Here is a 57,671-nt window from a genome sequence, read left to right on the forward strand (position 1 = left end):
GCTGCTGCTTCCGGCGAGCGGTAGCCGCAGCCTTCGGGACCACGCCCTGGCTGGTCTTGATTTCATGTGCGGACGGCCTTCCTTCGCGTGGGTGGCGACCTCATGAGCAAGGTCTGTAGGCAGTGCCGCTGGCCTCTTAGCTGTCGTTCACGTTCGGATCAGCAGGATGCAGAATGCGGCGACATCATCGAGCGCAGGGCGGGCCAGCCCACCTTCCGATCGAATTGCTTGAGCGGGCTCGAGTGAAGGAACTGGTTGTGCGGAATCGGACTCTGCTGGGGCGAGCGTCTCCGGGGTAGATTTCTTTCGCATTTGAATAGGTCGAACCGGCAATCCAGCCGGTATCGCAGGAGGGCCGACACCGAAGCAATCGAACGCAAGTTCGCGGGTCATCGGGTCCATGTCGGCCCTGGCGAGCACGAAGTCGATTCCGCTCACTCCGACCAGACGGAGGGCGACTAATTTCCCGACCAAAACCATCCTGTTATTCACCCAGAGCTCTCGATCGGTCTCCATCAGGAGGTGATCGCCTGGAGCGACCCGCTCGCCCTCGGCCCGTACGACGGGGTCGCTCGGCTGCAAGGCGAGAAGGTAACGAGACTCGGCACGGTAGAAGGTTGCGACCGGCAGGCGAGCCCCTGTGAGCAGGGACTGATGCCGCAGAGGGTGGCCGGGAAGGATGCTGGCGGCCACGGGGACCATCCAATCCCCCCCCAAGACCTCCGGCGACACAGCCGCGGCCGTCCCTCCAATGCCCCGGAGCACAAAGTCGGCATTGACCTTGGTGTCGGCGGCGACGAGTTCGAGGAGGCGACGGCCGGGGGGCTTGTCGCCCCGGACTACCTGAGAGATTGCCGACTGCGTCACGCCCACGTCCTCCGCCATCCTTCGCTGATTACCGCCCCAGACGTCGTGGAGTGCGAGCGAAACTCGCCCGACCGGCGTCTTGGGGTCCAGAGAAATGTAGGAGGTTTTACGTGGCATGGGAGTACCAAGAGGGGTATTGGTTGTTTTGCGGAGTTGGAAAAGTTATTATCTGATTGTCGAAGTAGATTACTGGTGGAATGCTGATAAGGCAAGCAAGTTCTTGATCTTGGTGGAGGCTTGCGACATGGAGCACATCCTCGAGTCCCGACCCATCCCCGACCCCCGAACGGACGCAATCTGCCAGCGGGAGGTCGCGGCCCTGTTCGGGGTGTCGGAGCGTACCGCGTCCTTGCAGGCCAGGGCGGGCCGGCTGCGAAGCTATGAGAATGGCATCCCCAACTGCGGCCGCCGCAAGTACTCACGACTCCTGGTCGAGCTGGAGCTCGAAGGCCGGTGGAATCGGGCAGTTCAGGTCCAGCGCGAATGCCTCGCGCGAGGCGGCGAATGAACGCCGGGCGGGACCCACTCGCCAGCACCGCTCCGCTACGGGGGAGCAAGGAGAACGTCGAAGCATGCGTGGGATCATCCGCCTCAGCCCCCGGGCCTATCACTCCAGCTTGGGACATCCAGTCGGCGTCCCTTTGCTCGACGAGTTGGCGACGCTTACAAAAGGCGTGTGAGTGGGAACGCCGCGTCGCCGCCCGGGCCGAGTCGGGAGGCCACGGGCGCTTTTCCGGCCTGCCGTTCATGCCCGTCGGTGCGAGCAGCTCATTCGCGGCGGCCCATTGCCGACCCGCCCAACGTCGACGGGCGAGCGTTTACCGGGCGGCCCCTCGCCGCGAGCTGCTCGACCAGCTGGCCGCCGTCCGCGTCTCGGCTCCCCTCGAACGCTGGACGACGGTTTTGCCCCAGGCGTTCGAGGGGTCGGGGTGGCCGCCCAGCTCACCGCCGTGATGCCCTCATCCCAAATGGCTCAGTAGGCCCCAGTCGATCGAACAGCACGCAGGCCGAGCACGTCCGTCCATGAATCCGCTGTCACCCGGTGCCCCATGCTCCACAAGGACAACACCCAAGACATCGCCGCCCGGCTCGACCGCATCGAGGTTCAACTCGTCGAGATGCGCAACCTCCTTGTGAGCCAGAGGACGCTCAAGGACTATTACTCGACCGCCGAGGTTGCTGTGGAGCTCGGCAAGGCCGAATTCACGGTACGCGAGTGGTGTCGCCATGGCCGCGTCCGGGCCGACAAGAGGCACTGCGGTCGCGGCACGTCCAAGGAATGGATGATCAATCACGACGAGTTGACCCGCATCCGCAACGAAGGCCTGCTGCCACTACGGACCAGTTAGCCGAGCAGTCGGCCGATGGCACTCGCGCGGTCCTTGGGGAACAGGTGCTGGTAGCGAACCCTGATCTCGGTGCTGTGCCCCATGAAGGCGTCGATCACCCGCTGATCGACCCCTTCGCTCGCCAGCAGCGACGCGAACGTATGTCGGAAGACGTGGAAGCCCCTCAGGACCTTCTCCCAACGGCTCCCTTTCAAGGCTCGCTCGAAGTAATCGTCCGCGAGCGAGACCGTGAGCGGCCTGCCGTCGGGCAGGCATAACGCCGATGCGCCGCCGGGGTGGCTGGCGAACCAGGTACTCATCACGCCGGAAAGCAACGAATTGACCTCAACATAGCGTCGCGTGAACGTCCGCGACTTGTCCTGCTTCTTCTGGCGAATCGCGACCACGCCGGCGTCGAGGTCCCAGTCCTCACGCTGCGAACGCACGATCTCCGAGCGTCTCGCCCCTGTGCAGGCGGCGACGCAGAACATCGGATGGACGAAATCGTGGGCGGCGTGGTCGCCGACGTAGCCCAAAACCTCGCGGACTTCCTCTCTCGTCAGGTAGAGTCCTTCCCAGTAGCGCCTCGCGTCCTGCTCAGCCACCCGGCCGCCGGCGATGATGGCCTCGATCTGGTCGCGGGTGCGGAAGGGTTCCTTCTCGATGCCCTTGGGGAATTCGACATCCCCGAGGGCGAAGGGGGGCGGACCGGGGAGGTGCCCGTGCTTTTGCCCCCAGGCCCAGATGATCCTCAGCGTCTTCAACTCCTTCTTAGCGGTCGCGCCATCTACCGGGCGGCCGCGGAAGAGATCCTTGCGTCGGGTCGCGACGTAGCGATTCGCGGCGGCGAGGTCCACGGCAGTGACGGGGCCCCCTCCGCCCAGGTGCCGCTTGAGGTGGACGACGTGGATGTCCTCGGTGTAGCGGGTTGAGGCGGCCTTGTTCTCGGCGGCGACCCCGGCCTGGTAGAGGTCGAAGAGTCGCCCGAGGGTGAGAGGTGCCGCGACGGGCTGGGGCTTGGCTGCCACCTTCCCGCCGGACAGGAGGAAGGCCCCGACCTCGGCATCCGGCGGCACGGTGCACCGACCGAGCGCGATGTCCCGCAGGGTCTCCTCGACCCGCCCGCAGAGGGTCATGGCGGCCCGGTCGTCCTTGAGGAGGAGGGCACGCTTGTAGGGCTTGCCGGCATGCCGGAAGCGGATGTGATAGCGTCCGCTCTTGGGATCGAAGTCATAGGATGCCACGGCGTCCGACTCCTCGGGGGTGGGTCGCCGGATTCTACGGAACCTCCCGGTCTCGGGCAATGCGTCATGACACAATTCTGACACATCGTCGCCCGCCCAAGCCCAATCTAAGGGCGATGTGCGAAAGGGGCCGAAGCTCGAGAAAACGCCGGAATCGTGGGGAATCACACGCAATATCAACGCTATTTCAAGTCATGTCCTACGCACGACCTCCAGACTGGGGGTCTAGAGGTCGTGGGTTCAAATCCCGCCGCCCCGACTAGGACGTGTTGAAATTGAAGCGGGCCGCCTGGCAACAGGCGGCCCGCTTTGCGTTGCTCTCAGAGCGAATGTCGGTTGTGATCTCTGAATTGAAACCCTCGAAACTTGCTGCATTCCTGATGGATTGAAGACTGATTCGTCGACGCTTATGGAAATCGTCCGATCTTGGCGGTTCGTGGCCTGCGTCTGGGAACTCGAGATGTCGGAATTCATGCTCGTCCCCAGGGATGACGGATAGGGAGTCGGTCTTGTCGGCGTCGCTCGCGCCGCTCTCGGGCTTCCACGCGTCCAGTTCGGTCACGGATCGCTTGCCTCCGCGAGCAAGCGGGTGGGGAGACCCACGGCGACACTCCTCGGCAGAAGGTTGCTCTGGTCGTCCATGCAACGTGCCTCTCCCCGATCGGGATGGCCAAGACTGGACAGGTGTTTGGTATGACGTTTGCGAATTCGCTTGAAGCTCGACCGGGCTTCTCGAGAATTCATCCCTAAAATACGAGGATTGGCGAATGGCCGAGCCAGCAGACGACGCTCGCACCCCCGCGCGTTTCGGCGACGTGGAGGTGGCCATGGGAGCAGGCGGCGAGACTCATCAGGTGGCCGGAACGGGAAGGCCTGGGCTGACCACGCAGCAGGGCATCCCCGTCGCAGACGACCAGAACTCACTCAAGGTCGGAGCACACGGCCCGACGCTCTTGGAGGATTTCCACCTCCGCGAAAAGCTCTTCCACTTCGATCATGAGCGCATCCCCGAGCGGGTCGTTCACGCACGAGGCTTCGGGGCCCACGGCTATTTCGAGAACTACGGGTCGCTCGCCGACGTCACCAGGGCCGACCTCTTCCAGCGCGCCGGGGAGAAGGTCCCCCTGTTCGTCCGCTTCTCGACCGTCGGCGGCAACAAAGGGTCGGCCGACCTGGCCCGTGATGTCCGCGGATTCGCGGTGAAGTTTTATACCAAGCAAGGGAACTGGGATCTCGTCGGCAACAACATCCCCGTTTTCTTCATCCAGGACGCGATCAAGTTTCCCGACTTCGTCCATGCCGCCAAGGAAGAGCCGGACCGAGGGTTCCCGCAGGCGCAGACGGCGCACGACAACTTCTGGGATTTCATCTCGCTCTCACCCGAGAGCATGCACATGGTCATGTGGATCATGTCCGACCGAACCATCCCACGTTCGTTCCGGTTCATGGAGGGCTTCGGCGTCCACACCTTCCGGCTGGTCAACGCCGAGGGGAAGTCGACCTTCGTCAAGTTCCACTGGAAGCCGAAGCAGGGCCTGCAATCGGTCGTCTGGAACGAGGCGGTCAAGATCAATGGGGCCGACCCCGACTTCCACAGGCGTGATCTGTGGGACGCGATCGGGGCCGGAGATTTCCCGGAATGGGAACTGGGCCTCCAACTCTTCGACGAAGCATTCGCCGAGAAGTTCGAGTTCGACGTCCTCGACGCCACCAAGCTGATCCCCGAGGAGCTGGTTCCGATCCGCCCCGTCGGCCGGATGGTCCTCGACCGCCGCGTCGACAACTTCTTCGCCGAGACCGAGCAGGTCGCGTTCTGCACGCAGAATGTCGTGCCCGGGATCGACTTCAGTGACGATCCACTGCTTCAGGGGCGGAACTTCTCCTACCTGGACACCCAGCTCAAGCGGCTCGGCGGCCCGAACTTCACCCACATCCCGATCAACGCCCCGAAATGCCCGTTCGCCCACTTCCAGCAAGACGGCCACATGGCCATGCACAATCCCAAGGGCAGGGTGAACTACGAACCCAACTCCTGGGGCGATGCGGGCGGACCGCGTGAGACGCCGGCCACCGGCTATCAGAGCTATCCGGCTCAGGTAGAAGGACCCAAGGTGAGGGCTCGCTCGGAGACGTTCGCCGACCATTACAGCCAAGCGAGGCAGTTCTATATCAGCCAGACCGGGCTCGAGCAGAAGCACATCGCCAACGCCCTGACGTTCGAGCTGAGCAAGGTGGAGACCCCGGCGATCCGCTCGCGGATGGTCTCGCACCTGCTGAATATCGACGCCGGCCTCGCCGATGCGGTGGCCAAGGGGCTCCGGCTGAAGGACATCCCTGCGGCGGCCACGGCCGCGCGGCCGACTCGTCAGGACCTGAAGCCCTCTCCGGCCCTGAGCATCATCAAGAACGGCCCCAAGAGCTTCGCCGGGCGCAAGGTCGCGGCCCTCGTCACCGACGGGGTCGACGCCGGCGTCCTGGCTGCCCTTGGCAAGGCGCTGAAGGCCGAAGGGGCGGTGCTCAAGCTGGTCGCTCCCGAAGTCGGCGGCGTGAAGGATTCGGCCGGCGCCTGGCACGACGCCGATGAGAAGCTCGAAGGGGGCCCGTCGGTGCTCTTCGACGCCGTGGCGATCCTCCCTTCCAAGGAGGGTGCGACGCTGCTGACCACGCTGCCCGCCGCCCGCGACTTCGTCGCCGACGCCGCGGCGCACCGGAAGTTCATCGCCTACGCCGCCGCCGCTTCTCCGCTCCTGGAGAAGGCGGGCGTCGCTCTCGACGAGGGATTCGTCCCCCTCAACGCCCCGGGTGACTGCGAAGCCTTCATCGCCGCCTGCCGCAAGATCCGCTTCTGGGACCGAGCCGGCGCAGAGCGATAAGCCGTCTGATCAGGGCTGGGGGCCAGCGTGCGCGGGCCCCCAGCCTCATCACCATCTCATCGTCCCGCGAGTCGCTGCCGTGCCGCCCACGGCCCATTTCGAAGGACCCAGGACCATGTCCCTTAACCGTCGATCGATCCTCTCCGCCATCGGCGTCGCGATCCCGATCGGCCTGGGCGCACGCGTCAGTTCCGCCGCGAGCGCGGTAGGCCCAGCCCCAGCGCTCCGGTTCAGGCCGTTCGAGGAGGCCTTGTCCGGAGCGGTCGCGGACCCCGGCCGGACTACCTCGATTGATCTGGAGGGTCTGACGTATCCCTGCCTCAGGGTCGAGGTCGGATTCTCCGAGCAGATTCAGTCCGGCATCCAGGGATGCCACAATGACCGACCATTCGCCGGCTTCCCCGCGGGCCACCTCAGGATTGTCAGAACGGGATCGGAGCCAGGGCCTGTCCGGAACGGGGTTCGGCTCTACGTCTCCACGGTCGACATCGCCCTAACTGGCGGCCTGACCCCTGGCGACGCGAGCCGCCCGCTCGATTTCGCCTCCCTGCCCCCCGCGCCGACCTTCTCATGAGATGGCTCGACTGCCCGGTCGTCAGTCGTCCGTTCGCGGCTTCATCGACGCGATTGGGAAGAAGGCGGTTCACCGCGGCTGCCGCTTTGCACGACTTCAGCCGTGGAGGATCAACGCCCGGGTCGGTTCGGGATCACCTCTTCCGTGGAAACAGCGAAACGCATCGGCGGGGCGAAGGCGCTGTCGAACTCGCGGCACAAGAAGAATGGGTCTCCCGCAGCCGCCGGCTTCGGCTCAACGGTCCGAGGACGGCCCCAGGATCAGGCCGTCGCGCATCCGGACCTCGCGGTCGGCGGAGCCGGCGACCTCGGCGGCGTGGGTGACCAAAATCAAGGAGAGGCCTCGGGACTGCCTGAGTTGGCTTAGGAGGGCGAGGACTTCGGCCTGGTTCTGGCTGTCGAGGTTGCCGGTCGGCTCGTCGGCCAGGATCAAGGGCGGCTCGTTGGCCAGGGCCCTCGCGATGGCGACGCGCTGACGTTCGCCCACCGAGAGGCGGCCCGGGCGATGGTCTTTGCGGTGAGACATCCCGACCTCGTCGAGCAGGCGGGCGGCCCGCTCGGGTCGCTCGGCGCGGGGCCAGGGGGCCTCGAACATCGGGATCTGGACGTTCTCGAGGGCGGTCAGGGTCGGGATCAGGTGGAACGACTGGAAGATGAAGCCGATCTGCAGGGCCCGGAACTTGTCCAGGTCCATCGACGAGAGCGGAGTTCCCCGGAACGAGACCTCGCCACGGTCGGGCCGGTCGAGGCCCCCGAGGATGTGCAGGAGCGTGCTCTTGCCGCAGCCGCTGGGGCCCGTGATGGCCACGAACTCGCCCTCAGCGACCTCCAGGTCGACACCGCGCAGGGCGTGGACTTCGCCGTCGGGGTAGGTCTTCTCCAGGCCGATGGCCCGCAGCAGGGGGGGCGGCCGGTCGGGCTCACTCATAACGAAGGGCCTCCGTGGGCTCGAGCCTGGCGGCGCGGAGGGCGGGATAGAGCCCTCCCACGAGGCTGAGGGCCAGGCCGAGGGCCAGGCCCATGAGCAGGGAGGTTGCGTCCAGGTTCGGGTCGATGAAGCTCCGCGCCGTCGGCGCCAGCAGGATCAGGCGGACGCCGACCAGGGCCAGCAGCACGCCGACGATCGAACCCATGAGGCCCAGGGCCAGGGATTCGCCCAGGATCAACCGGAGAACTCGACGGCGGGTCCAGCCGATGGCACGCAGGACGCCGATCTCGCCGGTCCGCTCGTAGACGGCCGCGACCATCGTGTTGAGGATGCCGATCGAGCCGACGACCAGGGCGATGAGCGAGGTGGACCAGGCCATCGCGCGGGCCAGGCGAATTTGCAGGTCGCGCTCGACGAAGTCGCGGGCCGGGACCGCCGCGACACCAGGTACGGCCGCCTCGATCTCGTGGCCAAGCGCGGTGATCGCGGCCGAATTCTCGGGCGCGGCCGTCGCCAGCAGGAACGCGGTCACCTGCCCCTGCCGGCCCATCATCCTCTGGAGCGTGGGCAGGGGGATGATCAGGCCGCCATTCTCGAAGAGGCTGGGGCTCTCGAAGGTGCCGATCACGAGGAAGGGCTCGCCGGCCACGTCGAGCATGTCGCCGGGCTTCTTGTCCAGGTTCCGTGCCAGGACGCGGCCGAGCATCGCCGAGCGGTCGTCGCCGGGTTGCAGGACTCGGCCCTCCACGACGCGGATCCCTTCCATCATCAGGCTGTCGCGTTCCCATCCGTTGATCAGGACGCTGACGAGGTTCTTGTCCTCGAAGGCCACCGTGTCGACCAGCGAGCGGCCCACACGCCTGACGCCGGGGAACCTGGCCAGGCGATCGCCGAGCTGTTGTTCAAGGGTGCTGGAGAGCTGGTTGCTGATCCCCCCGCGCACCACCACGAGGTCGATCCCCTTGGATGAGTAGAGCGAGAGGAACGACCGTTCGAAGCCGGCCGCGATGCCCATGAGGGCGACCACGGCGGCGATGCCGATGGCCAGGCCGACGACCGTCAGCAGCGACCGGGTCGGCCGGTTCAGGAGGTTCTTGAGGATCAGGGTCGAGAACCGCATGAAGGATGTCCGCCGGACGAGGGAAGGGGCTTCGTGTCGGAGCCGGCCGACTAGCCGGGGGCCTGGCCGACGAGGACGTAGCCGACCTCGCGCCAGATCAGCTCGTAGCGCGACCCGGGCAGGACGCGTTCGCCGATGGCGGCGATGTCCATGTCCCGATAGCGCTCGACCATGTCGGTGAAGGCGTCGCCCAGCTTCAGGCCCTTGGAGATGATCCAGCGGTCGACCCCCGGAAGGCCGATCTTGCGGAAGAGCATGCGGTCGGTGAGGTTGGGGACCTCGTCGGCCACCACGATCGTGCCGCCCGGCTTCACCACGCGGGCCATCTCGCGCAGCGACTTCTCGGGGTCGTTGAAGTAGTTGAATCCGCCGATGCTGAGGGCGCAGTCGAAGGTCCGGTCGTTGAAGGGGAGGTCCTCGGCCTCGCCCATCACCAGCTTCAGGTCGCGCGTGCCTCGGCGACGCTTGCAGTTGTCGAGCTGATACTGGGAAATGTCGATGCCCGCGATGCTCCAGCTGGGCGGGAGCCAGTCGAGGTAGACGCCGTCGCCGATGGCCACGTCCAGGAGCCTCAGGTTCTCGCCCTTGGGCAGGTGGCGGAGGATCTTGTCGCGGGACCTGCGCTCGCCGCCGTTCATCACGAACGTGGCCCACTCCCAGAAGCGGAACTTGGGCCAGAGCGGGCCGTCGTAGAAGTCTCGGGCCACCTGGTTGTTGGCCGAGGTCTCTGCCCTGGCCACCAGCACTCCGTCGACGATCGGGTAGGCCCGGCCGCAGGAGGGGCATGCCAGCGCGTCGGCGTTGGCGTCGGCGATGAGCCCGCCGCCGCAGTCCAGGCAGCGCCAGAGGCTGGGGTCGGCCGCCCAGAGGTCGGCGGTCTTGACGCTCGGGGTCGGGGTCATGCTTGGCTCCAGGCGGGGTCCGGGTCGACGAGCAGGTATCCCAGGCCGATCCAGATCGACTGGCGGCGGGCACTCGGGGACATCCGGGACAGGATCAAGGATGGGTCGAGCTGCGTGGCGTGGACCATCTCGACGAAGTCGGCGGGCAAACCGACCAGGCGCATCCACCAGGCGTCGTATGCAGGATACCCCACCAGATGTCCCAGGCCGAACCGCTTCAGGTCGGGCCGCTCGTCGGCCACGACCACGACACCGCCAGGGCGGGTGACCCGACGCATCTCGCCGAGGGCCGCCTCGGGGTCAGCGAAGTAGTTGAACCCGCCGACGGTGTAGCAGGCGTCGAAGGTGGCGTCGGGGAACGGGAGGGCCTCGGCCTCGGCGTGGGCGAGCCGGCCGGACATGACGGGGAACCGGGCGATGCAGGCCTCGAGCTGGGTCCGGGCGATGTCCACACCGTAGGCCAGCCAGTCGGACGGCAGCAGGTCGAGGTTCTCGCCGTCGCCGATGCCGACTTCCAGAACCCTGGCGTCGGGCCGGTTGCCCAGGTGTCCCAAGATCTGGCGACGGGCCCGCACCCTTCCCCCGACCAGGGTGAGGAACCGCCGTTCCCAGGGGCGGAACTTTGCCCAGGCGGGGCCGTCATAGAAGGCCGCCGCCACGGCGTTGCGGCCCAGCAGCGGTCGACAGGCCGCGAGGATGCCCGAGCTAGCCGGGTGCGGCCGGCCGCAGCGAGGGCAGTCGGCCGCGCCGGCCAGGGGCTCGGCGCAGTCGAGGCAGCTCGCCAGGTCGGCGATGGTGGGCGGGCTCTGGACGGCTGGGTTCATGGCGATCGGCGGGTCCTCGACTCGGGTTCGTTTCGTCTTCCCGGGTTCGTTTCGTCTTCCCGGGTTCGTTTCGTTTTCAGAACTCGGAGGTCAGGGCGCGGGGCCCGGCCCGGTCCATCATCCAGTCGAACACGCGGTCGGGCAGGTGCCTCAGCAAGACCATCCCCAGCGCGGTGCTCAGCGGGAAGACGTGGTTCCTGGGCCTCCGCTCGACGGCCCTGGCGATCTGGCGGGCGGCCTGCTCGGGCTCCATCATGGGCGGTTGCTTCAGGAACGGGGTGGTCTCGGTCATCGCGGTGCGGACGAAGCCGGGGCAGACCGTCGTGATCGTCACGCCCCTGAGCTTCAACGCCGGCCTCAACGCTTCCAGATAGGTGGATACGGCCGCCTTGGACGCGGAGTAGGAGGCCATCCAGGGGAGCCCTCGGTAGCCCGCGACGCTGGAGATGCCGACGAGGTGGCCGCTGTTGCGGGCGACCATGCCCGGCAGCGCCGCGGCGATCGTGTTGGCCATGCCCAGGAAGTTGACCTCGATCATCGCCCGCAGGCCGTCCAGCTCCAGGTCGGGCAGCCGCGTCAGGTCGCCCACGCCGGCGCAGGCGACGACCACGCCGATCGGGCCGACCTCGGCCTCGACCTTCGCCACCACGTCGCGCATCGCGGCCGGGTCGGTCACGTCGGAGGTGTAAGTCCGGGAGCCTGGAACCAGCTCGGCAAGGGTGGCCAGGCCTTCGGCATTCCGGTCGACGAGGCCCAGGCGATAGCCCTTCTCGGCCAGCGCCAGGGCGGTGGCCCGGCCGATCCCGCGGGCGGCGCCGGTCAGCAGGACGACGGGCTTGTCCTTCATCGGGCGACCTCGGCCGGGGTGTTCAGGGAGTTCAGGAACGCGAGAACCGGGGCGACGAACGCCTCGGGATTCTCCTCGGGAGCCCGGTGCTGGGCCCCCTTGACGATGGCCGACTGGCAGTTGGGCAGCGTGGAGGACAGGTATTCGGCCGTGCTCAAAAACGGCGAGGTCTCGCCGTAGATCGCCAGGACCGGGACGGCCAGCGCCGCGATCCGCTCGGCCGTCAGCCCTGCGTCCACCTTCGAGTCATCGCCGCAGGTGGTCTTGCCCAGCCTCAGCAGCCGGTTGAGGCCGGGCAGGCCGACGGCCCGGCGCAGCTTCAAGAGCCCCTCGGGGTCGAGGTGCACCACCTGGTCGAAGAACTTGCCCAGGTCGTACCAGTACTCGCCCGAGAGCATGACGCCGGCGTCCTCGGCTTCCTGGCGGAAGTTCTGCCAGTGGCCCCACCGGCTCAGGTCTTCCAGGTGGCGCAAGGCCGGGAAGTAGGGGTCGGACAGGACGAGGGCCTCGACCCGCCCGGGGGCCTCGGCCGCGACGTGCGCGGCGATGACGGCGCCGAAGCTGTGGCCGACGATCCGGGCCTTGGAAATTTCCAGGGCGTCCATCAGGGCCAGGGTATCGGCGGCGTGATCGGCCGACGTGTAGCCGGTCGGCGGGGCCTCGGTGTAGCCGTGGCCGCGGATGTCGAAGGCGGTGACTTTGTGAGTGGCCGAGAGCGCCTGCATCAGGCCCGAGAGCATCCAGATGGACAGGTCGCCCGTGACGCCGTGGATCAGGAGCGCATCGGGGCCCTGGCCCTGCTGCTGGACGTGGAATTTCAGGCCCTGGATGGCGTGCATCGGCATCGCGGTCGACCGGGGTTGGCCCCCGCTCCACTTCAGTTCAAGGGGCGTACTTGGGGTTGGTTGGCGACCAGGAAGTCCACCAGCTCGCCGATCGTCAGGTCGCGGTCGTCCCTCCGGCCCAGCTCGGCCATCAGGTCGCCGTAGGGAAGGCTCGCGCCATAGTGGGACTGGAGTTGCTCGCCCAGGACGACGGCGTCGATCGAGGCGAGGCCCAGGTCGGCGAAGAACCGGGTCTCCTCGCCCAGCCGGCCGACGCCCCCCAGGCCCATCCCCTGGCCCAGGATGACCTCGAGTTCGTCCAGGATCTCGGCCCTTGATCGGGTGATCGTCATCTCGACAGGCTCCTCTCGCCCAGGGTCCAGGCCCACGCATAATCGCCGCGTCGCGACGTTGAGATGCGTATCGTGCCAGGCCCGATATCGCCGCCCTCCTCCGCATGCAGCATGACCCAGAGATCATCGGCGTCCTGGCCCGGTTCCACGACCTCGGCCGTCCTGGGTCCGTTCACCATCCCCAGGCCCGAGGCCTTGGCGGCGGCCTCCTTGGCACACCAGAACCGGGCAATCCACTCGTCACGCGAGCCGCCGGCCGCCGCCCGATCGAGCAGCGATCGTTCGCTCGCCGTGAACGCGATCTCCTCGAATCCGGCGGTCCGCGCGACGATCGGCTCGACGTCGATGCCGGGCCTGTCGCCCGGCCCGACCGAGGCAATCGCGACGGCCACCCCCTCGGCGTGGGCGATCGAGACGGCCGGCAGGTCGTCGCGACCGGGGTGCAGCAGCGAGCGGAGGACGGGCTTGCCTCGGAGGTCGGCCTTGATTTCGAGGTCGGCGGGGAAGGTCGGGCCCTCGCCTCGTTCGAGCTCGAGTCGGCGTGCGGCGTCCTTCGCGGCGATCCTGCCCCAGAGCCGCAAGGTACGCCTCGGGTCGGGCCCCCTGGCGATCTCGGGCCGCTCGGCCGTTGAGAGCTGGGTCTGCTCCAGCACGTCGCGCCAGACCGGCCGGCCCATGTCTGCGGGCGGCTGGAGCCAGACGGCGCGGGCCCGTGCCGGGGCGACGCCGATCCCGAGTTCCTCGCCGAGCAGCTCGACGTCGGGGCGGCGGAAGACGTCGCGGTAGCGGGCCGGCCAGTGGAACCGCCAGTCGTCCCACCCCTGGATGCGCATCCAGATCGTGCCGTCGGGCCTGACGATCTCGGCATCCGCGCCGACTCGGTGATGCTCAAGGTCGCAGACCCTGATCCGGCAGTCGACCTCCGTGCCGTCGGCAGGCGCGGCGCCGAAGAGGGTCAGCTCGCCCATCCTCAGCGGGAAGACGACGTCTCCCGAATCGAGCCGGTCCAGGCCCCAGCAGCCGAGCAGGTGGGTGAAGTTGTCCAGGATGATCGGGTCGGTGTGCAGACCCCCGGCGTCGTCGGCATCGCGGAGCAGGGGGCCGCGAGGCAGGATGCGCAATGACCCTTCGATCCCTTCGGCCGACGTGTCGCCGACCCGGGTCACCGCCTGGAGCGCCGGGCCGTGGAACAGCCATTGCTCGCCGTAGAGTCGGTCGGCATCGAACGTCGACGGCCGGGTCTCGGTCAACGCGAATGGCCCAGCCTGAGGGGACTCGGCACGCCATGAGGCGAAGGCGGCAACCCCCTCGACGACCGGCGTCTCGCGGTCGCGCATGGCATTCGCCGGCCCTCGATTGTAGATCGCCACGCGAACCTCATCGGGCCGATCGGCGTCGCGGCGGGCTTCGATCTCCAGCGCGACGGGCTCGTCCTCGTAGCGAATCCAGCGGTGGGCCTGGACGTCGCGCAGGGCGGCCAATGCCTCGCCCGGCTTGAGGATCGAGGCAACCTGGGCCAGCATCTCGGCCATGACGGCGAACGGCAGCACGGGCAGCCCGCGCCGGCCAAGTTCGACGGCCGAGACGCGCCGGCCCCCCAGCGTGTGGTGCTCGGCGACCGGATCGCCGGCCGCCTCCAGCACGTAGAGCGTGACGACTTCCTCGCGTGCGATCAGCGACCGGACCTCGCCCGCCCAGGGGCCCGGCAACGCGAGGGGCTCGGCGTCCGCGATGGGGCCGACGAGGTAGGCCGCCATGATCTCGCGCTGGGTGTCTAGGAAGAGGTCCATCGTGCGGAGGTGTTCGAGCATGACGGAGTCGTCGGCGGGATCAGGGTCGTGCTCGGTCGATCCCTGGTCGGACGCGTCTGGAGACGCGGAGAGCACCCCGAGATCGGTCGCCCCATTCGTTCCGTTCGAGGCGTGGGCATGAACTGACGCGAGATGCCGAGTCGGTGTGAAGTGCGGCGAGGCGGGTTGAATTTCGCCGTTGGAGGCGCGATTCCGGCTCTGAGCTACGCTCTCGTTCGTCGCCCCTTCGTCAGCTTCGCGGTCGGGCTGAGAGTTTACGCGACTGTGGGCTTTCGTCCCATTCGATGTTGGCGCGGTGACGGTCAGCGGTCGCGCTTCGAGCCTGGATCGAAGGACGCTCGCCATCTCGGCGGAGACCCGCATCTCGGGGAAGCCCAGGCGGAGGGCATGGGTCGCGGGCGAGATGGGCATCGGGGCGTCGAGGTCGATGCGTGTGGGCCGGCGTCGGGCGTAAAGCGTCTCGGTGTCGGGGGCGTGGCCCAGGCTGAAGAGCGACGCGACGAGGTGGTTGAGCTGGGTCGTTCCCGACCGGCGGGGAAGCCCCATCGCCAGGGCGTTGGCCCCGACCACCCTCAGCGTGTCTTCCGCGAAGCTGGCCAGATGCCCGCGAGGGCCGACGTCGACGAAGGTCCGGTAGCCGTCGGCGTGCATCCTCCCGATCGTCTCGCGGAAACGGACCTGACGCGACCACTGATCGACGGCAAGCTGACGCACACCGACCGGGTCGGGGGGCATCGGAGCGGCCGAGGCGCACGAATAGATCGGGATCGCCGGCGTGCCGACTTCGAGCCCGTCGAGTAATTGGCGCAGCGGCTCGACGGCCGGGAGGAACGCGGCCGTGTGGTAGCCCCGGGCGAACGGCAGGGGCTCGAACAGGATCGAGGCATCGACAAGGCGGGCAGCGAACGTGTCCATCGGGCCCGAGGCGCCGGCGACGACCACCTGGTGCGGGCAGTTGTCGATGGCGATCGAGACTCCCAGCCCACTGGCCAGCGCTTCGAGCCGGTCTCGGCCCGCCGCCACGGCGAGCAGTCGAGCCTCGGGGATGGCGCCGCTGGTTTCCATCCGCTCGAACATGGCCCCGAGCTGGCCGAGCGAGTCCTCGAACTCGCGGTCGACGCGGATCGACCCGGCGGCGGCCAGCGCCAGGAACTCGCCGCTGCTGTGGCCGACCACGGCGTCGACCCGAATTCCGAGCTGGCCGAGGAGTCCATAAAGGGCCCATTGCGCCGACAGGACGACGTTCACCGCCGGCCCGATCGACCAGAGCCCCTTGCCGTCGGCCTCGGCGCCATAAAGCAAGCGGCTGGGCAGATCATATGCCCCCGCGTCGCGTGCGAGCCGGTCGGAGGTATCGAGCAGGGCCATGACCGAGGGGAAGTTCAGGGCCAGGTCGCCGAGCATCCCGGGAAACTGCGACCCTTCGCCCGGGAAGATCACGGCCAGGGGCGGGGCCTCGGCGGCATCGTCGCGGAAATAGGTCCCGCGGCCGTCGCGGATCGGCCGGCAGTCGGCGGCCGAGAGCACGGGGAGCAAGGAACGGAGCCGGTCGGCAAGGTCCGAAGTCGACGACACCACCAAGCCGAGCCGGGCCGGGCCCGTCGCGGTCGACGAGTTCAGGGTGTAGGCCAGGTCCTTGAGCCCGACGTCGGGACGTGCGGCGATCGCCTCGGAAAGCCGTCGGATCGACCGGACCAGGCCGGGTCGGTCGGCGGCCGAGAGGAGGATGGCCTCGGATTCCCAGCGGGTCAGGCAGCCGGGGCCTGAAGCCGACGAGGCATGCTCTTCCAGGACCGCATGGGCATTGATCCCCGCGAAGCCGAACGCGTTGACCCCCGCTCGTCTGGGCGAGTTGGGGTCGCCGTGCACCCAGGGCCTGGCGGCGGCGATGGGCGAGCAGGGTCGGTCGTCGATGGCGAGCAGAGAGTGCGGCTCGTCGACACCCAGGGTCGGGGGCAGCGCGCGTTGGTGGAGCGATAAGGCGGCCTTGATGAGTCCCGCGATGCCGGAGGCGGGCATCGCGTGGCCGATCATCGACGAGACGGCGCCCAGCACGCGGTCGGTCGACGCGGGGAAGACGGCGCGGATCGCGCGCAGCTCGGCGCGGTCGGCCGCCGGCACGCCCAGGCCGTGCCCCTCGATCAGGCCGACGGATGCCGGGTCGAAGCCCGACTGGCGATAGGCCCGGCGCATGGCCAGGGCGTGACCGCGGGCGCTCGGCGTGCCCAGCCCGAGCCCACGGCCGTCGCTGGAGAGCCCGACCCCCTTGACCACGGCGTACACCCGATCGCCGTCGCGCTCGGCGTCCGCCAGGCGTTTCAGCACGACGATGCCCACCCCTTCGCCGGGTACCATCCCGTCGGCCAGACAACCGAACGGGCGGGGGACGCCCGACCGCGAGAGGGCGCCCAGGCGGGAGAAGACCAGGGGGAAATCGACGTCGGACTGGACGTAGACGCCCCCGGCGATGGCCAGATCGGCACGCCCTTCGGCCAGAGCGCGGGCGGCGAGGTCGAGGGCGACGAGCGACGAGGCGCTCGCGGCGTCGACCACGAAGCTGGCCCCCCGCAGGTCGAGCCGGTTGGCCACCCGGCCGGCCGTGGCGTTGGTGAGCTGACCCGGGATCGTCGCGGCATCGAAGGGGGGTAAACCCGCCTTCAGGTCGGCCTTCAGCGCGTCCAGCTCGGCCTCGGACAGGTCGGGCCGCAGGGCCCTGGCGACGGCGACGGTCTGCGCCGCGATCCGACCATGCTGGAGCCTGGTCAGGTTCCCACGGTTGAAGTAATTGCCCCGGCCGATGACCACCTCGACCCGGCGCCCTTCGGGCACGCCGCCCGCGAGCCCCGCGTCGGCGAGCGCGGCTCGTGCCGTATCCAGGACCAGGTGCTGCTCGGGCTCGCCGCCGTCGACCGCGTGCGGCATCACGCCGTTCGCCGCGGGGTCGATGAGGATCGGCTCATCCAGGTATCCACCCTTCCGCCCGGCGATGCGATCGTTGGCGGCGGAAGTCGGATCGCAGAAGAGGTCGGCATCCCAGCGATCTGTGGGTGCGTCGGAGATGCTGGACTTGCCGCCCAGGATGTTCCGCCAGTAGGCGAACAGGTCGGGGGCGCCCGGGAACCGGCAGGCCATCCCCACGATGGCCACGTCCAGGGGGCGGGGCCGCTTGCGCCTGCGAATGCGGTTCGGGTCGCTCATCGAGGCCCCCCGGCGACGTGGCCGGGACCGGGGGGGAGTTCCAGGGTGCCGAGCGACCCCGAGAAGACCACCTCAACGGTGCCCTTTCGGCCGTGGGCCAGCTCATCGGCGAACAGCCTGGCGCCGACATCGGGGGGGATCATGGTCAGCCCCCTGCGGCCGAGATGTCCCTCCAGGTCGGAGACCATGCCCACGCCCGACCAGGGGCCCCAGATGGCCGAGAGCACCCGTCCGGGGATTTCCCGATCGAGCCAGAGCGCCAGCTTGTTCAGGGCCTCGTTCGCCGCGGCATAGTCGATCTGCCCCTGATTGCCGAACCGGCCGGCGATCGAAGAGAAGAGCGAGGCGAACCGTAGGGCGTCGAGGTCGACCGATCGCAGGAAGTTCAGGGCCCCGATCACCTTGGTGCCGAAGACCCGGTCGAACGACTCGGGCGACTTGTCCCGCAGGAGCTTGTCGTGGATCACGCCCGCACCATGCACCAGGCCTACTGCGGGCCCGAATTGGTGCCGCCAGCCGCCCAGAAGTCGGCCCAGGGCCTGCGAGTCGCGGACGTCGGCGGCGCCATACTCGACGAGTGCGCCGGCATCCCGCAGGGCGGCCAGGTTGCGCCTGATCTCGCGGGCCCGGGTCAGGTCGCGGTAGGCCGACTCCAGCGAGGTCGTCGAGGCACGCTCCCCGCGTCGCTGGGCCCGCCCGAGCAGCAGGGCCTTGAGTTTGGCGGGATCATCGATGTCGGCGGTCTCGGGGTCTTCGTCGCCGGTCGGGGCCGCCGTCGTGCCGACGATCAGCAAGCGAGGCTTCCAGCGGCGTGCCAGTTCCAGGGCGATCGCCGCGGTGATCCCCCGTGCGCCGCCGGTGAGGATGACGGGGGCGCCGGGCTCCAGGACCAATCCGCCCGCGCGTACTTCGAGAGGTTCGGGCCTCGCGGCCAGGGCCATCCGCCGGACCCCTTGGTGGCCGACCTCGGAGCGAGGGTCCGCGGCGAAGACCTCCTCGACGAGCCGGCCGGCGAGGGTCTCGATGGCCTCGTCGCGATCGAGGTCCACGGATCGGACGCGGACGGCGGGCCACTCGCGGGCCAGGGTCTTGGTCAGGCCGGCGACGCTGCCGTGGGAGGGGGGGAAGTGCGTCGGGAGACTGCCCACGCCGCCGGAGAGGCCCCCCATCCCGGTGGCCGCGATGAGGCAGGAGCCGCCCAGTTTCGCGGACCGTTCCAGGTCGGTTGCCGCGGCGCGGGCCAGCAGGAAGAGGCTGTACAACTCGGGCCCGAGTCGGTCGGTCCAGGCCGCTTCATCGAGGCCCGCATCGGCGGCGTCGCGCAGAGGAAGGGCGTGGACAATGCCCGCGAGCGGACCGCGTCGGCGTGCTTCACGCAGGAGTTCCTCGATGGATGCCTCGGACGAGAAATCGCACCGCCCACGCCCTTCGCCGTGGCCAACGACCATCGCGACATATCCCCGCGCCTCGATGGCGGAGGCGACTGTTCGGGCGATCCCGCGGCCGTCGTCGGTCACGATCACCACGCCGCCGACGGCCAGGCTCGCGTTGCCTTCGATCTCGGCGGCGACGGCCTCCAGCACGAATCGGCGAACCGGAGACGCGGGCTCGGGCGTGCGTTTCGGGGGGGCGACGTCGAGGGCCCTGGCGAATCGATCGGCGATCGCGCCCAGGGTCTTGGAACGTGCGAGGTCGTCCATCGCCTGGGCGTCGAGTCGGCCTGCGGCGGCGGGGAAGGCGTCCCGGAGGGTCCCGAGGATCTCGACACGCTTGATCGAGTCGATGCCGAGGTCGGCCTCCAGGTCGAGGTCTGGCCTGAGCATCTCGGCCGGGTAGCCGGTCCGGTCGCGGACGATGGCCACCAGCGCCTCGCCGATGGCCTCGCGGTCATCCCTGACGACCGGGGCCTGAGCCTGGCCGGGCGGCCTGACTTCGATGGACGTGGCCTTGGCCACCGGTGCGGCGGGGGCGGAGGCTTCCGGCGTCGGATTGGCTCTTTGAGTTGTGCTTGCGCGTTTCGTTTGCGGCTGCGGTGTTGCGATCCTGCCCCGCCCGGCGAGGTAGTCTCCCATGGTCGAGCGCTGGACGTCGAGGAACTTCCGCATCGTTTCCTGGAAGGCGAGCATCACGCGGTCGTCGGCGGCCGGGGCCGGGGCCGGTGCGGGACGGGCCTCGGGTCGAGGCGCGATCGCCTTGGCTTCGATCGGCGCGACGGGCTTCGGCAGCGGCAGCGTGGGCGTCCGGGGCTCCCGGGCGACGGGCTGGATTCTCGGTTCTCTCGGTTCCATGACCTGGCCGAGTCGCCGAGGCTCAGGCTGGTCGATGGGGCGGGCCCTGGAGCCGTTGACCAGCCAGGTCGAGGCGGGGAGGGCCTTGCGGTCGGTCGAGGTCGAGGCCCGTTGATCGACGCGGTCGGCCGTCAGTCGGGTCAGGTTCATCGGCACGCCGGCGACGACGAGTCGGGCCAGGCCGTGCAGCAGGGTTGGCAGGCCGGGTCGCCCCGCGGCGTCGAGTGAGAGGACCAGGTGCGGGCGGTCGCCGAGGATCGAGGAGACCAGGGGCGAGAGGACGGCGCCGGGGCCGCATTCGAGAAAGATGCGGGCGCCGTCGTCGTGCATCCGCTCGATCATCGATGTGAACCGGACCGGGCTCGTCACATGCCGGCCCATCCTTGCGGCGATGGCCGAGGGGTCGGCCGGGTGGGGTGCGGCATCGACGTTGGAATAGACAGGTAGCCGGGGCGAGGTGTCGAGCCGCTGAGCCAGCAGCCGCGTGAGGGGTGCCTCGGCGGCGGCCATCGAGGGGGTGTGGAAGGCGCAGGCGACTTTCAACTCGCGGGCGACGTGACCGAGCTTTCTGGCTGAAGCAACGGCCAGGGCCACCGAGGCCCGCGGCCCCGCGATGACCGTCTGTGTGGGGCCGTTGAAGTTGACGGACAGGACGTCGGTCCACCCGTTGATCACTTCCCGGGCCCGCTCGGGCCCCACCGGCAGCGCGACCATCATCCCGGGCTCGTCGGGGATGGCGTCGAGCAGGAACCGGCCGCGAGCCTCAGAAACCTCGGCCAGCGCGGAGGCCGGGAGGCAGCCGGCCGCGTGCAGGGCGACCAGCTCGCCATAGCTGTGGCCGGCGACGACATCGGGGGTCACACCAAGCTCGGCCAGCAGTCGCATCATGCCCACCGACGCCGCGCCCACGGCCGGCTGCGAGACCTCGGGCGACCTGAGCGCCGCGACCCTGGCGGAACGCTCGGCCTCAATGAACGAGGCGGGCGGGAAGACCAGGGGGCCGACGGCCGGGCGACCCGCGGAGACCAGTGCGGCGTCGAAGGTCTCGAAGGACTCTCGGACGGGGCTGAAGGCGATCGCCAGGTCGCCGAGCATTCCCGGAGCCTGGGAGCCCTGGCCCGGGAACAGGAACGCCAGCGGCGTGCTTCGGAACGCAGGGGCATGAGCGAAGTGGATGCCGCGCGGGTCGGACAGATCGGCCGCCCCGCCGCGAATCGATCCGATCGCCGAGTCCAGCTTTGACCTGAGATCCGCCAACGACTCGGCCACGATGGCCAGGACCGGCCCGGAGTTCGAGGGCTTGAAGGCCGAGAGCGTGGCATGGGAATGGTCGCGCAGGGGGCCTTCGAGGGTCTGGCCGAATCGATCGATCGCCTCAAGCAGCGAGCCTCGATCGGGGGCCGACCAGGCGAACAACTCGGCGGGCCACTCGCGGCTGGGCGCGGTCGGGGGGGCCAGGTTCCGGTCGTAGCCCTCCAGGACCGCGTGGAAGTTGGTGCCGCCGAAGCCGAAGGCGCTCACCCCGGCCCGCCTCGGGCGGCTGCGTTCGTCGTGCAGCCAGGGCCGAAGTTGGGCGCTGACGTGGAGGGGGCCGGTGCCGAAATTGACCTTCGGGTTCGGGGCCTCGACGCCGATCGTCGGGGGGTAGACCTTGTGGTGCAGGGCGAGTGCCGCATTGATCAGGCCGGCCATCCCGGCGGCGCATTTGGTGTGGCCGATCGACGACTTGACCGACCCGACGGCGCACGAGGACGGCGTCGCCCCCGCCTCGGTCAGCAGGCCCGAGAGCGCCATCGCCTCGACCACGTCGCCGACGGCCGTGCCGGTGCCGTGGGCCTCGACGTAGCCGACCGTCTTGGGGTCGATGCCCGCCTTGGCATACGCACGCTTCAACGCAAGCGTCTGCCCCTCGGGCCTGGGGGCGGTCAGGCCCCGGGCGCGGCCGTCGCTGGAGGAGCCGATCCCCTTGATCACGGCGTAAATTCGGTCGCCGTCGCGCTCGGCGTCGGCCAGCCGCTTCAGGACGATCGCGGCGACCCCCTCGCTGATGACGATGCCGTCGGCCGAGGTGTCGAACGGCCGGCAACGCCCGCGCGGGGAGAAGGCCTGGGTCTTGCTGAAGGCCAGATAGGTCAGGGGATTCTGGACCGTGTCGGCGCCTCCCAGGACCACCATGTCGGCGGCGCCGGTCTCCAGCTCGCGCACGGCCAGGTTGGCCGCGGCCAGGCTCGACCCGCATGCGGCATCCACCGCATAGTTGGATCCGCCGAAGTCGAACCGGTTGGCCACGCGGCCCGCGGCGACGTTCAAGAGGAACCCGGGGAAGGCGTCCTCGGTCCACTCCGGCAGCAAGCCTTCGCAGGCCTTCAGGGCGTCGGCCCCGGCGCCTGGGCTCACGGCGTCGAGCATCGGCAGGTAGGCGCGGAAGGCATAGCCCATGGCTAGCTGCGCGGCACCGCCGCCGATCCCGAGCACCACCGAGGTCCGCTCGCGTGCGAACGGCCGGCGCGTGTAGCCGGCGTCCTCGATCGCGGCCCGCACGGCCTCCAGCGTCAGGAGCTGCACCGGCTCGATCGAGGCGAGCGAGTTGGGCGGCATCCCGTACTGGAGGGGGTCGAAGGCGACGTCGGGGACGAATCCGCCCCACTTCGAGACGATCTTGTCGGGGGCCTTCGGGTCCGCGTCGTAGTACAGCCGCCAGTCCCAGCGGTCGGGCGGTATCTCGGAGATCGTATCCAGCCCTTTGAGCGTGTTCTCCCAGAACGTCCGGGCATCGGCGGCCCCCGGGAAGATCGCCGAGATCCCCACGATCGCGATGTCCGAGGGCGTGGCGGCCCCGATCTCGGGCGCCTTCATCGCCTCGATCTCGTCGATCAGCGCGGCCCCGCCGTCGGAGACCTCGCGGTGCAGGTCGCCGATCGTGGTCACACCGTCACGCAGCAAGGCGGCCTGGCCGAGCATGTAAAGCCCGCGCTCGAACTGTTCGGGCTCGGCGACCGAACGCAGCGGCGAATTTGCGCCCGTCGATCGGTCGAGCCCCTTGGTCGCGACCCGCAGGCGGCCCGCGTTCAGCCCCTCAAGCTCCTCGCGGATGGCATCGGGGGACCTGCCGCCGGCCTTCAGCTCGCTCCTGGTCTGTTCGAACAGGTCGGCGAACGGTGATGGGCCGACGCGGACCTCGTGGCCGGGGCCCGTCTCCAGCAGGACCGTCGAGCGGCAGCGGATCGCCTCGTCCTGGTACCGCCCGACGATGGCGCCCGTCTCGACGGCCTCTCGCGTGAACAGATAAGCCGTCCCCATGAGGATGCCGACCTTGACTCCCCGGCCCGCGATCCGGGCGGTCATCGCGGCGAGGAAGGCCGACGATCTCGCATCGTGGACCCCGCCGGCGAACAAGGTATGAAACTCGGCGGCCGGGGTGCCGCCGTCGATCGCTTCGGACAGGACTTCGATCGCCTGCTCCCAGAGCACGAAGCTCGACCGGGGACCGACGTGGCCGCCGCACTCGCGCCCCTCGAACACGAACCGCCGCGCACTGTCCTTGATGTACTGCCGCAGCAGCCCCGGGGAAGGGGCGTGCAGATAGGTGGCGATTCCCGCACGCTCGAGTTCCGCCGCATGATCGGGCCGCCCACCGGCGATCAGGGCGAACGGGGGCCTGGCGTCCAGGACGGCGGCGACCTGCTCGCGACGCAACTCGGGCGCGACGAACCCGAGCAGGCCGACGCCCCAGCTCTTGCCCGCCAGGCGAGTACGCGTCTCATGCAGCAGGGTCCGGACCTCGGGGCCACGGAGCATGGCCAGGGCGAGCATCGGCAGGGCCCCGCCGTCGGCCACCGCCGAGGCGAACGCCACCGAGTCGCTCACGCGGGTCATCGGCCCTTGCACGATCGGGAACCGTGTCGAATGCGACGCGGCCAGGGGGGAGTTCTCGGCCAGGGGCCGCGACGAACGGGCCACGGAGATGCCCGAGTCGATCCCGCGCTCGACTGCGGCGACGATCCCGCCGACGGTCACGAACTTGGAGGCGAGCCCCCGGGCCATCGCGGCGTCCTGCCCGACCGGCCAGGCCTGGCCGGGACCCCACCCCACCCAGCGCGAGACGGCCGAAAACCAGGCGAGATCCCCCTTCGGAGTGGCTTCGCGCAATGCCAGGAGCGCCGGCGAGCCGGGCGGGGCGAGCACTCGCCATCGAGGTCCATTCGTCGGGCCGACTAGGACGGTTTCCCCGCCGTCGAGCCGGCCGATCCGCTCCAGTGCCTGAGCATCGAGGGGCGATTCGCGACCCATCAGCGCCGCGCCATCGACGACCACGCCGGCGGCGCCCATCGCCACGCAGCCGGCCGCCGCGTCGGGGCCGACCCCTCCGCGAGCCCAGATCTCGACGTCGGTCGTGCCCAGGAGCGCCTGGGTCAGGATGAATGCCGACAGTTCCGAAACCAGTCCCCCCGCCTCGTGGCCCGATGCGATCAGGCCGAAGGCACCCGCGGAAACAGCGAGAAGCCCCGACTCGGTCGAGGTGACCTCGGCCAGCGGCAGTCGACCGTGCCGCGAGACCTCGGCCACGAATCCGGGCCAGTCGCCCGTGCCGGCCTCAGTGCCGACCACCGCCGTCAACGTCGAGGGGGCATCGGCCAGCCAGTTGCCCAGAGGCTCGCCGCGCGGGACTCGAACGGCGAAGGGGCCGTCGACGAGCCTGCGCAACTGCTCGATGGCGGCCGGTATGGAGTCGGCGTGTCCGTGCTCGAAGGCAAGTGTGCCCACCGCTCCGGCGCGAGTTGCCGCCGCGGCGAAGGCGACACCTTGCCGGCCGGCCGGTGCGAACGCCAGGACCCGTCCTAGGGGATGACTCATCATGCCTCTCTTACGGCCTGCTCGCGGGCTTCCTGCCCATCCGTTGCGTTCGGCAATGTCGGCCGGGCCCAAAGAGCCCGGCCGACATCACTTCTTATCGGCCGTCCTTGCCGCAAATGAGCGTGAGGAAGGTTACGATTTTCCCATTTCTTTCGATTCGAGCGTACTGATTTTAGAATCTGGGAAAGATGGATGGGAGATGACTTGCGAATTCTTGGCGGTCCACCCAAGTCAAATGTGTTCGGATTTGTCTTTGTCCGTCACGGTTTGCGTTCCTTGACCTGTCGACGAAGGCGGCGAATTTGGTCCTGGGCGACGGGGGCAAATTTCGACCGGAGGACTGGAGCCCCATCGAACCAGGCCTTCGGCTCGACGAAGGCGAAGTGCGCCTCGACCACGAGAATCGTCGGCGCCCCGGCCATGCGGCTGATCTTGGTATAGCTCATCCCCCCCTCATAGGGTTGCGGTTCGGAGCCGGGCGTCCCGTCGCGTGCCAGGGTGGTCCAGGCGTTTGGCGTGGCCGTTTTCTGGCCGAACCTCGGATCGGTCCGTGAGGCCATCACGAGGGAATCGGCCGACCGCGAGACGACGACGTGGTCGGTGGCCGTGACCTGGATCCGGTCCAGCAGCCGGGCCGTCATTCGCGCGTACCATTCGCGGCCTTCCTCGGGAGGGGGTATTTTCAGGGCGTTCAGGTCGCCCGATCCCAGCAACATCGTCTCAACGCGCATGTTGGCCGCCTCGGCCGGGGCCTTGGCCGCTTGCCTGGCGGTCTCGGCCGGTTCAATCACGTCGAGGGGGGCGTGGACCACGAAGACAAGGTCGGCCTGACGAATCGTGTCCCCGGCGGGGGTCTTCTCGTCCCGCACTTTCAGGACGAACGGGGCGTTCACCGAGTCGCGGAGCAAGTCCTCGGCGGCCCGCTCGCCTCCCGCAAGTTCGGCAAGGGCCTTGCGTTGTGCCTCGGGAGTCTGGCCGTCGATGAGTCGCGGGGCGGGTAGCCGGATGGGCGTTTCTCCCAGGCGGACGCCCTCGCCGACGATCTCTCGATAGACGAGGTTCGACGCGTGGGCCGGCTCGGGCGAGTCGAGGGGGAGGGCCAGGATGATCAGGGCCAGGGCTTGGAACATCGGGTCGGGTCCCTGCGTTGACGAGTTGACGCGGGCAAGTTCGCGTCGGGTCGTGCCGATAACCGGGATATCGGCTGTTCGGTCGCTCGGGGTGGAAGGGACGGATTCAGGGATGGGACGAGGACCACGCAGGAAGCGTGCCGCATGGATGGCGACGGCCGTCGCGTTGCTCGCCGGCTGCGCCTCGACGCCGTTCAACGGGACGTTCGACGGCCACGTCAAGGGCGAGGGGCAGATCGCCGCGACGGTGCAGGGGAGCCTGGAAATGAAGCTCCCGGCGGTCCCCGAGCCCGGCGAACTGTCCGAGGTCGTCGTCCGGCCCTCGCCGTCCGGCCCTGGCGGTTCGAGGGTGGCGATCGTCGACGTCGACGGCCTGATCCTCAACCAGAATTTCAGCGGGATCTACTCGGCCGGCGACAACCCGGTGGCGGCCTTCCGCGAGAAGCTCCAGGCGGCGGCCGGAGACGGACGCATCCGCGCGATCGTGCTGAGGATCAACAGCCCGGGGGGCGGCGTGACGGCCTCGGATATTCTGGCCGAGGATCTCGCCCGCTTCCGTCGCGAGACCGGCAAGCCCGTCGTCGCCTGCCTGCTCGACCTGGCGACCGGCGGTGCCTACTATCTCGCCGTGGGGGCCGACCGGATCGTGGCGCACCCGACCACGGTGACCGGCGGGATCGGAGCGATCCTGAACCTGTACAACCTGGAAGACGCGATGGCGGCCCTGAACGTCCGAGCCGAGCCGGTCAAGTCGGGCGAGCTGGTGGACATGGGCTCGGTGACGGCCCGCGTGCCCGACCAGGCGCGTGCCTTGCTCCAGGAAATGTCCGACGGCTTCCGCGACCGCTTCCGCGACCGGGTCGCCACCCTTCGGCCCGCCATGACCGACGCCGACCGCGAGGCGATCGCCGACGGCCGGGTCGTGCCGGCGATCAAGGCGGAACGACTGAAGATGGTCGACCGCATCGGCTACTTGGACGACGCGCTGGCCGAGGCACAAGGCCTGGCGGGCATCTCGGACGCCGAGATCGTCCAGTTCCAGAGGCCAGGCACGGCGGCGAGGTCGATGTATGCGGTCTCGCCCAACATCCCGATCCAGGGGGAAATGCTCCCCCTGAGCTATCCGGGTCTCGACCGCAGCAAGACGCCGACATTCCTCTACCTCTGGCAGCCGGACCCGACGGTTCTGAGGCAGGCCGGCCGATGACCGGGGGCCTTCCCTGGGTCCTCGTCACGGGTGCCGGCGGGTTCGTGGGCGGTCATGTCGCGCGCTTGCTGGCGGCCTCCGGGACCTACCGGGTGCGCGGCCTGGTCCGGCGACTGCCCCGGACGAGGCCCGGCGATCCCGCCATCGACTGGCAGATCGGCGACCTGCGCGACCCGTCCGTCCGCGTTCGCGCCTTGAGCGGCGCCCGCCACGTCATCCACTGCGCGAGCCGGGTTCACCTGGGCCATGATCCCTCGGGCCAGAGCCGAGCCATCAACGTCGACGCCACTCGAGGACTCCTGGACGAAGCTCGGGCGGCCGGGGTCGAGCGATTCATCTACACGTCAACCCTGCAGACCCTGGCCAGCGGCACCGAGGAGAAGCCGGCGACCGAGGATGACCCCTGGAACCTGGTCCCCGTGCGGTCCCCCTACACCGAGACCAAGCGCGAGGCCGAAGCACTGGTCCTGGCCGCCAACTCGGGCCGGATGCAGACCCTGGCCCTCTGCCCGGGGATGACAATCGGCCCCCGCGACCCGGGCCCGACCTCGACCGAGGTTCTCCTGACGATGTCGAAGACGAGAATCGCCCTGCTGCCGGCCGGCGGAATTCCGGTCATCGAGGTCGAGACGCTGGCGACCGCCCACGTCAGGGCCCTCGACCGGGGCGAGCCCGGCCGGCGCTACGCAGTCATCGGCCCATATCTTTCCTTCCGCCAGCAGGCCGAGATGGTGGCGTCCATCGCCGGGCGACCGCGACGGATCCTCGACCTTCCCGACTGGTCGTCGCCGCTCCTCACTTCCATCGCAGGTGGCCTGGACCGGTTGGCGACGGGCCGTTGGCTCTCAGTCTCCCGGGCCGTGGTCGCGGGAGGCTACCTCCGCTTCCACGTCGACGGAGCCCGAGCCAATCACGTCTTCGACCTGCACCACGGCCCGACGAAGGCCGCAATCCGCCGCTCGCTGGTCGACAGCCGCGACCAGGGGATGGCCCCCTGGCTCCGCGACGTCGACTTGAACGGTGACGATTCGCCCGACTGCGGGGCGACTTCACCCTAGAGCCTCGGGTCCACCGGCTCGCTTTCCAGGGCCAGGACGCCGAAGACGCACTCATGCACTCTCCGCAAGGGCTCCTTCCGGACGAACCGCTCCATGCCCTCGATGCCCAGGGCGAACTCGCCGAGAGCCAGCGAGCGCTTGCGCCCCAGGTCGCTCGACCGCAGCCTGGAGAGGTTCTCATCGGCCGTGTACTCCGGCCCGTAGATGATCCGCAGGTACTCTCTCCCCCGGCACTTGACGGCCGGCTGGGCCAGCCTTCGGCTCCCTCGGTGGAGGAACGACAGCGGCTTGACCACCATCACTTCACCGCCCCACGACCTCCTCGGTCGGTCCGGCGTCCGTCGACTCGCTCTCTGCCCGCGTCTCCTCCGGGATGAGCCGGTCGAGGGATTGCCGGACGAGGCTCGGGCGAAACTTGAGGTAGCGTCGAGCGATCTCCTCCTTCTCGGAATTCCTCGGTGAGCCATGCGGGCGCGATCTTCTGCCTTTGTCGCTGGCGAACTGCGCTGGCCCTGCATTGCCCGCAGGGCCTCGATTCGTCATCGATGAACCCGAGCTGAGAATTGCCGGCCGACCCATCGAGAGGCGTGGACAGGACGACGTGGCCCCGGTTCGGCCACGAAGGCAGAGTCTCTTGAATACGATCGGCGACGGGAGGAAAATCACCGGGACCGATGAGCGGGAGGCGGGGGCTGCGCATTGACTTCGATCAAGGACTAATGGGCATGTTGTTATGCCTTGAGGACGCCGAGCAGTTCTTCCGAATCCACAAGTCGCTTATGTTGTTTGTGGGCAGACGGCTCAATTTGATCGATTGTAAGTATGCGTCGCCCAAATCCTTCGAGAAGCTCCCGCCGAGCCAACGACTCAAGGTCCACGAGGCGTTGCTCGACCACATGGATTTGATCGACGCATTCGCCGATGAGAATCCGCAGCGGCTGGTGGAGGACGACATCGAGATCGCCCGGTCCTGGACCAATCTCGTTTCGGGCGAGTTCTTCGCGTTCCGCCAGCTCAAGCAAGAGATGATCTTCCTCTCCGCGGACGAGCCGGTCCTCGCCTATGGAGTGCTCGCCTTGTTCGATCCGTTCGAGGTCGTGATCGGCCCCGATCTGCCGCGATTGATCCGCACGACGCTCGTGCCGTTCAAGGGAAAAATCATCTACGACGGGCTCGCCATCGTGCACGACATCAGCTTCGGCGGCGGGGTCAAGCGGATCCTCGACGAGACCTACAAGGAGGCCAAAGCACGGAACGAAATCATCAGGTCATTGCCGCACCACGCCAAGGGCACTGAGGCGGCGAGGAAGAACGACGTCTCGGGGAAGCGTACGCCAGTGGCTGCGTCGTCGGCAGCACGCCCGGCCCATGACCGGATCGTGGCGCTGATCGATGCGTTCTGTCGGGAAGAGCTGGATGAGGAGTATGCCGAGCTGTGCCGGAAGCTCGCGGGCATCCTGGTTCGTAAGCGGCCCTCGCCGCTGGTTCGGGGCAAGCCTGAATCGTGGGCCAGTGGGATCGTCAGGGTCATCGGCTGGGTGAATTTTCTCGGCGACCCCAGCCAGCCGCATCATATGAAAATGACCGACATCGATCGGGCGTTCGGCGTCTCCGAGGCGACCGGCTCGGCGAAATCGATGGAGATCCGCAATCAACACGGGATCGACCGGATTGATCCCGAATGGATGCTGAAAAGCCGTATGGAACAAAATCCGCTGGTGTGGATGATCCGGGTCAACGGCATGATCGACGACGCGCGGGACCTGCCGAGGAAGGTCCAGGAGGAGGCATTCCGGAAGGGCCTCATCCCCTTCATCCCCGACCCACGGGCGGGTAGGACGGCCGAGGATTGAGCCGTTGCCGAAGCCGTCGGCGCTTGTGAATCCTCGAGAAACTCTGACTTGGACGCCGAGATGACCAGCCCGATCTTCGCCCCCGGCCCTGCTCCAGACACCGTCCGGGCCGCCGACGGAACGGTGCTTCACGCCCCGGAAGGATGGATCCTCCTCCCGCCGGGAGACGCCGGGCTCACGCGTCGGGTGAAGATCGCCGGCGAGCACTGGGTCATCCAGGAGAAGAAGGGGCGGAAGAATTTTTCCAGGGGCGTCTGGGCCCCGTCCGCGACCATCGAGCGGATCCGCGCCGACCTGGAGGCCGAGCGGTCCACCGAGACGTTCGCCCGGCGTAAAGCGTCGGACGCACGCCGCCGCGAGGGGGTCCAGGCCAGATACGTCGATGATTTTCACGGGGCGGTCGTGCACTTCCTGGCGTTCCACCCTGCGCACGCCGAGCTTGCCAACCGGCTGGCCCGGGCTGTCGCCGATCATGCAACGCCGGTCGGCAGCGGCACGGTCGCCAGGACCGAGCGGATCCCCCTCGAGCAACGTGCCGAGGCCGCCGTCATCGCCTGGATGAGGCACCAGACGACCGCGTATGACACGATGGTCATCCCCAGAGAGAAGGGGAAGCGACGAGAGGTCCGTCGTCAACTCGCCGGGCGTTCCCAGGAGTTGCTGGGCCGATATCGCCGGGGCGATGACACCCCCGAAGCATGTCTGCTCCGAGCGGCGTTAGATTCCAAGATGCCGGGGTGAGACGGGTGTCACGCCGCACGGATCTCCGAATCGAAATAGAGCGGGCGAGGGGATTCGAACCCCTGACGTCCAGCTTGGGAAGCTGGCATTCTACCACTGAATTACGCCCGCGAGCTCCGTTAGAGCTCTTTGAAAACTCCCCGACTAGGACTCGAACCTAGAACCTAGCGGTTAACAGCCGCTCGCTCTACCGATTGAGCTATCGGGGAATGCGTGTGACTTTAGCGAGTTCCGGGACGCATTACAAGGGCGTTCCAGAGAGTCTTTTCAGGGGTCGAGAAAGGCCGCGGGAAGCCGGCGTTTACCGACGTCAGTCTTTCAGGACGGGAGGCTTGGAGGCATGGGCTTCCATCGCCCGCTCGAGAATCCCCACGATCAGGGCATTCAGCGAGGCCTTATCTTCCTTCGCCCAACTGGCCAGCTGCTCGTGCAAGACCGGTGGCATCCGGATCTGGAAATGGACGACCGTTTCGGGCATGAGGGAGCACTCCGCAAAGGGGCCGCGCCCATCGGACGGACGCGGACACGGCGACCGGATCACGGCGTCAGATTGGTGACGTCGCCGAACCGAAGACGTTGCAGTATACAATGAAACTCGCGAGGCGGGCAAAAATCTCGATGCGGCCTGCCGCCGCGAATTTTCTCGCGGCCCTGGCCTCTCGGCTTGGTCGGTTCGCATCCAGAGATATCTATGATGCTCGGCCGCACGCTCGCTGGCAAGTGTCGGATCATCCCCGCGTCTGATTTTCGCGATGCGCGTTCGTTTTTCGCGATAAAGGCGAGGAGGGCTTGCGTTAATGATGCATGAAAGCGGGCAAGATGGCCGCGGCGCCGACGCGGCGGACGCGGTCGAGGGGGTGCCCGACTCCCCTTCCATCGAGCACATCGTCAGGCTCTTCGTCGAGCACTGGGGCGGCATGGCCCGGTCCTGGGGCATCAACGCCACCATGGGGGAGTTGTTCGCCCTGCTCTACATCTCCGGGGAAGACTGGACGGCCGACGACCTGAAGGAGCGATTGAGCATTTCACGCGGAAATGTCAGCATGAATCTCCGCGAATTGATGGCTTGGGGGGTCGTGCACAAGGTCCACAGGCAGGGGGAGCGGCGCGAATATTACCGGGCAGAATCCGACGTCTGGACCCTCTTCCGCCGGATCCTCGCCGAGCGCAAGCGTCGCGAACTCGACCCGACGCTGGCACTCCTGGAGCGGACGGCGAGCATGGTCGCCGGCGACCCTGGCTTGGAACGCTACCGGGACCGAGTGGTGGCCCTCACCCAGTTCTTCGCCATGATCGACGGGCTGTCCAATCGCCTCATCGAACTCGAATCCGACGAGGTCCGGGGGTTGGCCGACCTGTTCTCGCCCCCCGAATCGGGCGACTGATGCCCAAATGTTCGAAAAAATTTCTGGGCGCCCCTGTCCACGGGGGCCCGACGGGCCTAGAAGGAACGTGCGGGCCGACCAAAGGCCCGGCGAACCATGAGCGAACGACCCCAGCAGGCCGTCCACGCAATCTGGGCGGAAGGCGTGGACAACCCGCCTTGTCGGTGGGGCCTGCCGGGGCCGTACTTCAGTCGAGGGCCGCGGCGCACGGGTGCCGCGGCCCTCTCCCTTTTGTCGGTCGCGGGTTCGCGCGAAATCGGGTTATGGCGGCGATGGTTCGGCCGAGGACAGGGCGTCCTGGCGATCGCTCCGTTTCGTGTTCCGCCCGACGTAGGGCCACGCGAGCCAGATCCTGGGCCGGGGATCGAATTCGAGGGGGTGCGGTCCGCCCGACCGTGCTGGACGGACTCGACCGGGCTCTCTGGGCACGCGCACGCGGGCAACCGGCGTGGAAGGTGTCACCTGGTTCGTCTAATATGAAAGGACAGGCGAGAGGCCGAGACGCCAGTCCGGTCAATTTGACCTCGCCCCCCGCGTCGGTTAGGTTCCAGGGACCGCCCCCTTCGAAGTGGTCGCCCTATCGAGGGCCGACCTGTTCGTCGCCGACCTGCCTTCGATCCATCCTAGCGGAGTCCGTCATGAGCACCGAGTCGGTCGACCAGTATTATCCCGGCCTGGAGGGCGTGATCTCCAACGAGACGGCCATCTGCAACTTGCAGGGCAAGCAGGGCAATGGTGGCCTGGAATATCGGGGATACCGGATCGAGGACCTGGCCGGCCGAGTTTCCTACGAAGAGTCGTCGTTTCTGCTGCTCCACGGCGACCTTCCCAACGCGTCGCAGCTCCGCGAGTTCGACGCCCGGCTGAGGGCCAATCGAGGATTGCCCGCCCCGCTGATCGAGCTGCTGCGTCACATCCCCAAGAATGTCCACCCCATGGACGTCCTGCGGACGAGCGTCAGCACGCTGGCCCACTTCGACCCCGACGTCAACGCCGACCCCACCGACCACGCGGCCAACGTCCGCAAGGCCGAGCGGATGGTGGCCCAGATGGGCACGGCCGTCGCCTATCGAGAGCGCCTCTCCACAGGCCACGAGCCGATCCCCCCCCGCGACGACCTGGATTACTCGGCCAACTTCCTGCACATGGTCAGCGGCAAGGTCCCTTCGGAGACCATGCGCAAGGCGTTCGACCTGTCGATGGTCCTCTACACCGAGCACGAGCTGAACGCGTCGACGTTCGCCGCCCGTGTGACGGTCTCGACCCTCTCGGACATCTATTCGGGGATCGTCGCGGCCATCGGCACCCTGAAAGGGTCGCTGCACGGCGGGGCCAATGAAGAGGCCTGGAAGGTGCTCGAGAGCGTCGGCTCTCCCGACAACGCCGAGCAGTGGATCCAGGATGCACTGGCCCGCAAGGCCCGGATCATGGGATTCGGCCACCGCGTCTACAAGACCGGAGACCCCCGCGCCCAGATCCTCAAGGAATACTGCATCGCGCTGTCCAAAGAGATTGGCGACGACCGCTGGGAGAAGATCGCCGAGCCGATCGAGCGTGAGGTGACGTCGAAGAAGCACCTCCCGCCCAACGTCGACTGGCCCAGCGCCCGGCTCTATCACTACATGGGCCTGAACCTCGATATCTATACCCCGATGTTCGCCATGGCCCGCGTCTCGGGCTGGTCGGCCCACGTCATCGAACAACTCGACAATAACCGCCTGATGCGCCCCAGGGCCCGCTACATCGGCCCGCCCAACCGGCCGGTCAAGCCCCTGGCCGAGCGAGGCTGAGACTTCCTCGCCCGTCCCACGGACCATCGTCATTACCCCGGAGAGACTCGCACGGGCGATCCTCTCCGGGGTACGCACGCGCGCTGTCGTTTCTCCCCCATGCCCGGGCTCGTCGGCCACCGAGCCGCTTCACCATCGACCATGGTTTCGTGGACGATCAGCCGGGAGGCTCGATTTCGTCGAACTCGGTCAGGCGGCCGGTGAACCGTCCGGTTCCCGAGGCCTTGGTGGTCCAGTTTGACTTGATAACGCTATAAAAAGGCCGCGATGCTCGATGGACTGGAGATGGTGCCGGAAATTTCGACGAATCTTGCACCGTTAACTAGGCTTTCTCCGTGGGCGGTATGGCGCCACGTCCTGCAGCTCGAATTGTCCGGGCGATCTGCGTACGCTAGAATCCGTCGGTCGAGGCGAAGATCGACACCGCCCACCCCCACATCCCCGCTCCTCCCATATCGAACGAGAATCAGGTCAACTCCATGAATCACATCAACGCGATCGACCGAGAATCGCTCCGGGACAAGGTCAATTCGTCCACGCCCGTCAAGAATTTCTGCATCGACAACTTCCTCGAGCAGTCGTTCGCCGAGAGCGTGCTCGCTTCCTATCCGTCGTACGAGGAGGCCTGGAATGTCGGCCAGACGTTCAAGGCCGTCAATGAGCGTGGCAAGGTGCAGGTGACGGACTCGTCGAAGTTCGCCGAGCCGGTGGCCGAGTTGAACCGGACGCTGGCCTCGCCCGAATTCCTCGACCTGATGTCGTACGTCTTCGACATCCCCAAGCTCCTGCCCGACGACGCCCTCGTGGGCGGCGGGATCCACCAGACGGGCCCTCGGGGGCTGCTCGACGTCCACGTCGACTTCAACTACATCAAGGATCGTGAGCTGCACCGTCGGCTCAATATCCTGATTTACTTCAACAAGGATTGGAAGCCGGAGTACGGCGGCAACATCGAGCTATGGGACGCTGATGTCAAGGTGTGCCACCACACCTTCTCGCCCATCTTCAACCGCTGCGTCGTGTTCGAGACCAATGAGATCAGCTACCACGGCGTGACGGCGGTGAAGTGCCCGGAGGGGATGTCTCGCAAGTCGTTCGCCGCCTACTACTACACCAAGGAAGCCCCCGCCCACTGGACGGGCGAAGCCCACTCGACGATCTTCAAGGCCCGGCCCGATGAATTCATGAAGGGCAATGTCATGATGCCGATCGAGCAGGCGAAGCGGCGATTCTCGCGCGCCCTGTCGGGCCTCAAGAAGAAGATCAAGGGGAAGTGAGATCCGGGCCGCCGGCCGGCGAGAGCTGTCTCGTCGGCCTGGGCAGGTGGGTGCATGAAAAACCCCGCCCTGGTGGAGAACCACCAGGGCGGGGTGAAACCGGCTCGATGGCCGGGGATGTTTAGCGTCGCAGATCTCGGACGGTCACTTCGGCTGGTCGCCTTCGGCCTCGGGGGCAGGCGCGGGGGCGGGGGCGGTGGTCGGTTCGCCTTCGGCGGGTTCGGCGGGGGTACGTCCCCCCTTGTCCCGGAGCAGTTGCTTGACTGCGGCCTTGTTGATGTACTCGGTCTCGCCCTTCGCTCGGGGCAATGACGTGAAGGTCGAGTAGCCCATGTAGGTCAGCAGACGCTCGATCGGCATCGGCCGGACGCCGTTGTCGCGGGCGACCCGGCGTGCGTCGGAGAGTTCCTTGACGAAGTCCTGGTCGGCCTTCGACGGCACATACGACGACTTCTGCTTGTCGAAGTAGGGGTCGCGTTCGTCGATGACGTAGGCGTAGAGCCGGCTGGTGATCTCGCCAACGCCGCGGCCTTCCTTGGGGGGTACGCCCAGGTGGTTCGTGGTGTAATACCGATTCACGGCGCGCTCGCCGGGAATTCGGTCACCGCTGGGCGGGGGGAGGTCATAGACCACCACTCCGCCGGCCGATTCGATTAGGCGGATGAGGTCGGCCCGGTCGTCGCGGCCGTCACGATTGATGTCGATGTTCCCGATCAGGGCGAACTGCTGGGGGTCGTTCGCGCTCCAGGCGGCCGAGTAGACCAGGTCTTTCTCGCGGATCGGGTCGGACAGCGACATCGTCTTCACCACGCGGGCGACGCTGTCGGTCTCGCCGACGGAGAGGATCTGGATGATTCCCTTGGGCTTGTCGGTCGGGATCCCCGCTGCGTCCTTGTCGAAGACGGAGAATTCCATCTGCGGCTTGGCGCCCATGGCCCGATTCAGATTCACGCGGACCTCGCCCCGACCGGGATCGACGAATGTCACCCGGGCGTCGGCCTTGTCCAGGCGCGAATCATTCTTGTCGGCCAGCTCCTGCAAGTTGCGGTTGACTCCCTGGAGCTGGGAGTACTTCTTATTCAGGGCCTCAATGGCCTGGTCGGACTGGGCCTTCAGGTTGGAAAGCTCGCTGGAGAGCGTGGCGATCCGCGTCTGGTACTCGTCGACCTTGGCGTTCAGGTCGGCCCGCTCCTTCTCGTGCTGCTCGTGCTCTTTCTGGAGGTCGTCCTTCGACTTGTTAAAGCCGGTGGTTTCCTCGGCGAGGCGGGCTGAGGAGACCTGGGCGGAATTCTCCAGCCGCGTGCGCAGCTCCAGGTCGTTGAGGCTCAGATTGGTCGCCAACCTGGCCTGGTTGAGCAGGAGATCCTTCAGGCGGATCAGCGAATCCTTGTAGGTCTTGTTGGGGTCGGATTCGTACTGCGTGGCCAGGCCCTGAATGCTGGCGGTGAGCTCTTCGAACTTCGGATCGTTCAGGCCGGCTGCCTTGGACTTGGCGATGGCTTCGTTCACTTCCTTCGCCGCGTCGCGGATCGACGCCGCGATGGCGTCCTGATCCTTCTTCATCGCCGCCTTGGCCTGCTCGAAGTCTTCGATCGAGCTGTAACCGGCCTGGGTCTTGAGGAAGTTGGCCTCCTGGACGGCCAGGCTGGCTTTATTGTCAGACTCCGACGCTTTACGCTCGGCGGCGATCTGCTTGACCGACGCCTGGTCGTAGCTGGAGTAGAGGAAATACGACGTTACGGCCAGGATCACCGTCAGCGACACGAATGCCGCCACGGCAATCTTCAGGCCCTGAGACTCATTGGGCGCTGGAGGCATCTTGGAGGCTCCCGACGGCGTTCCCGCTCGCGCAACAGGGGCGGGCTAAGCCGGATTGCTGGGGAATTATGTCACACGAGTCGGGTGCGAAGGGCCGCGATGCCCGAAATCGAACTGTTGACCTGGAGGCTTTGGGCAGAGACGGTGGTTTACACAATCTTAATGCCCGCGGCCCCGCGAGTCAAAGGCCTGTCCAAGAGTCGAGCCGTCGTAACCCCGACAACCCCGCTTTGCGGGCGAACCTCTCTTTATTGACGCCCGAAGGCGCGAGATCGTTCACGATAAACCGCAGAATCGTTCCATATTTCTCGGTTTCGTTTCGAAATGAGAAACGCCCGACCTGTCCCCCGCATGATTGCGTGACCGGTCGGGCGCCTTGTTTATCGGTGGCTGCGGCGATTATTCGACGACCCGGACGTGAAGATCGCGGAGCTGCCGGCTGTCGACCGTGCCGGGGGCGCCGGTCATGAGGTCGGTCCCCTTCGCGGTCTTGGGGAAGGCGATGCAGTCGCGGATGTTCGTCAGGCCGCAGTACAGCATGACCAGGCGGTCGAACCCAAGGGCGATGCCGCCGTGGGGCGGGGCCCCATTGCGGAGGGCCGAGATGAGGAAGCCGAACTTCTCGTCGGCCTGCTCGGGGCTGAGGCCCAGGAGCTGGAAGACCTTGGACTGAATGGCCGGGTCGTGGATTCGGATCGTCCCGCCGCCGCATTCCTCGCCGTTGACGACCAGGTCATACGCCTGGGCCCGGACCTTGCCCGGGTCGGTCTCCAGGAGCGGAAGGTCCTCGACCAGGGGCATGGTGAACGGATGGTGCTCCGAGACGAACCGGTTCTCGTCGGCGTCCCAGGCGAAGAGCGGGAAGCGGACGACCCAGGAGTAATGGAAACTCTTCGGGTCGTACAACTTCAGCTCCGACGCGAGCCGGATCCGTAGGTTCGACAGGGCCTGCGAGCTGACCGCCTGACTATCGGCGACGATCAGGATCAGGTCGCCAGCCTTGGCGTCGAACTTCGAGCGGAGGTCGGCCTGGGCGTCGGGCGGGAAGAATTTGGCGGTGGGACCGGCGAATGCCTCGTCCTCGACCTTGAGCCAGACCAGGCCCTTGGCCCCGAACGTCCCGGCGTATTCCGTCAGACCGTCCAGATCCTTGCGGCTGTATCGTAACGCCCCGCCCGGGACGCATATCCCGCGAATCCGGTGGCCGGCTTCCTTGGCCATCTGGAAGACCTTGAACTCGGTCTTATCCGCCACGTCGGCGACGTCCTTCAACTCGACGCCGTAGCGCAAGTCGGGCCGGTCATTGCCGTAGCGTTCCATCGAGTCGTGATAATCGACGCGCGGCAGCGGGAGGGTCAGCTCCTCTCCGCCGAACTCACGGGCCAGGGAGGCGATGAGCGTCTCCATGGTCGTCATCACATCTTCGTGCTCGACGAACGACATCTCGACGTCGAGCTGGGTGAACTCGGGCTGGCGGTTGGCCCGCAGGTCTTCATCCCGGAAGCAGCGTGCAATCTGGAAGTAGCGGTCGAAGCCCGCGACCATCAGGAGCTGCTTGTAGATTTGGGGAGACTGCGGCAGTGCGTAGAAATGCGCCGGCGAGGTCCGGCTGGGGACCAGGAAGTCGCGGGCCCCTTCTGGGGTGCTGCGGCCGAGGACGGGGGTCTCGATCTCGAGGAATCCCTGGTCCGTCATCGTGTTGCGCATGACCTGGGCCATGCGGTGGCGGGCGATGAAGACGTTCTGGAGGGCCGGGCGTCGAAGGTCGATGTAGCGATACTTGAGCCGGAGTTCCTCGTTGGGCTCGGCCCCCTGGATCTCGAACGGCGGGGTCGGGCTGGCGGTGAAGACTTCCAGCTCGCTGACGCGCACTTCGATCTGGCCGGTCTTCAGCTTGGGGTTTTCCTTCCCCTTGAGCCGGGGGGCGACGGTCCCCTTGACGCCGATGACGTACTCGGCGCGCAACTCGCGGGCGGCGGCCTGAAGGTCGGCCCCGGCCTCGGGTTCGAAGACGACCTGAGTCAGGCCGTAGCGGTCGCGGACGTCGATGAAGACCAGGCCCCCGAAGTCGCGCCAGGAGTCGACCCAGCCGTTCAGCACGACCGTCTTGTCGACGTCTTCGCCGGTCAGCTCGCCGCAGGTATGTGTCCGTTTCAGCATGGTCGACGTCGCCGGCCGAAGGGCCGCTCGCAGGGGGTTCCGATGGGCTCCGGGAGGCTGTACGGTACCCCCGCCCCCGCCGGAACGTCAAGCTCCCCAAGGGGTGCGGACGCCGGCGGGGGCGTGGAGGTTCGGTGCCCCTCGATCAGTCGGCGGCACTCTCGTCGCGGATCGACGCGTAGGCCTTCCTCGCCACATCATAGGCGGCCTGCGCGGCGGGAAGATCGGCGGCGCGGATGAGCTTCTGCTTCTGCGACCAGCACTGGTCGACCGACTTCAGGCACCATTCGGCCGACTTCCTCGACGCCCGGATTGGCTTGCCGTCCACGACGACGAAGACGGGGTTGGTGTGCGACGACGGATAGACCCGGAGCGCGACCCAGCTCGAGCGGTCGATGTCGACGTCGAACTCGACGTCGTGCTCGGAGCCGTCGGCCTCGACCTCGCGGCGGGCGACCGACTGGCCGTTGACGATCAGCTCGACGGGCACCTTCCGGGTCGCGCCGACCCGTGCCCGCTCAACGTCCCAGTAGGGTTGGTCGTGCAATGGCTTCGATCGGATCGCCTCGGTGGCCGGGGTGATCTGGGGTTCGAGCCGGGCGAAGACCCTGGCCGTCGCCTTCACCTTGCCCGGGGCCGCGATCCGCGTCTCGGAGCCCGCCTCGCCGACGCCCAGGCCGTTCACTTTGAAACCGACGAGATGGCTCTTGCCGTCGGAGACATAGGACCGGCCTTCCTTGATTCCCTTGACCCAGGTGTCGAAGTCGAGCTTCTGGCCACCCAGGTTGACATAAGACCTTCCCAGGCCCACCTTTTCGTCGTAGATGCAGGGGAAGTCGGTCTCGCCGCTGATGCGGCATCGGTAGCCGCAGTTCAGGGTGTGATACCAGATGTTCAGCTCCCAGGGCGCCGGGGTGTCGACGGCCGAGATGAAGTCGACCGCGTCGTGCACGACGTCAACGATGTACTCGTTGGCGCCGATGCCGTCGAACGGCGGGACCTCTTCGCTGGGGATCTTGGTGTCCTTGATCGCCAGGCCCCAGCCCGAATGCGAGTAGCCGACGACCCCTCCCTGGCTCTTGCCCCACTTCAAGACGGGCAGGTCCCAGCTCGGCCATTCCTCGATGCGGGTGGTCCCCGGATAGTCGTCCTCGGTCAGCCTGAGCAGGCAGAGGTGGCCCGAGCCCGACGAAGGGAAGCCCGAGACCTCGACGTCGTAGCGCATCAAGGTCGAAGGCGTCGAGAGCGGGTGGACCTTGCCGCCGAAGTAGCTTTTCTGGGCGTACCAGCAAGGGCCCCAGGCGAGCACGCAGCCGACGTCCAGGTTTTCGCCGACGATGTGCCGCATCATGTCCTCGGGCGTCACCCCCTCGGTGGGACTCTCATAGTGCGAGCAGCCCGCGGCGTGGACGTGGTGGTCGCCCGAATACCAGCCCAGCTCGGCCGGGTGGACCCAGCGCTTGAGCTGGAACGATTCCTCGACCCGCGACTTTCCGGGCGGGATGACCACGGTGCGAGTCTCGGCCAGATACTCGGGGCCGCGGCCGACCTCGACGGTATAGGTGCCGGGCGCCAGCAGGATCGACTCGCCGTCGGCCCGGTAAACCTGCGGGTGGAAGAAGAAGTCGGGGGCCAGCCTGCGCGACTGCGACGGGCAGACTCGGCCCAGGGCATCGCGGACGACGAACGAGGCGGTCGTCGGCTTGCCGTCGACATCCTTGACGTTGACCGATAGCTGCGCAGCGGCCTCGCACTGGAAGAGGAGGTCGACGTCCGACCGCGAGGCGAGATCCTGGGTCCCCTGGCCAGCGTCGAACTTGAGCCTGGCCTCGCGGCGGCCTGCATCCCGGCTGTAAAGCTGGATCACCCTGTATTCGAGCGGCAAGCCCGAGAGCGTGCGGGTCAGCGGGCGATCGTCGAAGGTCGACGCGTCGAGCCAGCGGTGGGGGACCTCGGAAAGCGGGACGGTCGGCTTGGGGTCGGGCTTGCCGGACGACCTGGTGTAGAGGGGTGCGGCGTTGGGGCTGGTCAGTCGCAACTGAGACGTGAGGCCCGCCTGGTTGTGCACCTTGACGAGGAACGCACGCCAGCCGTGCTGGACGAGGGCAGGGGCGGCCTCTCCGGGCGCGACCTTCACCCGACCCTCGGGGTTGATCTCCACGCCGACGAGGCAGAGCGGGTCGAAGACTTCCTGAATCTCCTGAGCCGCGGCGTCCTGATTGGTCAGCTTGAGGGCCTTGGCCAGCCGCTCCCTGGCCGCCGAGGAGAGGGGCTGCCCGAGGGCATCCAGGGCCTCGACGATGCGGGCAGCCTGGGCCGCGAGGGGCTGGAACTCGACTCCTGTAACCTGGGGAAGTTCCTCGGCGTTGGCGGCGGCCGCCAACGCGAGGGCCATGACGAGGGCGAGAGAGGGACGGATCGGCATGGCGGCGGCTCCTCGAAGGATGTCGCGCCGGGCATCGGCGTACTCCGAGAGATAAGCCAACGGTCGTGCCCACGCAACGGAAAAAGCGTGACCCGCCCTCGGAGTTGGGCCTCGACTCAGCGATGTCGAGCCGGCAGGAAGACGGCTCGCTCGGTGGAGATTCCCAGGGCGTTGGTGGTGCGCAGGGTTGCGACACGGCCGGGCCTGCGGTCGGAGTCTTTCCCTGTCAGAGTGGCTCTGGCACCGACCGCGTCGGCGCGGAAGCGGCCCTGGCCGGGGAGGCGGTCGAAGTCCCAGGCGTAGGTGAGGCCGGTGTTGCGGGGATGGTTGGCCCGGCCTTGCGGGCGGGCGTTGAGCGTGCCTCCTCGCATCGTGACGGCGATATTCGCCGTCGGCGTCAAGGCGCCGAGGATGGCCGCCTTGATCGCCTGGTGACCCAGGGCGTTGGGGTGGAGCGTGCCACGGGTCGCCAGCGGTCCGGTCAGGCCCACCGGGCCCTCGAACAGGCTCGCTTCTCGCGCCGTCCTCAGGAATCGCAGGTTTCCGAGGCTGTCCTGGACCTTGGGGGCGTCGTAGCCATGCCCCAGGAATGCGGCGGAGATGTTGGTCAGGTAGGTCCAGCCGTTGGCCTTCGCGGCGGCCGCCACGTCGAGATTCAGCGGGATCAGGATCGATTTCGAGACGAAGTAAGACTCCGTCGCCGAGATCTGCGCCAGCGGCACCACGTCGAAGACAGCAGGTCCCCACCAGGGTAGGGTGAACGGAAGGCCGTTATTCGGGTTGATGAACGTGCGGTTGATCCGCAGCGGGTCCGGATACTCGGTGATGAACGTCGTCCCTGAGCTGAACCCCACGGCATTCAGCGCGGTCTGGACGCTCGCGTAGTCGGCAGGGAGCGCCGCCGCGAATACCTCGAAGGCGTCGAGCACAACGCTCAGGGCCCTCGAGGCCGCGATCGCCGCATCGGCCCGTTGCAGGATCCTGTTGACCTGATTCGGGGCGAACGAGGTGGCATTTCCAATCACGTCGGTCACGACGATGTCGCTGACGACCAAGCCTTGCGCCAGGGTGGTGAACCCGACGTCATTGCCGCCCAGGGAGATGAAGAGCTGGTCGGCCGGGCGGTTGCCGACGATGGCCTGGATCAGCTTCGTCTGCGGGGTCAGCGTGTAATTCGGGTCTTCCTGCCCGACCGCGGGCACGGCGCCGATGGCCGTCTGGGTCGTCGCTCCGCTCTGCGAGACGTGCACGAAGGTGACCGACGTGTGCGGGTCGGATCGCTCCAGGTCGAGGGCGTACTGGGCGGTCGCGGCCACGGTCGACCGGTGCGACTGGCGATTGTCGTTGGTCATGTTCAGGCCGAACGGGGTCGCCCCGTAAAAGCCGTCGGCCCCGTCGGCCCAGAGCGCGGTGCTCGTCTGCGTGAAAAATCCGGCCGCGGCCGTGAACGCCACCCCCGGAATCGTCTGGTTCAGGTCGCTGGTCTGAAGGTAAGGGATGGTGTCCGACGGGAAGTAGTCGGGCAGCGAGAGCTCCTGGATTCGCTCCGGGTTCCCTTCGCCTGAGCTGTAGCTGTCGCCCAGGCTGACGATGAGGATGTCGCGGACGCTGACGGACCGCTCGATCGTATTGACGACCACACCGCCCACCACCTTCTGGAAGGTTGTCGCGTAGGTCACGCCCGGGACGCTGACCGTCGGCAAGTTCCCCGAGGCGATCTGCGCGGCCGTGCGCTGGACGATCGTCGGCGAGCCGGTGCTGGGCTGCATCGTCCACTGATAGATTGTCGAAGGGGCCGGGTTCGGGTCGTCGAGCACCGAGAAGGTCAGCGTGAGCGCGGCCGGCTGGGCATAGGTCGCCGTGTTGGGCAGGTCGATGAGGCCGTTCTTGTTCAAGTCGAGCCCGAAACGCTCGGCCATCGCGAAGTCGAAGTCGACGGTCAGAAGTTGACGTGACTCCAGGTGCTCCGCAGTTGGACGCGCTTGATGTCGGGACGACGTCTTCCGAACGATCTGGCTCATCGATGCATCCTCTCGATGGTGATTGGACTGGATCCAGAAAAGTTTGGCCGGTCCGCTCCTTTGGCACAATGGGCAACCCAGGGGCTTGTTGCTGTGTGCGCGTTGCGGGGAAGTTGGCCAGGAGTCGGCGGCCCTCGGCAGGTGCGGCGGGGCCCGGGTTGCGGAAACGGGCGCGAATGGTGTTGCCGGGCGGGAGCCCTTGGCGTATGGTCCCCGCGCCGCCCGGCCGATGCGTCACCTCGAAGCGGTGCGCGCCGGCGGGCCCGAGTCGCGTCGAAGGTTGTTCGGCGTGGCAGACGGCCCCGGACGCTGAAGCGCCCGGGCGGGCCGACCGTTCGGGAGGTCGAGGACGGATCGCCCATGAAATGCCCGCGGATTCGAGTGCGCCGGCGAACGGCCCTGCTGGCCCTGGCCTTCGCCCCCCCTCTACTCTGGACACTGCTGGTTCTGGCCGTCCCCACCGAGTGGGCTCGCGCCCGGCTCGCCAAGCGGCTGGCCCGCGCCTCGGGCAGCCCGGTCCGACTTGCCGGCGTGAGCCTCGGCTACTTCGGCGGCCTGACCCTCAGTGATCTCCGCTTCGGCGGCAAGGACCCCTGGTTGCGCGTCGAGCTTGCCCGGGTCGACATCGGCCTGCTGCACATGCTCGTCGGCAACGGCGAATTGACCGAGTTCCGCGTCGACGGCTTCGACCTGCGGGTCCACCGCCTGGCCGACGGGTCGCTCGAATGCGGCGACCCGCTGGCCGCAGACCCCGGCCCGGACACCACGCCCGACGATGCGTCCGGCGGGGCCCCCACCTGCGGGCTCCAGGTCGTCGCGAGCAACGGCCGGGTCCGCGTCCACGACGAGCCGACCGACACGCTCCTGCAAATCGATCGGGTGGAGGGGCACGCCACCTGGGAAGCGGGAATCGCCAGGCTCGAAGAGCTCAAGGGGGAAGTCAACGGCGGGACGATCGCCCTGGCGGCCTGCCTCGACCGGTCGACGGCGATCACGCGGGTTTCCGGGCAGCTTGTCGTGGCCGACGTCGCCCTGAACCGGCAGACCGACGTCCTTTCGATGCTCATCCCCGTCCGCTCGAAGCGGTCCGACGGCTTCGACGGCCAGGCTGACCTGAGCATCTACCTGCAGGCGGAGGGGCCGAACCCACGACAGCTTCGCGAGAGCCTGCGAGGCACCGGAGTCGTCGAGCTCAATCCGATCCGGCTGGACAGCACGGGCCTCTGGGCGGAACTCTCGGATGTGCTCGGCCTGCCGGCCAAGGCGAAGGTGGGCTCGGCTCGCAGCGACTTCAAGGTCGGCGGAGGCAAGGTCTCGACGGAGAATCTCACTTTGGAAGTCTCCGGAGCCTCGGTGGTGATGGCCGGCTCGACCGACTTCCAGGGCGGGATCAACTACACCATCCGCCCCGACAACCTGAGCAGCCGCCTGCCGCGGGAAGCCCGACAGATCCTCGACGAGGTGCAGGGAGATCTGTCGGAGATTCTCACCCTGCGAGTCCGCGGCACTCTAGAATCGCCGGTCATCGAGGGAGGCCCGCTGGGGTCGCCCGACGATCCCTCGCGGCGCGGCCAGGACGCCCGGCTCAAGTTGATCGGCCGCAAGCTGCGCGAGAAGTACCTGCGCTGAGGCCGCTCCGCTCGCCTGCGTTCCTTGATTTGGCTGGTTGGCGAGTTTAGAATCATCCGGGGTGGGGAGGAAGGATTCAGCCCCGCCCGTTCCCCGATCCCGACCCGATCCGGAGGGAGTCGTCTCCATGCCCAAGCGAGTCTGGATCGCCGCCCTGAGCATTTGGCCAGGCCTGCCGCAGATCTGGTCGGGCCAGGAAGTGCTCGGCCTCATCCTGGCCGCGCTCTTCGCGGCCGCCCTGAACCTGGCGGTCGTGACCCGCTTTATCTGGACCGAGTCGTTCGACCCGCGCCTCTCGGGCTTCTTCGTCGCCATCGCCGTGCTCGGCTGGGCGGCGAGCCTGTGCTATACGCTCTGGTGGATCTGGCGTTGCCACCCGGAACGCCATCGCGACGAGATCGATCGCCTCTACCGCGACGCGATCGAGTCGTACCTCCAGGGGCGCTGGAACGAGTCGAGGCGTCGGTTCGAGCAGATCCTGACGATGGACGAGACCGACGCCGACACCCTGATGCGGCTGGGGACCCTCTTCGTCCGGACGGAGCAGCCGGGGTCGGCCCGGCGTGCGTTCCGGCAATGCCTCGAGCTGGAGGGGGGCGCCAAGTGGCGTTGGGAGATTAACCGGGCCCTGGCCGGCCTGGACGGGGATTGAACCGACGGGCCCGCCAGCTCGTATGCTAGGATGGGTCGGCCTCGGTCTTGCATTCTGGGCGGCGGTTTGCGGTCATGAAGGGGCCTCGGACGCGGTCGGCAGGAATCCTCGCCTAGTGCGGGGCGAGACGAGTCTTGACCCGAAGGATCGATGCGCTGAACGATTGAAGGGGAGCCGGACATCTTCGCGCGAGTTTCGCACGTCCAACGTGAATCCCCTTGTCCGGCGCCGGGCCGGTGAAATCGTCGGAGTCGTCGGCATGTATGAACGCTTCACCGATCGTGCCCGCAAGGTGATGCAACTGGCCAATCAGGAGGCCCAGCGCTTCAACCACGAGTACGTCGGCACGGAACACGTCCTGCTCGGGCTGGTGAAGGAGGGCAGCGGCGTCGCCGCCAATGTCCTGAAGAACCTCGACGTTGACCTGAGGAAGATCCGCGTCGAGGTCGAGAAGATCGTCCAGTCCGGCCCCGACATGGTCACGATGGGCAAGCTGCCCCAGACCCCTCGGGCCAAGAAGGTCATCGAATACGCGATCGAAGAAGCCCGCAATCTGAATCACAATTACGTGGGCACCGAACACCTCCTGCTCGGCTTATTGCGCGAGCAAGAGGGGGTCGCCGCCCAGGTATTGATGAACCTCAACTTGAAGCTTGAAGAAGTCCGTGAGGAGGTGCTCAACTTGCTCGGTCACGGGATGGACGCAGGCGGTGGTGGCGAAGGTGAACGCGCCGCCGCGAAAGGTGGGAAGTCCAAGACTCCGGCCTTGGACTCATTCGGCCGCGACCTGACCGAACTGGCTCGGCAAGCCAAGCTTGACCCGGTCATCGGCCGCGCCAACGAAATCGAGCGAGTGGTTCAAATCCTCTCGCGCCGCCAGAAGAACAACCCGGTGCTCCTGGGCGAGGCGGGCGTGGGCAAGACGGCCATCGTCGAGGGGCTCGCGCAGCTCATCGTCGACGGCAACGTGCCCGAGCTGCTTCGCGACAGGCGGATCGTGGTGCTCGACCTGGCGATGATGGTCGCCGGTACCAAGTACCGCGGCCAGTTCGAAGAGCGCATCAAGGCCGTGATGAACGAGGTGCGCCGGGCCAAGAACACGATCCTGTTCATCGATGAGCTGCACACGCTCGTCGGTGCAGGCGGCGCCGAGGGGGCCATCGACGCCTCCAACGTGCTGAAGCCGGCCCTGGCCCGCGGCGAAGTCCAGTGCATCGGCGCCACTACCCTCGACGAGTACCGCAAGTACATCGAGAAGGACGGTGCGCTCGAACGCCGGTTCCAGACCATCGTGGTCGAGCCCCCCAGCAAGTCCGAGGCCCTGGAGATTCTCCGAGGCCTGCGCGACCGCTATGAGTCTCACCACCGGGTCCAGATCACCGACGAGGCCCTGGAAGCCGCCATCGAGCTCTCCGACCGCTACATCACCGGCCGATGCCTGCCGGACAAGGCCATCGACGTCATCGACGAGGCGGGCGCACGCGTCCGCTTGAAGGCGATGACCAGGCCCCCGGACCTGAAAGAGCTGGACGAGCAGATCGAGCGCCTTAACCACGACAAGGAAGAGGCCGTCGCCAACCAGGACTTCGAGCGGGCCGCATCGCTCAGGGACCAGGCCGACAAGCTCAAGAAGAAGAAAGAGACCATCAACCGCGAGTGGCGCGAGCGCTCCAAAGAGGTTGACGGCACCGTCGACGAGGAAGTCGTCGCCGAGGTCGTCAGCAAGATGACCGGCATCCCGCTGACGAGGCTGGAGGCCGAGGAGACCGCCCGTCTCCTCAAGATGGAAGAGGAACTCCAGACCAAGGTCATCTCGCAGACCGAGGCGATCAAGCGCATCAGCAAGGCCGTGCGCCGGAGCCGGGCGGGGATCAAGAACCCCAAGCGCCCGATCGGCTGCTTCATCTTCGCCGGGCCGACCGGCGTGGGTAAGACGCACCTGGCCAAGAGCCTCGCCGAGTTCATGTTCGGCGATGCCGATGCCCTGATCCAGATCGACATGTCCGAGTACATGGAGAAGCACAACGTCTCGAGGCTGATCGGAGCCCCTCCGGGCTACGTCGGCTACGAGGAGGGCGGCCAGCTCACGGAGAAGATCCGCCGGCGGCCCTACGCGGTGGTCCTGCTCGACGAGATCGAGAAGGCCCATCCCGACGTCTACAATATGCTCCTCCAGATCATGGAAGAGGGCCGGCTGACCGACAGCTTCGGCCGCACCGTCGACTTCAAGAACACGATCATCATCATGACCACCAACGCGGGGGCCGAGGCGACCTCGACCTCGAACATCTTCGGCTTCGATCGCGGACGCGACAGCGCCGCGTCGTACGAGGAGATGAAGACCCGCCTGATGGCCTCGATCGAGAAGTACTTCCGTCCCGAGTTCCTCAACCGGCTCGACGACGTGATCGTGTTCCACAGCCTGACCCGAGAGAACCTCAAGAAGATCGTCGACATCGAGCTGTCCAAGGTCCGCGGCCGCCTCCGCGATCGTGGCCTGGAGCTGGTGCTCAGCGACGGTGCCAAAGAGTTCCTCATCGACAAGGGCTTCAACGCCGATTACGGTGCCCGGCCGCTTCGCAGGTCGATTGAGAACTACATCGAAGACCCGCTCTCCGAGGAGATCCTCAAGGGGACCTTCAAGGGGAAAGATACCATCAACGCCCGCGTCGAGGGAGAAGGGGAGGACCGCGTCCTCGCCTTCGACCCCTCGAACAAGGCCGAGGCCGAGCTGGCCGAGGCCGCGAGCACCTCGGGCCCCGCGCCCGAGGCGACCCCTTCCTGACTTCGAGACGGGGCGTGACGACCTTCCCGGCTCGGTTCGACCGATCTGAAACACCGACGCGCCGCGGGCCACCTGGTCCCGCGGCGCGTCGTGTTCGTTCAGATCCCGGCTTCCCTGAATTGGATCGTCGATCGCCGGGGGATTGTTGTTGAACAATGCTCCCGTCCGATCTATCCTGGTGGGGTCACGGAGTTTCCTCGTGATCGGCTCAGAGGATGACGCATGATCCGAGTTCTTGGCGGTCGGAAGCAGCTCTGCGATGGCCTGACCCGGCGGGACCTGCTGCACGCGGGTGGCCTGAGCCTCTTCGGGATGGGCTTGACCGACGCCAACATCTCGGCGCTCCAGGCCGCCTCGGCCGCCGCCGCCCCCGGCGAGACACTGCCCGGCTTCGGCAAGGCCAAGGCCTGCATCCTCCTGTTCCTGTATGGCTCACCCAGCCAGCTCGAGACCTTCGACCCCAAGCCGGCCGCCCCTTCGGGGATTCGCGGCGAGTGGGGCTCGATCCCGTCGAACGTCCCCGGCATGGACGTCTGCGAGATGCTGCCGAAGATGTCTCGGGTGATGGACCGGGCCACCGTCATCCGGTCGATGACCCACCCACACCCGCTGCACGGCGTCGCCTTCGCCACCTCGGGCATCCCGCGCATCCTCGGGCCCGAGGAGCTGAACCCACGCGACACGTCGCACTGGCCCTTCATGGGCTCGGTCGTCGAGTACGCCGATCGCATGAAGGCCGCCCATGGCGCGGCCGACGTCCCGGGCAACCTGGTCCTGCCGTTCGCCTTCAGCAGCCAGCGCATCGGCGAGGTCGCCCGCGCGGGCCCCTACGCCGGGTTCCTCGGCGGCGCCTATGACCCGATCTCCGTCGACTTCGATGGCAAGGCGACCAAGAACGCCAAGAAGACGCTGCGCGACATGACCTGGGACCAGCCCGAGCCCTATCGCGGGATCACCCCCGAGAGCCGGTTCCGAGTCGGCCCCCCCATGGGCAGCAATCCCGGTGTTGACCTGACCTTCGATCGGCTCGATCGCCGCCGCTCCCTGCTCGACCAGTTCGAACGAGCCAGGGCCAATGCCCCCGACGACGACTCGGGCATCGAGAGACATCGCTCGATGGCCTATTCGATGCTCGGCTCGCCCAGGCTCCGCCAGGCGTTCGACCTCGATCGTGAGTCGGCCGACACCCGCGAGATGTACGGGATGACCCTGTTCGGCCAGGCGACTCTCACCGCCCGCAGGCTGGTCGAGGCCGGCGGCCGGTTCATCACCGTCTTCTGGGATGAGTATGGCCTGGCCGGGACCGGTTGGGACACCCACTGGGACCACTACAACCGGATGCGCGACGAGCTGCTCCCCGGGCTCGACCAGACCCTCTCGGCGCTGCTGCTGGACCTGGACCGGCGGGGGATGCTCGACGAGACCCTGGTCCTCTGCCTCAGCGAGCACGGCCGGACTCCGCAGATCACCACGGGGCAGGGGGGAGGCCGCGACCACTGGTCGCGCTGCTACTCCACGCTGCTCGCCGGAGGCGGGATTGCTCGGGGCCGCGTGGTCGGCCGCTCGGACAAAGTCGCCGGCGACCCGGTCGACCATCCCGTCTCTCCCAAGGATATCCTGGCGACGACCTATCACCTGCTCGGGGTCGCCCCCGACACGATGCTCGCCGACCGCCAGGGGCGGCCGATGCCGCTGACCCAGGACGCCAAGGTCATCGCCGAGGCGCTCGCCTGAGCCGCCGAAGCGCAACGAGGGCCCGCCCGACGTGGTCGAAGAACCTTACATCGACGCCCATTCCCACATCTGGACGCCCGACACGGCGCATTATCCCCTGGCCGAAGGCTACGCCAAGGCCGACATGCAGCCGCCGTCGTTCACGTCCGAGGAACTCCTCAAGACGTGCCGCCCCTCGCGCGTGGGTCGGGTCAACCTGATCCAGATGAGCTACTACGGGTTTGACAACTCGTACATGCTCGACATGATCCGGCTCTACCCCGACCGATTCGTGGGGACCGCGATCGTCGACCCATTCGGCGCAGATCCCGCGCATGCTATGCGCGAACTCGCCACGAAAGGTGTGCGAGCCTTCCGGATCCAGTCGGTCGGTTCTTATGTCCGCACCGGCGCGTCGGCGGCGGAGTACGCCAAATTCCCGCCTGCTCGCTGGCTCGGCCATCCTGGATACGATCGGATGTTCGCCGAGGCCGCGAAAAGTGGCCTGGTCCTGAGCTGCCTGGTCGGCCCCGACGCCTTCCCCGAGATCGACCGGATGGCCGCCATCCACCCGGACGCTCCCATCATTCTCGACCACCTGGGCCGGATCGGTGTCGACGGCACAATCCGCGACCGGGACGTCGACGCGATGCTGGCGCTGGCCAGGTACAAACGGACTTACGTCAAGCTCGGGGCCTTCTATGCACTGGGCAAGAAGACCCCTCCTTATCTCGATCTGGGCCCGCTGATCCGCCGCGTGGTCGCCGCCTTCGGCCCGGAACGCTGCATGTGGGAGAGCGATTGCCCGTTCCAGGTCGTCGACCAACCTTACGACGCGAGCATCGCGTTGATTCGCGACCGGTTGGACTTCCTCGATGCCGAGGCCAAAGCCTGGCTGCTCGGCCGGACCGCCGAGGCGTTGCTATTCAAGCCGCGTCGTGGCTAAGACTGGCCGACCGTCGTAGGCGAGCTGCATCAATGATGGAGCGAGGCCCCGGCCCGATGCTCGTCCGTCGCATCGGCCGGGGGCGTGTTCGGTGAGACCCTGGAGAGCTTGGGCCGGTTATTAGAGGCAGCCCGCCGATTCGAGGAACTGAAGATAGCGGGGGTCTTCGAATTCGAAGAGGCTTTCGTCGCCATCGAAGGCCGCGCGAAGATGCTCGAGTGCGTGCTTGGCATCGCCCGTATCCAGGGAGTTCTGACCAATCCTCAGGTGGAGGTAGGGATGGCCTTCACCGGCGGTCATGCCCCAAAGCGCGACCTCGTAGGCCTCGACGGCCACGGCGTGCGCCTCGAGTGCCCAGTGGGCATCGCCCAGCGAGGTGAGGATGCATCGCTCCAGCTTGCCCGAGGCGCGGGGGTTCTCGATGCAGTCCAGCGCCCGCTGGTAGCAAATGATGGACCGTTCGTAGTTCTCGGCGCAGGCACGGCGAATTCCCTGCCGATAAAGAGTAATCGCCGCAGCGTTGAGGCTCACTTTATGCTCGGGCATTGTCGTAGTCCTCAATCGTCCTCGAAGTCGTCCGAAATGATTCGTCGAGATCGCCGCGGCCGAATCCTGACCATCCCTGATCATGCCCGAGGCGAAGCCCTTTCTTAAGGATGGGAGAGTTCATCGCCTGTGGAGGTTCTCTCAATCGGGTTCGATCGATTCGATCGCATCCGGTTGAAGGTTTGGTCCCGAGTCGATGGCTCCCTAACCATAGAAAGGAAAACCGGAGTCGAAACCGGACAGAATTGTGGACCAATTCCTGAAAAAGTTTTTTCAGGGGGGCAAACTTTTGTGGGTCCAAGGCCGTCGCGCTCGATGCGAATGGAGTTCGGTTGCTTGACCGTTCGGACGTCTTCGGATTAAGATCCGAAAGGCTTCTTCAAGCGATCATCTTCAAAGATCGCCCGCGACGACTCGGGCCGGGTTGGACCATCGATGAAAGACGAGACTCAGACTCCGGCACGGCACCTGTACGAACATGACCAGCCGACGGTCGTCCATCATCCTGAAGAGGACATGACGATCCTGGGGCGCTGGCTGTATCGAGGCCTGGAGAAGGGCCCGATCTTCTGGCTCTTCCTGGTCGGCTCGGTCCTGGCATTCGTCGCGGTGGTGGGCTTCGGCAATTTCCTGACGACGAGCCAGACCGGCGACGTCAAGGCCTGGGATGAGCTTGCGGCCGCCAAGACGCCCGAGGAGAGGATCGAGATCGCCAAGCTTCACGCCGGCTCTGCGGCGGCCGAGTGGGGGCTGCTCCAGGCCGCCAACGATCTCTACCTCCAGGGCTTCGGCGACCTGCCCAACAACCGGGATGCGGCACTCCCCCGGCTGCGCAAGGCGCTCGACCTCTACCAGCAGGTGGCCAAGGAAACGCCGATCACCAAGCCCGCGGCCCGCATCGCCGCCCTGGGAGTCGCACGCACGCTGGAGGCTCGCAACGAGCTTGCCGAGGCGATCAACCAGTACAAGGCGGTCGTCTCCAAGTTCCCCGACACTCTGGAAGCCGACCAGGCCGCTGATGTCCTGAAGGATTTGCAGCGTCCCGACGCGGCCGATTTCTACAAGCAGTTCTACGCTTACAAGGCGCCCCAGGTCACGCTCCCGCCCGGCGGAGATGCCACCCTCGGGCTACCGCTAAATCACCCGGCCCTCGACGGCCCGACGACCCTGGGCCCTGCGCTCGGCGGCGGCTCGGCCCTCGACTCGCTGCTCTCGCCCGGCGTCAGCCTGCCCAGCACGGCCCCTCCCGCGTCGGCATTGCCGGAGCCCCCTCCGGCCACCACGACCCCGGACGCCAAGCCGGCCGACCCGTCCCCGACGCCCGCCGCGACTCCGGCCCCGGACTCCAAACCGGCGACTCCGGCGGCGTTGCCGGCCGACCCGTTCGCGCCCGCTCCCAAGCTCTGAACTGACAGACCAGTGATTGACCGGCCTGCCTCGGGCGGTCCTCGATCCATCGACCGCGATGCCGGCAGTCCGCCGCATCGCGGTTTCCCGTTTCCTGGCCCCTTAGTTTGATCGGTCGCTCCATGGCCTCCCGCGAGTTGTCGGACACCCCCGAGGAGTTCGTCGTCAAGCCGAGGATGGGGGGCAAGCGGATCGATGCCTACCTGGCCAGCCGGTTCAACGACTTCTCCCGCAGCGTGATCCAGAAGATCATCGAGGCGGGTGCCGTTGAACTGAACGGCCTGCCGGCCAAGGCCTCGGCCAAGGTCCGTGCCGGCGACGTCATCCGCGCCTGGCTGCCCGAGATGAACGAGGCGTCGCACGCCCCCGAGGATATCCCCATCGGCGTCATCTACGAGGATGACGTGATGACCGTCGTCGACAAGCCGCCCGGGCTCGTCACGCATCCGGCCAAGGGCAACTGGAGCGGCACTCTCGTCAACGCGCTCCAGTTCCACTTCGATACCCTGTCGACGGTGGCCGGCGAGAATCGCCCAGGCATCGTCCACCGCCTCGACCGCGACACCTCGGGCCTGCTCATCGTGGCTAAAGAAGACCAGGCGCATCGCAACCTCTCGATGCAATTCGAACAGCGGTTGGTGCGCAAAGAGTACCTGGCCATTGTGAACGGCGTGCCCGACCGCGATCGAGACTACGTCGAGCGGATGATCGGCCCGCACCCGGCCATCCGCGAGAAGATGGCGATCCGTACGCCCGAAGACGGCGGAAAGCCGGCGTCGACCTTCTATGAGGTGGCCGAGCGGTTCCGCGGCTACGCGCTGGTGCGTTGCAAGCCGACGACGGGTCGGACTCACCAGATCCGGGTCCACCTGACGCACATCGGCCACCCGATCATCGCCGACAAGGCGTATTCGGGTCGCGCCCGCCTTACGCTGGGCGACCTGACAGGCGACGACTCGGCCGAGGGGGAGGCGGTCCTGATGGGCCGCCAGGCCCTGCATGCACATACGCTCCAATTCGCCCATCCCAAGACAGGCGCGTCGATGAACCTGACGAGCCAGATCCCGTCGGACATGGCTCAGACGCTCGAAGCACTCCGACGCTTCAGGCCGGTGGTGCCGACTCGCTGACGCGCGGGTGCCCTCAGAACGTCGAGAGCGCGTCGTCCTCGGTCTGATAGATCGGGATCAACTCGCCCAGGCGGATGATGTCGGCGCCGACGCGGACCATGGGGTCCATCGCGAAAACCTTCAGCGTGCCGCCGGCCGCGGTAACCCGGCGGGCCAGGTTGGCCAGCATGCCGAAGGCCGTGCTCGACATGTACTTGACAGGTCCGAGGTCGACCGCGATCCGACCCTGCCCGGAATCGAGGAGTGCCTTCAGCTGGACGCCCAGCTCGGTGGCCACGCTCGGCTCGGTGATCTCGCGGAGGAGGGGTCGCACCACCGCGACGTCGCCCACCAGGGACCATTCGTACAAGGCCTTCTGCGTCTGGAACATCGGACGAACTCCCTCGTTTGTCCCGGGCGGCGTTTGCCCGCATCACGCCCCGTCGGGCGATATCCCCCAATCATAGAACCAACCGGCGGCACGGCGATGCGAAATCCGCCGCAAAGATCTGAATCAAGGGGACTCCGGTGGCTCGGGCACGTCTGGAATGTCTAACTCCTTGATCCGCCGGTACAGCCTCGGTCGCGAGATGCCCAGTAAGTCGGCCGCCTTCGACTTGTTCTGCCGGGCCCGCGCGAGTGCCTGCTCGATCAGGCGGCGTTCGACCCGCATCAGGAGTTCATCGAGCGGCTCGATCCTCGCGGCCGGGGCGGGGGGCATGTAAGGGGAGCCGAGATGGCCTCGGATCGAGGCCGGGAGATCTAGGGCCCCGACGAGATCGCCATCTCCCCGGCCGTGTGCCGACTCGACCACGCGGCCCAGCTCGCGCAAGTTGCCCGGCCAGTCATAGCCGACCAGCGCATCGAGCGCCGCACGGCTGAAACCGTCGCGCTGGCGGTCCCCCTGCTGGTTCGCCCGCTCCAGGAAGTGCTGGGCCAGCATCGGGATCTCGTCGACGCGTTCGCGGAGCGGCGGGAGCCTCAGGACGAGGCCCGTGATGGCGTAAAAAAGCTCGGGCAGAAGCCCGCCGGCGCTCAGTGCCTTGTCGGGGTCTCCACGGGTCGTCGCAATCAGGCGGCCTCGGCCGGTGGCCGCGCGGGCGAGATCGGCCTGGAGGTCGGTCGGAAGGTCGAGCACGTCGCCGACGACGACGGTCGATCCGGGCACGATCACCGACCTGGGGCGGGGCCCTTCTCTCGCGTGTTCGAGGCCGACGAGGCCCATGAACTCGCGGCCGAGGACGTCGTGAGGCAGGGCCTGGCAGTCGAACGGGACCATCGGCGCCTGACGCCCCGCCCCCTGCGAGTGGATCGCCCAGGCGACGGCACGCTTGCCGGTCCCCGTCTCGCCGACGATGAGCGCGGGGACTGTCGTCGCGGCGGCGGTCGAGACCTGGTCGAGCAGCCTCCGGTGGGCGTGCCCCACGCCGATCAGCGCCTCGGGGGCCTGCCTCGCCTGCAACCGTTCTCTGGCATGCATCAACTCGACCCGGAGGCGACTGGTCTCGCTCTCGGCGGCCAGAGGGAAGGCCTCGGGCTCGCGGACCAGGCCCAGGATGCCGGCGACTCCCCCGTCGTCGCCGCGGAGGGGCCAGAACTCGATCCGCCTCCAGTGACGCTCGCCGTCGGCGGCCACGATGAGGGTCAGGGTGCTGCTGGGCTGCCCCTGGATCGCTTCCGGCGGGGGGCAGAAGCTCCCCCCGAGACCCAGCAGGTCGCCCGGCCTGGTCGGCCCCATGGCCCGGCAGAGGAGTCCTTGAACCTGGTCGGCGTCGTAGCCGGTCAAGGCCTCCCAGGCCCGGTTGACGTAGAGCAGTCGGCGGTCGGAATTGAGGGCGAAGAGGGGGCCCGTGCTCTGCTGCCAGAGCGCATCGAGACGAGCCGCCAGCGCGCGGGAAGACGCCATGATGTCGATCGGGTAAGGTGGTCGAGCGTGGTCGCGGAGGGCGGCCACGCGGAGAGGATCGGCCTTCGCCGCGGTCGCCTCAAGATGGCCTGCGCCAGGCGCCTAAGCAAGGGGTGAGGGGATGATCCGCGAGACCGATCTGGCAGGTCCCTGGGCCGTGGCGATCGACGGCGGGACCACCAACACGCGTGCCAGGCTCTTCCGGGGCAGTTCCCTGGTCGCCACGGCAAGCCAGCCCGTCGGGGCACGCGACTCGGTCTTCACAGGCGGGGTTGGATCGCTGGCCGCCGCGGTGGGCCTGGCCATCCGCGACGTGCTCGGGCAAGGCGGGATCGACCCGACGGCCGGGCCGAGGCCCCCGGTCGTCGCGGCCGGGATGCTCACCGCGGACATTGGCCTGTTTGCCGTCCCCCACGTGCCGGCCTCCGCGGGACTGGACGAGTTGGCCGCGGCCTCGGTGAGCCGGACCCTGCCCGACGTCTATCCGGACCCGATCCTGTTCATCCCGGGGGTCCGGACCCCGGCCGGCTCGGGGGAAGGCGGCTGGATGCTTGCCGATTTGATGCGCGGCGAGGAATGCGAGACCCTGGGCGCCCTGCTCGCCGAGCCGCTCGCGCCCTTGCCCACGGCGTTCCTCTGGCCCGGCTCGCACACGAAGCTGGTCGAGGTCGACGCCAAGGGGCGGATCGCCCGCAGCCACACGACGATGGCCGGAGAGATGCTCGAGGCCCTCTCCAGGCACACGATCCTCGCGGCCAGCCTGCCCGGGAGCCTGCCCGACGAGCCCGACCCCGACGCCTTGCGGCTGGGGTCGCGTACCGTGGCCGAGGTTGGCCTGGGGCGTGCGGCGTTCCTCGTTCGGATCGCCGCCGTGACGGGCGCCCTCGACGTCGCGCAACGATCCGCGTTCTGGCTGGGGGCGTTGCTGGGCCAGGATGCTGGCCACCTCGCCGCCCATCCGATCGCCGCGGAGGCACCCACACTGCTCGTCGGGGGCCGTCAACCGCTGCGCCGCTGGTACGCCGAGCTGCTCGACGGCCTGCTCCCGGGCCGCGTCAGGACCCTCGACGATCGCGTCACGCGAGATGCGTCGGCCCTCGCGGCGCTGGAGATCGCCCGCCGTCATCGCGGCGGGCTCTGATCGCGGCGGCATCGCCGTCAGCCGCCGTTGAAGCGGCTCCAGGACCAGACCACCTGGCCGATGATCGTGCGCGGGGGGATGTGGTCGAGCGGCAGCGGATAGATGGGATAGTCGGGCTTCTGCTGGTTGGGGCGGAAC

Annotated in this window: 40 protein-coding genes, 2 tRNA genes and 1 pseudogene (1 of these 43 only partly in view); 19 read left to right on the plus strand and 24 right to left on the minus strand. The window is 67.5% G+C overall.

Annotation, left to right across the window (positions count from 1 at the left end; genetic code table 11):
• Positions 1-147: 147 nt before the first annotated feature.
• Complete coding sequence (locus EP7_RS15625; protein WP_463522287.1) at positions 148-693, minus strand: hypothetical protein; 546 nt, start codon at positions 691-693, stop codon at positions 148-150.
• A 418-nt stretch (positions 694-1,111) separates the two neighbouring features.
• Here EP7_RS15625 and EP7_RS15630 point away from each other — a divergent pair, with 418 nt between their 5' ends.
• Both EP7_RS15630 and EP7_RS15635 read left to right on the plus strand, forming a co-directional pair.
• Positions 1,112-1,375, plus strand: coding sequence for a hypothetical protein (locus EP7_RS15630; RefSeq protein WP_463522289.1), 264 nt, complete (start codon positions 1,112-1,114; stop codon positions 1,373-1,375).
• A 541-nt stretch (positions 1,376-1,916) separates the two neighbouring features.
• Complete coding sequence (locus tag EP7_RS15635) at positions 1,917-2,216, plus strand: hypothetical protein (protein WP_463522291.1); 300 nt, start codon at positions 1,917-1,919, stop codon at positions 2,214-2,216.
• Here EP7_RS15635 and EP7_RS15640 read toward each other — a convergent pair.
• The gene (locus tag EP7_RS15640; RefSeq protein WP_463522293.1) at positions 2,213-3,439 is read right to left on the minus strand and encodes a tyrosine-type recombinase/integrase; all 1,227 of its coding nucleotides are present in this window, start codon (positions 3,437-3,439) and stop codon (positions 2,213-2,215) included. The two genes, EP7_RS15635 and EP7_RS15640, sit on opposite strands and share 4 nt — an antisense overlap.
• 767 nt (positions 3,440-4,206) lie before the next feature.
• On the opposite strand from EP7_RS15640, the gene EP7_RS15645 reads away from it, so the two are divergent.
• Complete coding sequence (locus EP7_RS15645; protein ID WP_463522295.1) at positions 4,207-6,312, plus strand: catalase; 2,106 nt, start codon at positions 4,207-4,209, stop codon at positions 6,310-6,312.
• 115 nt (positions 6,313-6,427) lie between these two features.
• A complete protein-coding gene (locus EP7_RS15650; protein WP_463522297.1) occupies positions 6,428-6,886 on the plus strand; it encodes a hypothetical protein in 459 nt (152 codons plus the stop codon).
• A 234-nt stretch (positions 6,887-7,120) separates the two neighbouring features.
• Here the strand turns inward: EP7_RS15650 and EP7_RS15655 are convergent, their stop codons facing one another.
• The 10 genes from EP7_RS15655 to EP7_RS15700 all read right to left on the minus strand — a co-directional run bounded on the left by EP7_RS15655 (position 7,121) and on the right by EP7_RS15700 (position 25,964).
• The gene (locus tag EP7_RS15655) at positions 7,121-7,813 is read right to left on the minus strand and encodes an ABC transporter ATP-binding protein (protein ID WP_463522299.1); all 693 of its coding nucleotides are present in this window, start codon (positions 7,811-7,813) and stop codon (positions 7,121-7,123) included.
• Positions 7,806-8,933, minus strand: coding sequence for an ABC transporter permease (locus EP7_RS15660; RefSeq protein ID WP_463522301.1), 1,128 nt, complete (start codon positions 8,931-8,933; stop codon positions 7,806-7,808). The genes EP7_RS15655 and EP7_RS15660 overlap by 8 nt, the downstream gene beginning before the upstream one ends.
• Before the next feature lie 50 nt (positions 8,934-8,983).
• Entirely contained in the window at positions 8,984-9,835 is an 852-nt protein-coding gene (locus tag EP7_RS15665; RefSeq protein WP_463522303.1) for a methyltransferase domain-containing protein, read from the minus strand.
• The gene (locus EP7_RS15670; protein ID WP_463522305.1) at positions 9,832-10,659 is read right to left on the minus strand and encodes a class I SAM-dependent methyltransferase; all 828 of its coding nucleotides are present in this window, start codon (positions 10,657-10,659) and stop codon (positions 9,832-9,834) included. Before EP7_RS15670 ends, EP7_RS15665 begins: the two co-directional genes overlap by 4 nt.
• A 76-nt stretch (positions 10,660-10,735) precedes the next feature.
• Positions 10,736-11,506 (minus strand): SDR family NAD(P)-dependent oxidoreductase, encoded by a 771-nt coding sequence (locus tag EP7_RS15675; protein ID WP_463522307.1) that lies wholly within the window; start codon positions 11,504-11,506, stop codon positions 10,736-10,738.
• Complete coding sequence (locus EP7_RS15680; RefSeq protein ID WP_463522309.1) at positions 11,503-12,345, minus strand: alpha/beta fold hydrolase; 843 nt, start codon at positions 12,343-12,345, stop codon at positions 11,503-11,505. Before EP7_RS15680 ends, EP7_RS15675 begins: the two co-directional genes overlap by 4 nt.
• A 38-nt stretch (positions 12,346-12,383) precedes the next feature.
• Positions 12,384-12,683 (minus strand): acyl carrier protein, encoded by a 300-nt coding sequence (locus EP7_RS15685; RefSeq protein ID WP_463522311.1) that lies wholly within the window; start codon positions 12,681-12,683, stop codon positions 12,384-12,386.
• Entirely contained in the window at positions 12,680-17,692 is a 5,013-nt protein-coding gene (locus tag EP7_RS15690; RefSeq protein WP_463522313.1) for a type I polyketide synthase, read from the minus strand. The genes EP7_RS15685 and EP7_RS15690 overlap by 4 nt, the downstream gene beginning before the upstream one ends.
• Entirely contained in the window at positions 17,689-24,834 is a 7,146-nt protein-coding gene (locus EP7_RS15695) for an SDR family NAD(P)-dependent oxidoreductase (RefSeq protein ID WP_463522315.1), read from the minus strand. Before EP7_RS15695 ends, EP7_RS15690 begins: the two co-directional genes overlap by 4 nt.
• A 260-nt stretch (positions 24,835-25,094) precedes the next feature.
• Positions 25,095-25,964, minus strand: coding sequence for a hypothetical protein (locus EP7_RS15700; protein WP_463522317.1), 870 nt, complete (start codon positions 25,962-25,964; stop codon positions 25,095-25,097).
• A 112-nt stretch (positions 25,965-26,076) separates the two neighbouring features.
• On the opposite strand from EP7_RS15700, the gene EP7_RS15705 reads away from it, so the two are divergent.
• Entirely contained in the window at positions 26,077-27,171 is a 1,095-nt protein-coding gene (locus EP7_RS15705) for a S49 family peptidase (protein WP_463522319.1), read from the plus strand.
• Positions 27,168-28,229: an NAD-dependent epimerase/dehydratase family protein gene (locus tag EP7_RS15710; protein WP_463522321.1), complete on the plus strand. Its 1,062-nt coding sequence runs from the start codon at positions 27,168-27,170 to the stop codon at positions 28,227-28,229. Before EP7_RS15705 ends, EP7_RS15710 begins: the two co-directional genes overlap by 4 nt.
• On the opposite strand, the pseudogene EP7_RS15715 reads toward EP7_RS15710, so the two are convergent.
• A pseudogene (locus tag EP7_RS15715) lies at positions 28,226-28,540 on the minus strand (polynucleotide kinase-phosphatase); the annotation flags it as partial. The gene EP7_RS15710 and the pseudogene EP7_RS15715 sit on opposite strands and share 4 nt — an antisense overlap.
• A gap of 414 nt (positions 28,541-28,954) precedes the next feature.
• Here EP7_RS15715 and EP7_RS15720 point away from each other — a divergent pair.
• Together EP7_RS15720 and EP7_RS15725 are read left to right on the plus strand one after the other, a co-directional pair.
• Positions 28,955-30,082: a DUF6398 domain-containing protein gene (locus EP7_RS15720; RefSeq protein WP_463522323.1), complete on the plus strand. Its 1,128-nt coding sequence runs from the start codon at positions 28,955-28,957 to the stop codon at positions 30,080-30,082.
• A 60-nt stretch (positions 30,083-30,142) separates the two neighbouring features.
• A complete protein-coding gene (locus EP7_RS15725) occupies positions 30,143-30,823 on the plus strand; it encodes a DUF2293 domain-containing protein (RefSeq protein WP_463528426.1) in 681 nt (226 codons plus the stop codon).
• Between the two features lie 39 nt (positions 30,824-30,862).
• On the opposite strand, the gene EP7_RS15730 is transcribed toward EP7_RS15725, so the two are convergent.
• The 3 genes from EP7_RS15730 to EP7_RS15740 form a co-directional block, all read right to left on the minus strand.
• Positions 30,863-30,934, minus strand: a tRNA-Gly gene (locus EP7_RS15730).
• 25 nt (positions 30,935-30,959) lie between these two features.
• A tRNA-Asn gene (locus EP7_RS15735) sits at positions 30,960-31,032 on the minus strand.
• A gap of 101 nt (positions 31,033-31,133) precedes the next feature.
• Positions 31,134-31,301 (minus strand): toxin-antitoxin system HicB family antitoxin, encoded by a 168-nt coding sequence (locus EP7_RS15740; RefSeq protein ID WP_463522325.1) that lies wholly within the window; start codon positions 31,299-31,301, stop codon positions 31,134-31,136.
• Positions 31,302-31,620: 319 nt separating this feature from the next.
• Here EP7_RS15740 and EP7_RS15745 point away from each other — a divergent pair, with 319 nt between their 5' ends.
• The 3 genes from EP7_RS15745 (at position 31,621) to EP7_RS15755 (ending at position 35,275) form a co-directional block, all read left to right on the plus strand.
• Entirely contained in the window at positions 31,621-32,208 is a 588-nt protein-coding gene (locus EP7_RS15745) for a GbsR/MarR family transcriptional regulator (RefSeq protein WP_463522327.1), read from the plus strand.
• A gap of 638 nt (positions 32,209-32,846) precedes the next feature.
• Complete coding sequence (locus EP7_RS15750; RefSeq protein ID WP_463522329.1) at positions 32,847-33,998, plus strand: citrate/2-methylcitrate synthase; 1,152 nt, start codon at positions 32,847-32,849, stop codon at positions 33,996-33,998.
• 479 nt (positions 33,999-34,477) lie between these two features.
• Positions 34,478-35,275 (plus strand): 2OG-Fe(II) oxygenase, encoded by a 798-nt coding sequence (locus EP7_RS15755; protein ID WP_463522331.1) that lies wholly within the window; start codon positions 34,478-34,480, stop codon positions 35,273-35,275.
• 144 nt (positions 35,276-35,419) lie between these two features.
• On the opposite strand, the gene EP7_RS15760 is transcribed toward EP7_RS15755, so the two are convergent.
• From EP7_RS15760 to EP7_RS15775, 4 genes are all read right to left on the minus strand, one after another.
• Positions 35,420-37,093 carry a coiled-coil domain-containing protein gene (locus EP7_RS15760; protein ID WP_463522333.1) on the minus strand — a complete coding sequence of 558 codons (1,674 nt, stop codon included), beginning with the start codon at positions 37,091-37,093 and terminating at the stop codon, positions 35,420-35,422.
• Between the two features lie 399 nt (positions 37,094-37,492).
• Positions 37,493-39,253, minus strand: coding sequence for an aspartate--tRNA ligase (gene aspS / locus EP7_RS15765; RefSeq protein ID WP_463522335.1), 1,761 nt, complete (start codon positions 39,251-39,253; stop codon positions 37,493-37,495).
• A 145-nt stretch (positions 39,254-39,398) separates the two neighbouring features.
• Positions 39,399-41,678, minus strand: a complete 2,280-nt coding sequence (locus EP7_RS15770) for a CehA/McbA family metallohydrolase (protein WP_463522337.1) — start codon at positions 41,676-41,678, stop codon at positions 39,399-39,401.
• 116 nt (positions 41,679-41,794) lie between these two features.
• On the minus strand, positions 41,795-43,699 hold the full coding sequence (locus EP7_RS15775; RefSeq protein ID WP_463522339.1) for an SGNH/GDSL hydrolase family protein: 1,905 nt from the start codon (positions 43,697-43,699) through the stop codon (positions 41,795-41,797).
• Positions 43,700-44,059: 360 nt separating this feature from the next.
• Between EP7_RS15775 and EP7_RS15780 the strand changes: the two genes are divergently transcribed.
• From EP7_RS15780 to EP7_RS15800, 5 genes are all read left to right on the plus strand, one after another.
• Positions 44,060-45,328, plus strand: a complete 1,269-nt coding sequence (locus EP7_RS15780; RefSeq protein WP_463522341.1) for an AsmA family protein — start codon at positions 44,060-44,062, stop codon at positions 45,326-45,328.
• A 127-nt stretch (positions 45,329-45,455) separates the two neighbouring features.
• Positions 45,456-45,980 (plus strand): tetratricopeptide repeat protein, encoded by a 525-nt coding sequence (locus EP7_RS15785; protein ID WP_463522343.1) that lies wholly within the window; start codon positions 45,456-45,458, stop codon positions 45,978-45,980.
• A gap of 259 nt (positions 45,981-46,239) precedes the next feature.
• Positions 46,240-48,765 carry an ATP-dependent Clp protease ATP-binding subunit gene (locus tag EP7_RS15790; RefSeq protein ID WP_463522345.1) on the plus strand — a complete coding sequence of 842 codons (2,526 nt, stop codon included), beginning with the start codon at positions 46,240-46,242 and terminating at the stop codon, positions 48,763-48,765.
• Positions 48,766-48,987: 222 nt separating this feature from the next.
• A complete protein-coding gene (locus EP7_RS15795; RefSeq protein WP_463522347.1) occupies positions 48,988-50,499 on the plus strand; it encodes a DUF1501 domain-containing protein in 1,512 nt (503 codons plus the stop codon).
• 31 nt (positions 50,500-50,530) lie between these two features.
• Positions 50,531-51,424 carry an amidohydrolase family protein gene (locus EP7_RS15800; protein ID WP_463522349.1) on the plus strand — a complete coding sequence of 298 codons (894 nt, stop codon included), beginning with the start codon at positions 50,531-50,533 and terminating at the stop codon, positions 51,422-51,424.
• Between the two features lie 120 nt (positions 51,425-51,544).
• Here the strand turns inward: EP7_RS15800 and EP7_RS15805 are convergent, their stop codons facing one another.
• Positions 51,545-51,970, minus strand: coding sequence for a hypothetical protein (locus EP7_RS15805; RefSeq protein WP_463522351.1), 426 nt, complete (start codon positions 51,968-51,970; stop codon positions 51,545-51,547).
• Positions 51,971-52,405: 435 nt separating this feature from the next.
• Here EP7_RS15805 and EP7_RS15810 point away from each other — a divergent pair, with 435 nt between their 5' ends.
• Together EP7_RS15810 and EP7_RS15815 are read left to right on the plus strand one after the other, a co-directional pair.
• Complete coding sequence (locus EP7_RS15810; protein ID WP_463522353.1) at positions 52,406-53,377, plus strand: YfgM family protein; 972 nt, start codon at positions 52,406-52,408, stop codon at positions 53,375-53,377.
• A 122-nt stretch (positions 53,378-53,499) separates the two neighbouring features.
• Complete coding sequence (locus EP7_RS15815; protein WP_463522355.1) at positions 53,500-54,507, plus strand: RluA family pseudouridine synthase; 1,008 nt, start codon at positions 53,500-53,502, stop codon at positions 54,505-54,507.
• A gap of 13 nt (positions 54,508-54,520) precedes the next feature.
• Here EP7_RS15815 and EP7_RS15820 read toward each other — a convergent pair whose 3' ends face one another.
• Both EP7_RS15820 and EP7_RS15825 read right to left on the minus strand, forming a co-directional pair.
• Positions 54,521-54,877 (minus strand): STAS domain-containing protein, encoded by a 357-nt coding sequence (locus EP7_RS15820; RefSeq protein ID WP_463522357.1) that lies wholly within the window; start codon positions 54,875-54,877, stop codon positions 54,521-54,523.
• Positions 54,878-55,000: 123 nt separating this feature from the next.
• Positions 55,001-56,392 (minus strand): AAA-type ATPase lid domain-containing protein, encoded by a 1,392-nt coding sequence (locus EP7_RS15825; RefSeq protein WP_463522359.1) that lies wholly within the window; start codon positions 56,390-56,392, stop codon positions 55,001-55,003.
• A 121-nt stretch (positions 56,393-56,513) separates the two neighbouring features.
• On the opposite strand from EP7_RS15825, the gene EP7_RS15830 reads away from it, so the two are divergent.
• Positions 56,514-57,533 (plus strand): 2-dehydro-3-deoxygalactonokinase, encoded by a 1,020-nt coding sequence (locus EP7_RS15830; protein ID WP_463522361.1) that lies wholly within the window; start codon positions 56,514-56,516, stop codon positions 57,531-57,533.
• A gap of 17 nt (positions 57,534-57,550) precedes the next feature.
• Here the strand turns inward: EP7_RS15830 and EP7_RS15835 are convergent, their stop codons facing one another.
• On the minus strand, positions 57,551-57,671 hold the end of the coding sequence (locus tag EP7_RS15835; RefSeq protein ID WP_463522363.1) for a S24 family peptidase. The gene runs 686 nt beyond the window's last position; only the last 121 of its 807 coding nucleotides appear in the window; its start codon lies beyond the right edge, outside the window; the stop codon is at positions 57,551-57,553.

The organism is Isosphaeraceae bacterium EP7, assembly GCA_038400315.1.
GTDB lineage: Bacteria > Planctomycetota > Planctomycetia > Isosphaerales > Isosphaeraceae > EP7.

Coding starts and splice junctions, on each gene's coding strand:
- EP7_RS15630 (WP_463522289.1), top strand. CDS start 1,112: ATGGAGCACATCCTCGAGTCCCGACCCATCCCCGACCCCCGAACGGAC.
- EP7_RS15635 (WP_463522291.1), top strand. CDS start 1,917: ATGCTCCACAAGGACAACACCCAAGACATCGCCGCCCGGCTCGACCGC.
- EP7_RS15645 (WP_463522295.1), top strand. CDS start 4,207: ATGGCCGAGCCAGCAGACGACGCTCGCACCCCCGCGCGTTTCGGCGAC.
- EP7_RS15650 (WP_463522297.1), top strand. CDS start 6,428: ATGTCCCTTAACCGTCGATCGATCCTCTCCGCCATCGGCGTCGCGATC.
- EP7_RS15655 (WP_463522299.1), bottom strand. CDS start 7,813: ATGAGTGAGCCCGACCGGCCGCCCCCCCTGCTGCGGGCCATCGGCCTG.
- EP7_RS15660 (WP_463522301.1), bottom strand. CDS start 8,933: ATGCGGTTCTCGACCCTGATCCTCAAGAACCTCCTGAACCGGCCGACC.
- EP7_RS15665 (WP_463522303.1), bottom strand. CDS start 9,835: ATGACCCCGACCCCGAGCGTCAAGACCGCCGACCTCTGGGCGGCCGAC.
- EP7_RS15670 (WP_463522305.1), bottom strand. CDS start 10,659: ATGAACCCAGCCGTCCAGAGCCCGCCCACCATCGCCGACCTGGCGAGC.
- EP7_RS15675 (WP_463522307.1), bottom strand. CDS start 11,506: ATGAAGGACAAGCCCGTCGTCCTGCTGACCGGCGCCGCCCGCGGGATC.
- EP7_RS15680 (WP_463522309.1), bottom strand. CDS start 12,345: ATGCACGCCATCCAGGGCCTGAAATTCCACGTCCAGCAGCAGGGCCAG.
- EP7_RS15685 (WP_463522311.1), bottom strand. CDS start 12,683: ATGACGATCACCCGATCAAGGGCCGAGATCCTGGACGAACTCGAGGTC.
- EP7_RS15690 (WP_463522313.1), bottom strand. CDS start 17,692: ATGAGCGACCCGAACCGCATTCGCAGGCGCAAGCGGCCCCGCCCCCTG.
- EP7_RS15695 (WP_463522315.1), bottom strand. CDS start 24,834: ATGAGTCATCCCCTAGGACGGGTCCTGGCGTTCGCACCGGCCGGCCGG.
- EP7_RS15700 (WP_463522317.1), bottom strand. CDS start 25,964: ATGTTCCAAGCCCTGGCCCTGATCATCCTGGCCCTCCCCCTCGACTCG.
- EP7_RS15705 (WP_463522319.1), top strand. CDS start 26,077: ATGGGACGAGGACCACGCAGGAAGCGTGCCGCATGGATGGCGACGGCC.
- EP7_RS15710 (WP_463522321.1), top strand. CDS start 27,168: ATGACCGGGGGCCTTCCCTGGGTCCTCGTCACGGGTGCCGGCGGGTTC.
- EP7_RS15720 (WP_463522323.1), top strand. CDS start 28,955: ATGTTGTTATGCCTTGAGGACGCCGAGCAGTTCTTCCGAATCCACAAG.
- EP7_RS15725 (WP_463528426.1), top strand. CDS start 30,143: ATGACCAGCCCGATCTTCGCCCCCGGCCCTGCTCCAGACACCGTCCGG.
- EP7_RS15740 (WP_463522325.1), bottom strand. CDS start 31,301: ATGCCCGAAACGGTCGTCCATTTCCAGATCCGGATGCCACCGGTCTTG.
- EP7_RS15745 (WP_463522327.1), top strand. CDS start 31,621: ATGATGCATGAAAGCGGGCAAGATGGCCGCGGCGCCGACGCGGCGGAC.
- EP7_RS15750 (WP_463522329.1), top strand. CDS start 32,847: ATGAGCACCGAGTCGGTCGACCAGTATTATCCCGGCCTGGAGGGCGTG.
- EP7_RS15755 (WP_463522331.1), top strand. CDS start 34,478: ATGAATCACATCAACGCGATCGACCGAGAATCGCTCCGGGACAAGGTC.
- EP7_RS15760 (WP_463522333.1), bottom strand. CDS start 37,093: ATGCCTCCAGCGCCCAATGAGTCTCAGGGCCTGAAGATTGCCGTGGCG.
- aspS (WP_463522335.1), bottom strand. CDS start 39,253: ATGCTGAAACGGACACATACCTGCGGCGAGCTGACCGGCGAAGACGTC.
- EP7_RS15770 (WP_463522337.1), bottom strand. CDS start 41,678: ATGCCGATCCGTCCCTCTCTCGCCCTCGTCATGGCCCTCGCGTTGGCG.
- EP7_RS15775 (WP_463522339.1), bottom strand. CDS start 43,699: ATGAGCCAGATCGTTCGGAAGACGTCGTCCCGACATCAAGCGCGTCCA.
- EP7_RS15780 (WP_463522341.1), top strand. CDS start 44,060: ATGAAATGCCCGCGGATTCGAGTGCGCCGGCGAACGGCCCTGCTGGCC.
- EP7_RS15785 (WP_463522343.1), top strand. CDS start 45,456: ATGCCCAAGCGAGTCTGGATCGCCGCCCTGAGCATTTGGCCAGGCCTG.
- EP7_RS15790 (WP_463522345.1), top strand. CDS start 46,240: ATGTATGAACGCTTCACCGATCGTGCCCGCAAGGTGATGCAACTGGCC.
- EP7_RS15795 (WP_463522347.1), top strand. CDS start 48,988: ATGATCCGAGTTCTTGGCGGTCGGAAGCAGCTCTGCGATGGCCTGACC.
- EP7_RS15805 (WP_463522351.1), bottom strand. CDS start 51,970: ATGCCCGAGCATAAAGTGAGCCTCAACGCTGCGGCGATTACTCTTTAT.
- EP7_RS15810 (WP_463522353.1), top strand. CDS start 52,406: ATGAAAGACGAGACTCAGACTCCGGCACGGCACCTGTACGAACATGAC.
- EP7_RS15815 (WP_463522355.1), top strand. CDS start 53,500: ATGGCCTCCCGCGAGTTGTCGGACACCCCCGAGGAGTTCGTCGTCAAG.
- EP7_RS15820 (WP_463522357.1), bottom strand. CDS start 54,877: ATGTTCCAGACGCAGAAGGCCTTGTACGAATGGTCCCTGGTGGGCGAC.
- EP7_RS15825 (WP_463522359.1), bottom strand. CDS start 56,392: ATGGCGTCTTCCCGCGCGCTGGCGGCTCGTCTCGATGCGCTCTGGCAG.
- EP7_RS15830 (WP_463522361.1), top strand. CDS start 56,514: ATGATCCGCGAGACCGATCTGGCAGGTCCCTGGGCCGTGGCGATCGAC.